Origin of the sequence: Mesorhizobium sp. B2-4-6 (assembly GCF_006442775.1) — a bacterium.
In the GTDB taxonomy this organism is placed as follows: domain Bacteria; phylum Pseudomonadota; class Alphaproteobacteria; order Rhizobiales; family Rhizobiaceae; genus Mesorhizobium.
Genome location: NZ_VFVI01000011.1, coordinates 1 through 57,065 on the forward strand (window position 1 = coordinate 1; position 57,065 = coordinate 57,065).

The following is a 57,065-nucleotide window of genomic DNA, read 5'->3' on the forward strand; positions in this document are numbered from 1 at the left end:
ATACACCAGAACCAACACACAGGATTCCAGGGTCTGTGCGCGTCGCTTCGCTCCTTGCTCCGCCCTGGAATGACGAACGCGGTAAGGGCCGGATCAGCCAATCACCCAGCGCTGTTTTGCGGATAGCAGATAATCGACAGATAGCGCATCGGCAGTTGCGTCAGCTCTTCCGGTCCGTGCGGGGCGTCGGCGTCGAAGAACAGGCTGTCGCCCGGCTTCATCGCATAGAGATTGTTGCCGTGCCGGTAAACGACCTCGCCTTCGAGCATGTAGAGGAACTCCATGCCGGCATGCTGGAAGGTCGGGAACACGTCCGAATTCTCGGTCAGCGTGATGAGATAGGGTTCGACGACGACGCCGCTGGTGTTGGCGCCGATATGTCCGAGCAGATTATACTGGTGGCCGGCGCGCGTGCCGCGCCGCTCGACGTCGACACCCTGGCCGGCCTTGACGAAAACGGCGCTGTGCTCTTCCTCGAAACGGCGGAAGAACGCGGTCACCGGAACGCCCAGCGCCCGTGACAGCGCCTGCAGCGTCGTCAGCGACGGCGAGGTGATGCCGTTCTCGATCTTCGACAGCATGCCAAGTGAAATGTCGGTGGCGGTGGCGAGATCGGCGACGGTGATGCCGAGCTTCTTGCGGAACGCGCGCACCTCATGGCCGATCGCCACTTCCAACACTTTCTCGCGCGTGTCGCGGATGGCGTGAGGATTCTGCGTCAATGGCGTGCGGATCGTGCGCCCGTTCGCCGAAACGCGCTTCGGCGGCGCGTTGCCCTTCGCTGCCGCATCGGTGGACCTGGTGCCGGAATTCTTGTTCGCCATATCGCCCCCGACTCTCGCGGATTTATTTCACTCAAGGTGAACATATGCGGTGGCGATACAAGAGCGCAACCGCGACAGCAAGCCGACAAGTATCGCTGGGGACCGATGGCTGCGACGCGAATGCCACGGCTTTTGCGCACAAAAACCGTTCACGCAAACGCCGTTGCCGCAGATGTCTGTTGACAGCACCGAAGGCCCAATTACTGTCACTGTGAGTGAAATTTGTTTCGCTGGGGAAATCAAAAAGAGGAGGCCCGCAATGAAAACTCGTGTTGCCGTCATCGGAGCCGGACCGTCGGGCCTGGCGCAGCTAAGGGCCTTCAAGTCGGCAGCCGACAAGGGCGCCGAGATCCCGGAAATCGTCTGTTTCGAAAAGCAGAGCGACTGGGGCGGCCTGTGGAATTACACCTGGCGCACCGGCCTCGACGAGCATGGCGATCCGGTGCATGGCTCGATGTACCGCTATCTCTGGTCGAACGGCCCGAAGGAATGCCTCGAATTCGCCGACTACACGTTCGAAGAGCATTTCGGCAGGCCGATCGGCTCCTATCCGCCGCGCGCCGTACTGTGGGATTATATCAAGGGCCGCGTCGAGAAATCAGGCCTGCGCGAATGGGTGCGTTTCAACAGCCCGGTGCGCATGGTGACGTTTTCGGACGAGACCAAAAAGTTCACCGTCACCGCGCATGACCGCGGCAACGACGTCACCTACTCCGAAGAGTTCGACAATGTCGTCGTCGCCTCAGGGCATTTCTCCGTGCCCAACGTGCCCTATTTCGAGGGTTTTTCGACATTCAACGGCCGCATCCTGCACAGCCACGATTTCCGCGACGCTATGGAATTCAAGGGCAAGGATATCCTGATCATCGGCCGCTCCTATTCGGCCGAGGACATCGGCTCGCAATGCTACAAATACGGCGCCAAGTCGATCACCTCCAGCTATCGCTCGAAGCCGATGGGCTTCAAGTGGCCGGAGAACTGGAAGGAGGTGCCGCTCTTACAGAAAGTCGTCGGCAAGACGGCGCATTTCAAGGACGGCACCACCAAGGACGTCGATGCCATCATCCTGTGCACCGGCTATCTGCATTCCTTCCCTTTCCTCACCGACGACCTGAAGCTCAAGACCGCCAACCGGATGTGGCCGCTCGATCTCTACGAAGGCGTCGTCTGGGAGAAGAACCCGCAGCTTTTCTACATCGGCATGCAGGACCAGTTCTACACCTTCAACATGTTCGACGCGCAGGCCTGGTTCGCGCGCGATGTCATCATGGGCCGCATCAAGCTGCCGTCGGCCCAGGCGATGGCCGAGCACGGCGCCAAATGGCGCGCACGCGAGGAGACGCTGGAAGACGCCGAGCAGATGATCTGGTTCCAGGGTGACTACACCAAGGAGCTGATGGACCAGACCGACTATCCGGGCTTCGACGTCGAGGCGGTCAACCGCACCTTCATGGAGTGGGAGCACCACAAGATGGAAAACATCATGACCTTCCGCGACAACGCCTATCGCTCGCTGATGACCGGCACCATGGCGCCGATCCACCATACGCCCTGGCTGCAGGCGCTGGACGATTCCATGGAGAGCTATCTCGAGGTGAAAGGCGTGGCGGCGGAGTAAAGGCGAGGGCCGGCAGCGCCACGACGCCGTGGCCCTCAAAACTCGCAGGCCTTGGGGCGCTTGACGGCGGACCAGTCCTTCAACGGCACCGGCCTGAATTTGCCCTTGATCGGTTTGCCCTCTTCCAGATCCTTGGAGGCGGTGGCCCTGCCGGTGAGATAGTTGATGTCGCAATCGCCAAGCGTCGTCTCGACGCCGCCTGACGTCTGCTGGTTCCAGTCCCAGTTGCGGCTATAGCCGCCGACCAGAAACTTGCCGCGGCGATTGACGATCGTCAGCGTCTCTTCCGTCGATTTGCCGGCGCCGCAGCCGAAGCATGACGTGACTGCCAGCGATCCCTTGCCCTTGCTTTCGAGGCCGATGACCCGGTCGTCTGTCAGCCCTTTCCTGACGAAATCCGGCTGGCGCGCGGGATCGGGCTTCTCCTCGCCCAGATAGATGTAGAGATCGGCGGGACCGCCGGCCTCCTGCACCACGACCGCCCGGTCGGTCTTGCCATCCTGGTCGATGTCGAGCTTCAGTTCGAGACCGGGAGCATTTTCGGCAAACGCTGGCACCGGCGTCGCCGCCAGGACGACAAGCCAGGGCCAAACCGCATGATGGAATGCGTTCCTCATAAGCAGACGTCCGCCGCGCGCCGCAAAATAGCACCGCCGCGGAGCGGACGCAAAAAGCGAAACTCAGGCTGAGCCAGGTCCTGACTCAGTCTGAGCCAGGACCTGGCCGGTCGAGCATGGAGTTTCAAAAATAGCCGTCCGACGCCGCCGTCGCTTCCTTCGGGATTTCCACGCCGTCGACCAGGATCTTGTCGGCCAGTTCATGGTGGAAGCAGACCAGCCCCTTGATCCGCTCGGCTTCGTGCACCGGCTCTGGATAGTACCAGACCAGGTTCTCGTGCCGCTTCTTCGGGGTCGTCACATGGTAATAATTGGAGATGCCCTTGTAGGGGCAGCGCGAGATGTAGCGGCTCGGCGAAAACATATCGAGCCGCGTGTCCGAGATCGGCAGATAATGCCGTACCGGATGTCCGGTCTCGAACAGGAACACGCCGCGCCGCGAATCGGCCACCTGCTCGCCGTCGAGGATCACCTGCACGCGCCGCGATGAAGGCAGGCAGTCGACGCGGCGGAACGGATCGCGGGCGTGCACGAAGATCTCTTCGTCCTCTTCATACCAATGGGTCATCTTCGGCCAATAGAAGGAGATGTAGTCGCCGATCGGCGGACAGCCCTTGACGGGGTCGAGGTAGCGCCAGGCGCCGTCCTCGACCAGCGTGATGCCGGTGTTCAGCGAGTAATGCGTGGCGACACCCTTGAACGGGTCTTCGGTCGTCGTCCGGCTCGGCAGCAGGAACTCTTCCCGCACGTCGCTCATCGGGAAGTAGTATACGGGCAGATGGTCGCTCTCCTGGAACACCAGCGCCTTGGTGGTATCGGCGACGATCATCGACCCGACCTGCACGCGCAGCCGCTTGGGCGAGGGCATGGTGAAGGCGACATAGCCCGGTTCGAACTCGTACTGCACGATGTTGTCGAGCACCGGGAAATGCGGCCCGCGGCCGCGCAGATGGGGCTTGCGAATGGTCGTCGTCCTCTTCTCGTCGCCTGCGGCCGCGTTCTTTCGCGCAACCATGGTCATGACGCCACCGATACACGATCGAGCAGCAGGCCGGCGGCGATCGGCGGCAGGCCGCTGACATTCTTGCGCACCGGCACCAGGAGGTCCGGGAAATAGCTGAAGATCACCGGCGTCTCGTCGAGCAGCAGCTTCTGGATGTCGGAAGCGGCCTTGCGCTGCGCGTCGAGGTCGAGTGCCTTCAAATAGCTGGCGACCATGCCGTCATAGGTCGCGTTCTTGAAATGCGCCGCGTTCCACGGGCCATCGCTGACCAACGGGCTCTTGAGGAAGACGTTCGGCACGCTGCGATGCGCGTAGTCGGTGATGCCGAGCGGGCTGTCCAGCCAGTCCGACTGACCGAACACCGCCTTGCCGTAATATTTGTCCTGGTCCTCGATGTTGAGCGAGATGCGGGCGCCGATCTCCTTGGCGAAGTTCTGGAACAGTTGCGCGTAGCCGGGAATGTCGGAATAGCGCAGCGTCGTCAGCGTCATGTCGAAGCCGTTGGCGAGCCCCGCCGCTTCCATCAGTTGCTTGGCCTTGGCGATGTCCTGCGTGCGTTGCGCCACCGACTTGTCGGTGACCGGGAAAGCCGGCGCGAGCGGGCTGTCATTGCCGGTCGCCGCCATGCCGCGGCAGAGACCGTCGACCAGTTGGGAGCGGTCGATGCACAAGGCCAGCGCCTGGCGCACGCGCTTGTCGGTGAAGGGCGCCATGTCGCAGCGCATATGGAACTGGCGATGCGCGGTCGAGGCGACGCGCAGCACGGTGATGTCGGGATTGCCCAGCACCACCTGGCTGACATCGAGCGGGATCGCGTCGAGAACGTCGACCTCGCCCGCCTGCAGCGCCAGGATGCGAGGCTGCACGTCGCCGTAGAATTTGAACTCGAGCCGGTCAGGCAAGGCCTTCTCGCCCCAATAGTCGGGATTGCGCACGAAGCTCGCGCCGACCTTCGGCGTGTAGCTTTCGAGCCGGAACGGACCGGTGCCTTCGAAGGTCTTCTCGTAGTCGCCCTTGTAGCTCGCCGGCAGGATGACGGCGTTGTAATTGTCGATCGACACCGAATAGGGGAAGCTGCCGTTCGGCGCGTCGAGATGGAATTCGACGGTGTGGTCGTCGACCTTGCGCGTGCCGCCCTTCGACAGCAGGCCCTTGAACACCGAGAGAGCGTTGGACGTGCCGTTCGGGTCGGCAAGGCGATCGAAGGTCGCCACGACGTCGTCGGCTTTGAAATTCTCGCCATTGTGGAATCTCACGCCCTTGCGCAGCTTGAAGGTCCACACGCTGCCGTCAGCGTTGGGCGACCAGCTTTCGGCCAGCACCGGCTTCAGCGTCAGGTCCGGCTGCGTCACGCAGAGGAACTCGGCAGTCTGGAAAACCAGCTGATAGCTGCCGCTGTCATAGAAGGTGACGGGATCGATGGCACCGCCCGGCACGGCGACGCCGGCGCGCACCGTGCCGCCGGGCTTGCCTTCGGCGCGCGCCTGCGGAGCGCCGAGGCCGGCCGCCGAGGCGATGCCGCCGAGGAAGGGCAGCGACAGGCCGAGCACGCTGCCATGGCGCAGGAATTCGCGCCGGCCGATCCTGCCGGCAAGCAATTCGTCGACAGCGGAATTTTCGATTGCGCCGAGGGTTTTGCGAGCGGCGTCGATCGTCCTGAAATGCTTCGGCATGGCGGCATTCCTTGTTTGTCGCGGGGGGCTTTGGCATTTAGGCCACTGTTGACCGCGACCGGAAAGCGATATTTTTTGATTGAAGCCATCGGAATTTTCGATGGGATCCACTGAAAGGCGAGGAACCATGGACACCGAGACTCTGCGCAGTTTCCTTGAGGTCGCGGCACATGGCAGCTTTACCGTCGCCGCTCATCGGCTGAACCTCGCCCAGTCCACCGTCAGCGCGCGCATTCGCGGCCTCGAGGAACAGTTGGGGCGCAAGCTGTTCGTTCGCGATAGTGACGGCATCACGCTGACGCCGGCCGGCCGGCAATTCCTGCCGCATGCCTCGACGATCACCCGCACCTGGGAGCAATCGCGCCAGGACATCGCCGTTCCCGATGGTTACGAAACGCTGCTGAGACTGACCGCGCCCGCCTATCTCTGGGATAGCATCACTTCGCCCTGGATCGAATGGATGCGGGCGAAGCGGCCGAATGTGGCGCTCAGGCTGGAAGGCAGTTTCCCGGATCTGGCGGTCGACCAGATCGCCGAGGGCTTGCTCGACATCTGCATCCTCTATCTGCCGAAGCCGCATCCGGGCATCGTCTATGAGACCTTGGCCGTCGACCAGGTGGTTCTCGTCCAGCACGTCGGACAGCCCGGATCATGGACCGAGAATTACATACTGATGGATTGGGGGCTGGAGTTCCGCGTCGAGCACGACCGGGCCTTTGCCGGAATGGTGAAGCCGGCGATATCGGCCGGGCTGGTGTTCATCGGCTTGCAGCACGTCCTGTCGCAGAAGGCGGCCGCCTATCTGCCGCTGAGCGCGGTCAGCGCCCATATCGAGCGCGGCGAGCTGAAGTGCGTCGAGGATACGCCGGTATTCCAGCGCCCGATCTATCTTGCCTATCCGGAGAACCCTGTATCTTCCGATGCCCTCGACGTTGCGCTCACAGGCCTGCGTACGCTCGCCAGGAATCTGTCCGGCGATCAGGCTTTCGCGGAGAGCGACCGCGCTTTCAGCATGGCAGGCGCGGCGGCATTCTGATCACGCCGGCTCCACGGCCTTCGGCTTTTGCAGCCTTGCCAATTCGTCGTAGGGGATATGGCATCGGATGGTATGTCCCGGCTGCGCCTCGGTGAGTTCCGGCTCCTGCGTCTCGCAGATGGCGCCGATCTTGCGCGGGCAGCGCGTGTGGAAGACGCAGCCGCTCGGCGGGTTGGCGGCGCTTGGTATCTCGCCGTCGAGACGGATGCGCGAACTCTCGGTGCGGTCGAGTTTTGGAACCGCCGACAGCAGCGCTTCGGTGTAGGGATGGTGCGGGCCGGAAAAGACCGCCTCAGACGGTCCGAACTCCATGATGCGGCCAAGATAGAGCACGGCGATCTTGTCGGAGAGATAGCGCACCACGCCAAGGTCGTGCGAGATGAAGATATAGCTGACATCCTGCCTCGACTGCAGGTCGGCCAGAAGGTTGAGGATCGCCGCCTGCACTGAGACGTCGAGCGCCGAGGTCGGCTCGTCGCACACGACGATGCGCGGATCGCCGGCGAAGGCGCGCGCGATCGCCACGCGCTGCTTCAGCCCGCCCGACAGCTGTCGCGGCTTGACCGCGAGATGCCGGTCGGTGAGCCGCACCGAGCGGACGAGTTCTTCCAGGCGTGTATCCAGCGTCTTGCCGCTGAGCCCGCCCAGCCGCTTCAGGGCGCGGCTGAGGATATGCCGGATCGAATGCGAGCGGTTGAGCGCCGAGTCCGGATTCTGGAAGACGATCTGCACTGCCTTGACCTGGTCTTCCGAGCGGCTGGCGAGCCGTGGCGCCAACTGCTTGCCCTCGAGCTCGATCGAGCCGCCGTCGTCCGGTGCGACGAGGCCGAGCAGGAGCCGCGCGAAGGTGGTCTTGCCGCTGCCGGATTCGCCGACCAGGCCAAGAGTCTCGCCGGGCCTCAGGCTGACCGAGACGTCCTTCACCGCCCGCAGCGGGCGGCCGTGGCTGGCATAGGTCTTGTTCAGCCCCTCGACCTGCAGCACCGGCGGCGCCTGCTTCGGCGGGACGGCGGCGATCTCGGCGGGCGTGGCGCGCGGCAGCGACTGCGCCTTGTCGTAATAGTGGCAGCGCGACAGGCGGCCATCGCCGAGCTCGTAGAGCGGCGGCGGCTCGGCGCGGCAGCGTTCGGTGGCCAAGGCGCAGCGATCGGCGAAGGCGCAGCCGGTGATGGTGGCGCCGATGCCGGGCAGGAAGCCCGGAATGGTGTCGAGCCGGCCCTGGTCCTTGCGCTGGCCGCCGCGCGGCAGGCAGCGCAGCAGCGCGACCGTATAAGGATGGCGCGGATCGTTGAAGACGTCCTTGGTCGAGCCTTCCTCGACCAGCATGCCGGCATAGAGCACGCCGACGCGGTCGCACATGTTGGAGACGACGGCGAGGTTGTGGCTGATGAACAGGATCGAGGCCGACAGCTCGCGCCGCAACTGCCCGATCAGGTCGAGCACTTCCGCTTCGACCGTGGCGTCGAGGCCGGTCGTCGGCTCGTCGAGGATCAGCATCGAGGGGTCGTTGGCCAAGGCCATGGCGATCGCCACGCGCTGCTGCATGCCGCCGGAAAGCTGGTGCGGATAGCGCTGCATGACGCTCGCCGGATCGGATATGCGCACCCGGTTCAGCATGGCGAGCGCCTTGTCTTCAGCTGCCTGTCCGGTGATGCCTGCCAGCTCGAAGATCTCGGTCAGTTGGCGGCCGATGCGCAGCGACGGGTTCAGCGCCTTGCCGGGGTCCTGATAGACCATCGACACGCTGTCGGCGCGGGCCCGCCTGAGCGCTTCGCTGTCGAGCTTCATGACATCCTTGCCGTCGAGCGCGATCGAACCGCCTGTGATCGACCCGTTGCGCGGCAGATAGCGCACCACCGACAGCGCCACGGTGGATTTGCCGCAGCCGGATTCGCCGACCAGCCCGTAGGCTTCGCCGGCCCTGATGGTCAGGTTGACGTTGCGCAGCACCGCCCGGTTGCGGCGGCCGACGCGATAGGCGACCGAGAGGTCCTTTAGCTCGAGCGCATTGGCGGCTTGGCTAGGCTCAGTCATTGAACGCTCCATGCACGCCGTCGGCCACCAGGTTGACGCCGATCACCAGCGAGGCGATGGCCAAGGCATCGAACAGCACCGTCCACCAGAAGCCGCCGCCGATCATGCCGTAATTGGAGGAAATCGACAGGCCCCAGTCGGGCGAGGGCGGCTGGATGCCGAAGCCCATGAAGGAGAGCGTGGCCACCGCGAAGATGGCGTAGCCCAGCCGCACCGTCGTCTCGACCAGGATCGGCGGGATGACGTTGGGCAGGATCTCGACGAACATCGTGTGCAGCGCGCCTTCGTGGCGCAGCTTCGCAGCGGCCACATAGTCGAGTTCGCGTTCGGCCAGCACCGCCGAGCGCACGGTGCGCGCGATGATCGGCGCGAAGCTCAAGCCGATGACGACGATGACGGTGATCTTGGACGTGCCGAGGGCGACGATGGCGAGCAGCGCGATGATGACCACCGGGATCGCCATGAAGGCTTCCAGCACGCGGCTGACGATGTCGTCGACGATGCCGCGGAAATAGCCGATGACGAGGCCGAGCGCCGTGCCGGCGATGGTCGCAAGGATGGTGGCCAGCGGCGCCACGGTCAGGATGTCGCGCGAGCCGACGATGACGCGCGAGAACACGTCGCGGCCGAGCTGGTCGGTGCCGAACCAGTGATCGGCCGCCGGCGGCGTAAGGGCGTTGATGATGTCGCTTGCCAGCGGGTCGTAGGGGACGAAGTGCTGGCCGAACAGCGCGCAGACGACCCAGAACAACAGGATGAAAAGCCCGGTGAGGAACGTGCCGGACCTGGAGAGCGAATGCAGCACTTCGCCCCAGGGGCTGCGCTGTGCGGTATCGGGCGCCGGCAGGCTGGCGGGGGTGTCTGTCGCGCTCATTGCTCTGCTCCCAGCCGGATACGCGGATTGAGCACGGAATAGAGGAAGTCGGCGATCAAGGTCGCCACCGCATAGACGATGCCGATGGTGAGGATACCGGCCTCCAGCATCGGAAAGTCCTTGCCGCGCGCGGCGGTGAAGATCAGCGAGCCGATGCCCTGGTAGCGGAACAGCGTCTCGATCACGACCAGGCCGCCGATGAGATAGCCGGTCTGGGTGGCGATCACGGTGATGGTCGGCAACAGCGCGTTGCGCAGCACATGGCGCCAGATCACCGTTCGCCAGGGCAGGCCCTTCAGCACGGCGGTGCGCGTATAGTCGGAATCGAGCGCCTCGATCATGCCGGAGCGCGCCATGCGCGCGATATAGCCGAACAGCACCAGGAAAAGCGGCAGCGAGGGCAGGATGAGATAATAGAGCTGGGTGAGGACGCCGGCGCCCTTCGGCCAGGCGGCGGCGATCGGCAGCCAGCGCAGCCACACGCCGAAGATTAGGATCAGGATGATGCCGGTGACGAACTCGGGCAGCACCGTGACCGACAGGCCGCCGAGGCTGATGATGCGGTCGAGCGGCCGGTTGAAATTGAGCGCGGCGATCACCCCGCCCAGGATGCCGATCGGCACCACCAGCACGAAGGCGACCAACGCCAGCTTCATCGAATTGCCCAAGGCATCGATGACGAACGGCGCCACCGGCGCGCGGAAGACATAGGAGGTTCCCATGTCGCCGTGGAGAAAATTCCAGATCCAGCTGCCATATTGGACGAGCAGCGGCCGGTCGACGCCGAGCGAATGGTTCAGCGCATCCACCGCGCGCTGGTCGGCGAATGGCCCCAGAATGGCCCGCCCGACATTGCCGGGCAGTACCTGGCCGCCGAGGAACACCATGACGCTGAGCAGGAACAGCGTGACGAGCGACAATGCCAGGCGCCGGACGAGGAAAGCTAGAATGGCAGCGTCTCCTTACGAAGGACCTTTGCGCCCAGCCAAGCCGGACGCATCGGACAAGCTCATAGTGGCAGGCGGATCGAAGGCTGTCACGGGCGGAACAGGCCCCGTAAACCGGGACACCTGAACCAGCGTCGAATTGCAGGTCGGCGACTGCGCAAGCCGCGACGTGCCGCGATCGGGCGTCAGCACATTCGGATTGCCGTGCTTTTCGAGGCCCTCCGGCTCGCCCGGCCGGGCCGGATCGAACCAGGCGCCGGTCGGCAGCTGCACGACGCCGGGGATCAGGCTGTCGGTCAGCACGGCGCCGGCGAGGCATGATCCGCGATCATTGAAAACCTTGACCGCCGCGCCGTCCACGATGCCGCGTGCCGTCGCGTCCTCGCGATTGATCAGCAGCGGCGCGCGGCCCGCGACCTTGGCCGCCCGGCTGACCGACCCATGGTCGTACTGGCTGTGCAGCTTGTCGGCCGGCTGCGGCGACAACAGATGCAGCGGAAAATTCTCCGCCAGGCCGGCATTGCCCAGCCACTCCCGCGGCTCGCGCCATACGGCGTGGCCGGGGCAGTCGTCATAGCCGAACGACTCGACCGTTGCAGAGAACAACTCGATTCGCCCGGACGGCGTCGCCAAGGGATGCCGCTCCGGATCGGCCCGGAAGGCGCCAAGGAAGGTCTGCGACGTCACCGAGCGCGCAAGCTCGGCATGGCCGTCTTGCCAGAACCGGTCGAACGGCGGCATCTCCACGCCGGCCGCGCCGGCATTCTCCACCGCCTGGCCGTAGAGATGCCGGATCCATTCGTCGGCGCCGCGCCCTTCGGTGAAGGCATCGCTCGTGCCGAGCCGCACTGCCAGCTCGGCGAAGATGGCAAAATCGTCGCGCGCCTCTTCGAACGGCTCGATCGCCTGCTTCATGGCGACGATCAGGTTTTCACGGTTCGAGAAGCCGAGGTCGTTGCGTTCCAGCGCTGTCGTCACCGGCAGCACGATGTCGGCGTGACGCGCCGTCGCCGTCCAGAATTGCTCGTTGACGATCACCGTTTCAGGCCGCTGCCAGGCCTCGACCAGACGGTTGAGATCCTGATGGTGATGGAACGGATTGCCGCCGGCCCAGTAGACGAGCCTGATGTCGGGATAGGTCAGCGCAGCGCCGTTGAAGTCGAACGATCCGCCTGGATTGAACAGCATGTCGGCCACGCGCGCGACAGGGATGAAGTGCGCCACCGCGTTCCTGCCCTGCGGCACCGAAGGCCAGCGGAATCCCATCTCCGGCCTGCCGGCGCCGTTGGTGGAGGAATAGCCGAAGCCGATGCCGCCGCCCGGCAGCCCGATCTGGCCGAGCAACGCGGCCAGCGTGATCGCCGCCCAGTAGGGCTGCTCGCCATGGTCGGCGCGCTGCAGCGACCAACTGACCATCAGCATGGTGCGCTTGGCGGCCATCTGCTGGGCCAGTGCATCGATCGTTGCCGCGTCGACGCCGCTGAGTTTCGCCGCCCATTCCGGATTCTTCGGCTGGCCGTCGCTGTCGCCCATGAGATAGGCGCGCACGATGTCGAAGCCGGTGCAATAGCGTGCGAGGAACGCCTCGTCGTGAAGGCCCTTGCGGATCAGCACATGGCAGAGCGCCAGCATCACGGCGGTGTCGCTGTTCGGCTTGAGCGGCAACCATTCGGTGTCGACGCCGCGCGGCGCGTCGTCGCGCACCGGCGAGACATTGATCAACCGTGCGCCATTGGCGACGGCGTTGCGCAAAGCCGCCGACGCCTCGTGCCGCGCCGAGCCGCCGCCTTGCACCTGCGCGTTGCGCCATGGCAGCCCGCCGAAGGCGACAATAAGCTTGGCGTGCCGTTCGATCCCGTCCCAGGTGGTGTGGTTGCCGGTCAGCGCATCGGTGCTGCCCAGCACATGCGGCAGGATGATCTCGGCCGCGCCATAGGAATAGCTCAGCACCGAGCCGGTATAGCCGCCGATCGTGTTGAGGAAGCGATGGACCTGGCCCTGCGCATGGTGGAAGCGTCCGGCGCTCGCCCATCCATACGAGCCCGCATAGATCGCGCTGTTGCCATGCGTCGAGCGAACGCGCTCCAGCTCAGCCGCCACGATATCCAGCGCGATCTCCCAGGACACTTCGACGAAGGGCTCGTCGCCGCGCCTGCTTGCCGGGCTGGACCTGTCTCCCTCCAGCCAGCCGCGCCTGACGGCCGGGCGGGCGACGCGCAGCTCGCCTTGCACCGTGCCGAGCAGCGACCGGCCGATCGGCGACGGGTCGGGATCGCCGCTCCACGGCTCGACGCCGACGAGCCGGCCGTTCTCGGCGCGGACCTCGTACGTCCCCCAATGCATGGTGGTGAGCAGGGTTGCGGTTCCCATGGGACGCATCATCCCGCCGCGACGGTTGAGGGCAGGGCGCCTTGTCACCCTGCTCCGACCGGCCGCGAATCGCCAGCCCCCTTCGAGGCTGGCGGTGCGGGATCTATGCTTGCCTCATGCTCAGCCTTTCGACGCCTTCTCGAGAAACAGCTGCGACATGGCGGTGGGCTGCACGCCCGCCACGCCCTTCGCCGTCGCCGTCAGGTAGTCGTAGAAATAGCCGAAGATGACCGGCGTTTCCTCGAGCAGCAGCTTCTGGATCTTGCTGGCCGTGGCCTTCTGCGCTTCGAGGTCGAGGGCCGCGATATAGCTCGCCGCCATCTGGTCGTAGTCCTTGTTCTTGAAGTGGGCGGCATTCCAGGTGCCGTCGCTCTTCAAAGGCGCCGCCAGATAGACGTTGGGCACGCCGCGGTGGCCGTAGTCGGTGATGCCCATCGCCGAATCCAGCCAGTTCGATTTGCCGAACACGGCATCGCCATAATAGGCGCTCTGGTCGAGGATATTGAGCTCGAGCTCGATGCCGATTTCCTTGACCCAGTTCTGGATGAGCTGGGCGTATTCAGGGATCTCCAGATAGCGCTCGGTGGTGAGCGTCATCTTGAAGCCCTGGCCGACGCCGGCCGCTTCCATCAGCTGCTTGGCCTGGGCGATATCCTGCTTGCGCTGCGGCACGCTGGTGTCGGTCGAGGGGTAGACGGCGGCGAACGGGCTGTCGTTGCCGAGCGCCGAGCGTCCCTTCATCAGGCCGGCGGCGAGTTTCTCGCGGTCGAGGCAGAGCGCGATGGCGCGGCGCACGCGGGCATCTTTCGTCGGGCCTTCGTCGCAATGCATATGCAGCTGCTGATGCGCGGACGACTTCAGGCTGACGATGTCGACATTGGGGTCGTTGAGCACGGCGACGCCCGCCAGCACCGGCATCTGGTTGATGATGTCGATCTGGCCGCCCTGCAGCGCCAGGATCTGCGGCTGGATGTCGGTGAAGAAGGTGAATTCGGTGCGGTCCGGCAGAGCCTTTTCGCCCCAGTAATCGTCGTTGCGCACGAAGGAGGCGCCGACCTTGGGCGTATATTTTTCGAGCTTGAACGGCCCGGTGCCGTCGAAGCTCTGTTCGTAGCCGCCCTTGTAGCTCGCCGGGATGATGACGGCGTTGTAGTTGTCGGACGACAGCATGTAGGGAAAGTTGCCGTTCGGCGCATCGAGGTGGAATTCGACGGTGTAGTCATCGACCTTCTTCGAAGCGCCCTTCTGCAGGATGCCGGTGAATACCGACAGCGCGTTGGACGAGTTTGCCGGATCGGCGAGCCGGTCGATGCTGGCCACCACGTCGTCGGCCTTCATCTCGCCGCCCGAGTGGAATTTCACGCCCTTGCGCAGTTTGAAGGTCCACACCGTGCCGTCGGTGTTCGGCGACCAGCTTTCGGCCAGCGCCGGCTTCAGAACGAGGTCCGGACCGTCGACGCAGAGGAATTCCGCGACCTGTTGCATGACGAGCAGGCCACCGGCGTCGGCGATGGTGACCGGGTCGATCGCCGCTGCCGGCACGCTGCTGCCGACGCGGATGGTGGCGCCGGGCGCGCCGGCGCGAGCGAGCGAGGGTGCTGCACCGAAGCCGGCGGCCATGCCGATGCGGCCGAGCAGCGGCAGCGACAGGCCGAGCAGGCTGCCGTGGCGCACGAATTCGCGACGGCTGATACGGCCGTCGATCAGGCCGTCGATGAGGTGGTTTTCGAGTGGCGTCCGGCTGCGCCGGATGAGATCGAGAATGCGATAGTTCTTGCTCATGGGTCTAAGCCCTTTCCCCAGTTGTTGTGGTTGGCGGGTGCATTCCGGTAGACGAGTTCCGTGGAGTTCTCCGGTCCAGGCGCTCAGTATCGGTCGATGTACAGTAGCATGCGGTTCCGACCGGTCCATCCGCTCCTTGGGACGGAAAAGTCAGATTTTCTTGATGGATTGTCTGTCGGCCAGGCGGCCCATGGTCGCCTTATTCCCGATAAGTCCTGTTTGCTTTTCGACATCCTCCTAATTCAGCGGCAATCTGCGGTAGGTCCCGGGCTTTTCCGGGTCGTGATATTTGTTGCAGGGGCCGTTTTCGACGAAGTCGCGATGGCAGGCGGCAAGCCTTTCCCGCGACAGGGTGACCCCGAGGCCGTGGCCTTCAGGCACCCGTACGACGTTGTTTTTCGGCGCGAACGGGCCTTCCTCGATGATGTCCATCGGCTGCATGCGAAACAGCGACTGGTTGGGCTCCCTGATCCAGCCGAGTGCGGCGCACAGATGCATGTAGCAGGCGCTGCCGATGCCGGTGTCGCCGCTGTAGCACCAGTAATCGATGCCGGCGTGCTCGCAGGCGCCGACGAAGCGCAGCATCCGGTTGATGCCGCCATGCGCCGTCGGGTTGCCGACGATGGCGTCCGGAACCTTCAGCTCCATGGCGCGGGCAATGTCGATGTTGTGGGTCGAAAACGGGATCGAGGTGTGGCGGCGAAGCTCGCGCATCTCCTCGATGGTCGCCACCGGATCCTCCCAGTTGCGCACGCCGAGCTCTTCCAGCGGCCGCGCCAATTGCCTGGCGGTCGCCAGCGAATAGGCCTGGTTGGAATCGATGCGGATCATCGCATCGTCGCCAAGCTTCTCGCGGATCAGATCGACCATCTTCAGCGAAACTTTCGGATCGTGCGTCGAGAACTTGCCCTCGAAGAAGGTCGTGCCGTGGCGCTCGTTGAGTTCGACGCAGTAGTCGGCGACTTCTTCCGGCGTCCTCTCGCCTTTGACCGTGGCTCCGTCGCCGCGCAGAGAGAAATAGTCGGTGAAGGGAATTTCCTTGCGCACCGCGCCGCCGAGCAGCTGGTAGAGCGGCTGCTTCCATGCTTTGCCGCGCAGGTCCCACAGCGCCATCTCGATGGCGCCGAAAGCCATGATGCGGGTGCGGTCGTTGATCGACTGCACGCCGCTCCAGAAGGGCAGGCAGACTTCCTCCGCTCCGGCGATGTCGAAGGCGTCACGCCCGGCAAGCCTCGGCGCCAGCACGTCGTTGATGATGGCGGCCGCGCCTGGCGTCGGCGCCTCGCCGATGCCGACAAGCCCGTCCGCGGTCTCGACCTCGACGATGGTCGGCGAGAAGCCGTCGAGCTCGCCGAAGACCCAGACATAAGGGGCCTCCAGCCTGTAATTGATCGGTGTTGCCTTGACGCCCCTGATCTTCATTTCAGCCGATCTCGAAGAAGGGTTTGCCGAGCAGGCCCGGGTCCACGTCGATGCCAAGGCCGGGGCCATCGGGAATGCCCATATGGCTGCCGGTCACCGGCGGCGCGTTGGTGGCCGTGCGCACCGTCACCCATTCGTGAAATGCGATGGCGTGCAGCCGGCGCTCTTGCGGCGTCGACAGCGACAGATGCGCCATGGCCGCGGTGTCGATCTCGGCGCCGCCCGTATCCTCGACCGTGATCATGAAGCCGAGATCGACGGCGACGTCGCGGATCAGCCTTGTCTGCGTCACGCCGCCCAAGCGCGAAATCTTCAGCGTCAAACCGTCGGCAGCACCCCTGCGGTGGATATCCAGCATCTCGCCCAGCGAAGTGACGGATTCGTCAAGCACCATCGGCTTGTCGAGCATGCGGCGCACCGACATGTTCTCCTCGATGGTCGTGCAGGGCTGCTCGAACGTGTAATCGATGCCGCGCGTCGCGTCGGCGAACTGCCGCGCCTGGTAAGGCGTCCAGCCGGCATTGGCGTCGCAGAAGATCACTGTGCCTTTCGGCACCGCCGAGGCGACCGCGCTCACTCGCTCGATGTCGTCGCGCACATTGCCGCCGACCTTGACCTGCAGGCGCCGACACCCTTCGGCGATGATCCGCTTGGCCAAAGTCGCCATCTGGTCGAGCGTGCCGTGGGTGACGACCCGGTAGGTCTCCGCCATGTCGCTCTCGCGCCCGCCGAGCATCGTCACCAGCGGCACGGCGGCCGCGCGGGCGGAGAGATCCCAGCACGCCATGTCCAGCGCGGACTTGATGTAGGGATGGCCCTTGAACACCGTGTCCATCAGCCGGCCGATGCCGGCAAACCCGCGCGGATCCTGGCCGATCAGATGCGGCGCGATCTCCGGCACGCCCGCGCGTGTTCCCGCCGGAAACGCGGCCGAATAGAAATTGCCGAGCGGCGCCATCTCGCCCCATCCGGTCACGCCGCTGTCCGATGTGATGGCGACGATCACCGCGTCGAAGCAGTCGGCGACCCGCCCCTTGGACATGCGGTAGGGACCGTCCACGAAGGGCTGGACGACATGATAGGCTTTGATGCTCTTGATTTTCACGTTTGTATCCGTTGTCCGCACGTCTTTCAGTTCTTCGATGCGCGCTTTTCGAGGCCGCGCGCATAGGCAAGAAGTTCCTCGAAATCGAGGCCGATATGCTCGCGCGCATGGCGCTGGGCGGCGCGCATGTCCGAGCCCTTGAGCAGGGCGACATAGGTTTCGTGCACATCCTCGGCCGGCACCGGCTCGTTGCGGGCGCGCTGGTGCAGGGCGAAATACATCCGCAGCCGGCTGGTCAGCCGCTGCCAGGTCTCCAGCAGCACCGAATTGTCGGCCCATTCGTAGATCAGCCCGTGCAGTTGCAGCGCCGTCTCGATCTGGCGCGTGGTGTCCTTCGCCCGCGTCGCCTGCTTCACCGCTTCATGGCGGCGGTCGAGCTCGTCGAAGAAGCGCTGGTCGCGCTGCGGCCAGGTCTTCTCGATGGCGAACTCGTCCAGCACCTGGTTCAGGGAATAGGCGTCGACGATATCCTTGGCGGTGACCTCGATGACGAAGGTTCCGGCATAGGGGATGCTGGTCAGGATGCCCTCCTGCACCAGCTCGCGCATCGCCTCGCGCAACGGCGCGCGGCTCACCCGCATCTGTTCGGAAATCCTGAGCTCGTTGAGCTTTTGTCCCGGTTCCAGCTGACCGGTCAGGATGGCGCGTCTCAGCAGGGCGACGATCTCCGCCCTGCGCGTCGTATCCGCGATCGGACTGAAATCCGACTTTGCCATGTGTCGACTCCCGAGAGGAATTTCTGCAAGACAAGCAGATTGTCGACAATCTAACAAGAGCCGATTTCCACGAATTCCGGATTTTGAACCGGCAGCATCAAGCCGCTCGCCCGTAGAAGCCGATCCGCTCCTCTTCGGTGAACATGACGCCAGGACGTTCGTAGTAGGAAAACACCGCGATCATGCGCTCGCGATCGCCCTCGACGGTGGTCACGCGGTGCGCGGTGTTCTTGCCGCGGAAGACGTTGAGCGTGCCGGCATTGATGCGCAGGATCTTGGCATCGGGATCGCGTCCCTCGAGCAGCTTGGCCACGCCGTCATAGTTCGGGTTGTCGTCCGAGCGCAGGTCGGTGCGGTATTCGAAGTCGCCGCCGACCTCCGGGGCTTGCAGCAACAACGTCGTGGTGAATTCCGAGCGGTCGAAATGCCAGTTGAGCGCTTCGCCGGCGCGGTAGCCCATGACGTTGGCGCGGGCCAGAGGATCCTGCATGACATGCAACTGCGGCTTGTCCATCGTTGCCGCCAGGAACCGCGCCAGCGGCGCGTATTCGTAGATTGAAAGGACGGTGCTGCCCGGGATCTGGTCGGCGCAGACCGTATGGCTGATCGTCTCGACCTTGCGCAGCGCCGGATGGTCCGGCGAAAGCTCCGGGATCGACGGCTTGAAATAGATATTGTGCATGCGCTTGTGGACATGCGAGTGCGTGTCCATCACCGGCCGGATCTCTGCGACCGCCTTTTCGGCAATGCCCGGGCGCAGAAAACCTTCCAGGTTGAACATGCCGTTAGCCGCCAGCGCGGCCTTGGACTCGTCCACCAGCCGCTGCCATTCGGCGCTGCCTTCGCGATTCAGCGGGTAGCGGTCCAAGTCGAGAATGTTTTCGATCATAGCGTCCTCCGAAATCTGAGGCCTACTACACGGCAAGGAAATCTTTGCCGCAACGCGGAAAATTGTTAGGCTTTCTCAAGAGAAACTTTCGAGGGAAACGTGGACAAGCTTCCGCCATTGAATGCGATGAGGACTTTCGAGGTCGCGGCCCGTGCCGGCAGCTTCACGCTCGCAGCAAGCGAGCTCGGCGTCTCGTCGGCCGCGGTCAGCCAGCAGATCCGCAACCTGGAAGACTGGTTCGGCAAGCAGCTCTTTATGCGCAACGGCAATCGTATCGCGCTGACCGATGCCGGCCACGCCATCTATCCGCAGACGGCGCATGCGTTGGGCGAGATCGCGGCGGTGGGCCGGCGCATGCTGGAAGGCGGTTTGCGCACGCGCCTCGTGGTGAGCGTGCCGTTCTCGCTTGCCGAGCTATGGCTGGCGCCGAGGCTTGGCGTGCTGCTCGGCAGTTTTCCGCGGATGCCGATCGATGTGCGGGTCGAGGACGATCCCGTCGACGTGGTGCGCCAGAACATCGACCTGCGCATCTCCTATGGCGATTATCACTATCCGGCGCTGAAAATGATCCGGCTCGTTCATGACGAGGTCCTGCCGGTCGCGTCGCCCGAGTTCTGGCAGCGTCACGGCAACGGGGCCGCCAGCTTGGCGGACGTGCACGAGAGCCACTTCATCCACACCAATTGGGGACCGAACTATGCCTCGCACCCGAGTTGGGCGGACTGGTTCACGGCCGCCGGCGGCAGCCGCGCGCCGGACCCGTCCCATGGCCGCCGCGTCGGTCTGTCCAGCCTGGCGATCGGCGCCGCGCGGCTGGGGCTGGGGATAGCCCTGGGACAAAGGGTGATGGCGAATGCCGATCTTGAGGCGGGCCGATTGATCGCCCTGTCTTCAGTGTCCGTCCGCCTGGGCCAGCCTTATTGCGCCTTTATGCTGCCGGCCAAGGCCGAGCGCGCGGATGTTGCGGGACTAGTCGAACTGCTTGGCAAAACATCACCGTACCCTCCCGCCTTTGCCGGTGTGCTTCGATCGGCAACCGCCTAGTCATCAGGCTGTGTTGCTACTTTCTCGACTACTTCTGGACTGACATGCATGAAAGTCAGCTCGAAGGGAGACGGCAGGGCATCAGCCGATTCTTCGCCTCTTTGGATTGCATCTTTGATGACAGCGGCATGCATTGCTTCAATCAAGGCAGCCAAGCCGTTACGAGACTTAAACGCAGGGCTCGAATGATTGTCATTCTCATCGAAGTGCGAAAATGCGCTGCGCACATGTATCTCAAAAAATTCTTGAGGTGGCGCCTCGCTTATCCTTGACAACTCAGCGGCCAACTTTTGCAAAGCATCGCGTGTCATATAGACAGTTAGGCCGGTGCAATCGATGTACAAAGCCATGGTGCTTACTGTCATGAGATGTCTTCCGCCACGGTGCCTGTGCTGACGTATTGTCCCGACGATCCTATCGCTATGAATACCGCGCAAGCTAGTGGTGCTATTGCCAGGCTGGGTATTGCGAACTCACTGCCACTCAACAAAAACGGCGCCCTCGACGTGGGTGTCGAGGGCGCCGTCGGACCGGAAACTGATGGGGGTTATCAGCTGGCCGGTTTCGGTTGCGGCAAGGGAGAAACCGGCATTCCGGGTCCGATTTTCTGCAGATTGCCCGTGATCACCTGATCGGTCTCGGAGATGCCGGAGGTCACGGAAATCAGGTCGCCATCGGTGGGCCCAAGCGACACCAGCTTCTGGTCGACAGTGTTGCCCTTGCCGATGACATAGAGATACTTGCCGAGCTGGCTGGAACCCAGCGCCACCTGCGGCACCATCAGCGTGTTGGGCTGCTCCTTCACATGCAGCCGCACCCGCACATACTGTCCCGGCAGCAGCGTGAACTTGGCGTTGCCGATCGTGGCGCGCGCCGTGATCGTGCCGGTCGAGTGGTCGATCGTGTTGTCGATGAAGGTGAGCTCGCCCTTCTGGCTCGGCTGGGTCTCGCCAGGCAGGAGCACGTCGACGGCGATCGGACCGGCGGCCTTCGCCTGCTCGATCTGGACGAGGTCGCTCTCGCTCGGATTGAAGGTCACATAGATCGGGTCGAGCTGCACCAGCGTGTTGAGCACCGTGCCGGCGACGCTGACCAGCGTGCCGACCGAAGCCTGGTTGCGGCCGATGCGTCCCGAGAACGGCGCCTTGATCTCGGCATAGCCGAGATTGAGCTCGGCCGTGCGCACCGCCGCCTGGTCGACGGCAAGGGCGGCTTGCGCCGTGCGCAGATTGCTGGTGCGCTGGTCGAAACTGTCCTTGTCGAGGTAACCGGCCTTGGCAAGATCGGTGCCGCGGCCGAGATTGGATTTTGCATAGTCGAGCGTTGCGGTATCGCGCTGCACCTGCGCCTTCGCCTGGTCCAGCGCGGCCTGATAGTCATCGGGCGCGATGCGGTAGAGCATATCGCCCTGCTTGACGTCGCCGCCGTCGGCCGCGGTCTGCTCCTGCAGATAGCCCGGCACGCGCGCCTGCAGCGTGATGCTGCGGATCGACTCGACCCGCGCGGCGTAGTCGAGATAGATCGGCAGCGTCTTTTTGACGACATTCACCACCGGCACCGGCATGACGAAGGCTGCCGGCGCGGGCGCGGCGCCCGCCGTGCCTCCGCTGAGATTGCCCATGTCGAGCAGGTGGACACTTGCCACCGAGATCGCGCCCAACGCGACGGCCGTCCCCAAAGCGATTTTCCATCTACGCATTTTGATCTCCAATCCTTATTCAGCCGCCTGGGCCAGCGGCTGAAGCGCCAGCTCGGCGGTCGGTTCAATTTCTTCTGGCCGAGGGGCGTCGTGGTGGCCCTTGGCCGTTTCCTTTTCGCTGCGTTCGCGCAGCTGCTCGATCACCGCGTAGAAGACCGGCACGAAGACCAGCGACAGTATCGTCGCCGCCACCATGCCGCCGAAGACGGTGGTGCCGATCGACTGACGGCTTGCTGCACCGGCGCCTGTCGCGAACATCAGCGGCAGCACGCCGAGGATGAAGGCGAAGGCCGTCATCAGGATCGGCCGCAGGCGAAGCCTCGCGGCTTCCATCGCCGCTTCGACGATGGTGAGCCCTTCCTCGCGCCGGCGTCTGGCGAACTCGACGATCAGGATCGCGTTCTTGGCCGCCAGGCCGATCAGCATGACGAAGCCGATCTGCGAGTAGACGTCGATCTGCATGCCGCGCAGCATCAGCACCGCGAAGGCGCCGAACAGGGCGAGCGGCACGGCGAGCAGCACCATGAAGGGCATCGCCCAGCTTTCATACTGCGCCGCCAGGATCAGGAAGACGAAGACGATCGCCAGCCCGAACACCACCGAAGCGATCGACCCGGCCTTGAGCTCCTGATAGGTGATGCCGGTCCACTCGTAGCCGAAGTCGCGCGGCAGCACGTTCGCCGCCGCCCGCTCCATGGCCGCCACCGCCTGCCCGGACGAGAAGCCGGGGGCGGCGCCGCCATTGATCAGGGCGGACGCATTGTTGTTGTAGTGCGGCACGGTCTCCGGACCGACGATCGGCACCAGTCTGCCCAGCGTGCTTAGCGGCACCATGCCGCCCGACGCATTGCGCACATAGAGCCGCGAGATGTCGGTGGCGTCGGCGCGCGCGTCCTTGTCGGCCTGGATGGTCACACGGAAGGTACGGCCGAACAGGTTGAAGTCGTTGACGTAGAGCGAGCCGAGATAGATCTGCAGCGTGTTGAACACGTCCGGCAGGTTGAGGCCGAGCAGCTTCGCCTTGCTGCGGTCGAGGTCGTAGTTGAACTGCGGCGTCGAGGTCGAGAAGGACGAGAACAGCTGTTGCGGATTGAGCTCCGGCTGCTTGCGCGCTTCTGCGATCAGCGCCTGCGTGACGTCGTTCAGCGCCGCACTGCCGCGTCCGGAGAGATCCTCCACCTGGAACTCGAAGCCGCCGGTGGTGCCTATGCCGGGGATCGAGGGTGGGTCGAAGGACAGCGCGAACGCATCCGGCATCTGCAGCAGCTTGCCACGCACCTGCTCGACGAGTTTCGACGCACTCTGGTCGGGTCCGCGTTCGTCCCAGGGTTTCAGGATGGCGAATTCCACCGCGGAGTTCGACTGTGCGGCGCTGGTGAGGAAGTTCAGGCCGCTGATCGAGCCGACGATGTCGACGCCGGGCGTGTTCTGCAGGATATCGCGCGCCTTCTGCGCCACCGCATCCGTGCGTTCGAGCGAAGCGCCGTCCGGCAGCTGGATGACGACGAAGAAATAGCCCTGGTCTTCGACAGGCAGGAAGGTCGAGGGCAGTTTCTGCCAGACGAAATAGGTGGCGACCAGACCGGCCGCGAACAGGACGAGCATCGCCCAGCGCAGCTTGATCAGGATGCGCACGCCATGCGCATAGGCATGCGACAGCCAGTCGAAGCCGGCGTTGAACCAGCGGAACAGCACGAACTGGGTCTCGCCGCGATGGCGCAGGAAGGCGGCGCTCAGCGCAGGCGACAGCGTCAGCGAGTTGAAGGCGGAAATGCCGACGGAGATCGCGACTGTCAACGCGAACTGATTGTAGAGCCGGCCGGAGACGCCGGGGATGAAGGCGACGGGAACGAACACCGCCATGAGCACCGCCGTCGTGGCGATGATCGGGCCGGTCACCTCGGCCATCGCCGCGCGCGTCGCGGCAAGCGGCTTCAGCCCGGCCTCCAGCTGTCGCTCGACATTCTCGACCACGACGATCGCATCGTCGACGACAAGACCGATCGCCAGCACCATGCCGAGCAGCGAGAGCATGTTGAGCGAGAAGCCCAGCATATACATGATCGCCAATGTCGCGATCAGCGAGACGGGAATGGCGATGGTCGGGATGATGGTGGTGCGCCAGCTCTGCAGGAAGACGAATACCACCGCCACGACCAGCACCAGCGCTTCGCCGAGCGTGATCAGCACGTCATGCATCGAGGCCGACACGAAGCGCGTCGTGTCGTAATGCATGGCGTAGTGGACGCCCTTGGGAAAACGCTGCGACAGCTCCTGCATCTTGTCCTTGACCCGCTGCTGCAGGTCGAGGGCGTTGGAGCCCGGCATCTGGTAGACGGCCAAAACCACGGTCGGGTCCTTGCCGAAGAAGGCGGATGACGAATATTGCAGCGCGCCGAGCTCGATGCGGGCGACGTCGCGCAGGCGCACCAGCGAGCCGTTCTGCGAATTGGCGCGCACGACGATGTCGCCGAATTCCTTCGGGTCGCTGAGGCGGCCCACCGCGTTGACCTGCATCTCGAAGGCGGTGCCGGCGGGCGCCGGCGACTGGCCGATCTTGCCGGCCGCCACCTGCACGTTCTGCTCGGCGATCGCGTTCTGCACGTCGACGGCGGTGATGCCGAGATTGGCAAGCTTGTCCGGGTCGAGCCAGACGCGCATCGAATAGCGGCGCTCGCCGAAGATCTGCACGTCGCCGACGCCGGGCAGGCGCTTCAGCGGATCGACCACCTGCAGATAGGCGAGGTTGCTCAGCGCCACCGGATCGACGGAGCCGTCCGGCGAGGTGAGGTCGACAATCAGCACGAAATTGGGGTTTTGCTTCTTGATCGTCACGCCGCCCTGGTTGACGATGGCCGGCAGGGAGGATGCCGCTTGCGAGACGCGATTCTGCACGTCGACGGCCGCCGTGCTCAGCGGGTAGCCGACGTCGAAGGTGATGGTGATGGTCGAGGAGCCGTCATTCGAGCTCGTCGACGACATGTAGGTCATTCCCTGCACGCCGTTGATCTGCTGCTCGAGCGGCGTGGTGACCGTATCGGCCACGACCTGCGCGCTGGCGCCCGGATAATGGGCGCTGACCACGACTTGCGGAGGGGTGATGTCGGGGAACTGCGAGACCGGCAACAGGAAATACGCGATCGCACCGGCGAGCACCATGATGATGGCGATCGCCGACGCGAAGATCGGGCGGTGGATGAAGAAGTTCACCATGATGCGGACGCCTCGCCGAACGGTTTTGCGAAATGGCGCAGGCGCCGGGCCCGGCCGGAACCGGAATCCGCCAGGAAGGAAGGCGGGACATCGTCACCCGGCGCCTGTTCCGCTGCGCGCGAGCGCAGCATCCGTTCGAAGGCTTTTGGGTCGATCCCGTCCGCCTTCATCACCAGCCGGATCATCGGATCCCGGATGGCTTCGTCGATCGTCAGGTCTTTGCGCTTTTGCATAGGAGCGGCTCCTTGCTCGGCCCGCATCGACTGATCACGGGCCGCTTTTTTCTCGTTCTTCACCGGCCGAAGCCGCATGACAGGCAGGTTTTGCGTCCTATCTCACTCTGGCAGGGCTATCGGAGGCCTTGTCGTTTGACGGCGAGTGATATAGGTGTTACCAGTAAGTAACATGCTGGAAGTTACAGACCGGTAACACCCTAGTCAAGAGGTGACGACGGTTTTTTTGGAAACGACGAAAGGAGATCATGATGACTGACGGCGTCGCGGAGCGTTCCCGCCCCCGGGATCGAATCCTGGAGACGGCGCAGGACATGTTCCACAAGCACGGCATCAAGGGTGTTGGCGTCGACGCCATCACCGAGGCTGCCGGCACGAACAAGATGACACTTTACCGTCACTTCGAGTCGAAGGACGAGCTGATCATCGAGTGCCTGCGCGCCACGGCGGCGAAGGCTTCAAGGATATGGGACGAGTTCGAGGCGCAGCATCCCGGCGACAAGCTCGCCCAGCTTCATGCCTGGGTCCGCAAGGCTTCGGAACTGCTGAGCGCCGACAGCCGCGGCTGCGACATGGCCAATGCCGCCGTCGAGCTTACCGAGACCGATCATCCGGCACGGCGCGTCATCAAGGAACTGAAGGAAGCCCAGCGCGAGAAGCTGGTGGCGCTTTGCCGCGATGCCGGCATCGGCCAGGCAGAGCTTCTCGCCGACACGCTGTCGCTGCTGCTCGAAGGCGCGCGCGTCTCGATGCAGAGCGTCGGCGCCGAAGGCCCGAGCGCGCAGTTCGTGCGCATGGCCGAAAGCCTGATCGCCTCGTTCCGGGCGTGCTGAACGGGACTTCCCACATCCGGCCGCTTCGCGGCCACCTTCTCCTCGTGGGAGAAGAGGTAGCGTTGGCGCCGGCGGCTCCTCTCCCCTCGGGAGAGGTCGGATTGCCCGATTGCCTTTGCAATTCGATTTGGCAATCCGGGTGAGGGGCGTTCCGCGTCATTGCGGGCAAAGAAAAAGCCCGCTGCCGGGAGGAGGTGGCAGCGGGCTTCGATTTCGAATACGGCACGGGAGGAGGTGTACCGTACTCAGCGTCGGCATCACATCTGGGAGGAGGAGACGGCCGACACCCAGAGAAGTACGGGATGCCTAACGATTCGGCAATTGCGAAACCTGCATAGCTGCTGTGCAGAATTGCGGCATCAATCGTCAGACAAATGCTAAAGCGCGTCGCGCTGAAGCGGATTCAGGCGACGCGCTTTAAGCCTGTGTTTTCATGCATGTCGTTATCGCAAAACCGCTGCACACTTTTGCGCGACATACTAAGGCCTCCTTCGTGCGCCCACCTGCCGGTTTATTGCACCGGCACGTTTTCCTTGAAGATCAGCCGCGGCTCGATAAACTTTTTCGTCAGATACGGCGCCGACGACGCGATGGAGCCGAGCAGGCGGATCACCGACTGCTCGGCGATCAGTCGCGCATTCTGGTCGATCACGACGTCGGCGAGATCGTCGACGAGATAGCGGCGCGTTTCCTTGGTCAGGTCGTGGCAGATGAAGACCGGCTTCTTGCGCGGCTTGACCTCGAGCAAGGCCTTGGCCACGCCGGACCGTCCGGCGCCGACGCAATAGATGCCGAGCAGGTCCGGTTCGTTGTGCAGCGCCTTGATGGTTGCGCGGTAGCTGGCGTCCGGGTCGTCATTGCTCTCGGCGGCGCTTGAGACCGTGAGGTTGGGAAACTCTTCGTTCAGCACCGAACGAAAACCCATCTCGCGCTCCTCGTGGCCGCGATAGGAGCGCGAGCCGACCACCATCGCCAGATGTCCTGTACGGCCGCCGAGGAAGCGGCCCATCAGCAGCGCCGCGGTGCGGCCCGCCACCCGGTTGTCGATGCCGACATAGGCCGAGCGGGGTGCCGCCGGCACATCCGAGATCAGCGTGACCAGCCTGATCCCGGCATCGACCAGCTCGCGCAGGATGTTGCGCGTGCGCGGGTGGTCGACGGCGATGACGCCGACACCGTTGGCCTTGAGCGACAGATTCTCCACCGCGCTTTGCAGCGCGCCCGGCGAAATACCGGCAAGGTTGTGGATGCGGCAGGAGGCGACCAGCGGCAGGCGTGCCGCATAATCCTCGATGTGATGGGCAAGATCGGCCATGAAGCCATTGGACCCGATCGGCAGGAAGAATTCCAGGTGCGCCGGCTTCGACGGCAAAACCACCTGATCGAGCGTCGGCAGATAGCCGAGCTGCTTGGCCGCCTCCATCACCCGCTGCCGGTTGGCAGCGCTTGCCCCCGGCCGGTTGTTGAGCACCCTGTCGACGGTCGCGGTCGACAGGCCGCAGCTTCTGGCGATGTCGGCTACCGTGGCTTTCATGAGTCCAGTCATAGGATGGGAAGCGAGCCCCTGTCAGGACAATTCAACGTCAGGCCAAACCGACGCCGGGCCAAATCGACGCCGGGCCAAATCGACGGAAGACCGTCAGCCATGCTGCTGCGGGCCGTCGGAAATCGCGTCCCGTATCTCCTTGTCCGACATGCCGGTGATGACGCGCTCGACCTCGGCGACCGTTGTCTTTTTCGGATCGATGTCGTCGGCCACCACCTTGCCCCGGCGCATCACCACGATACGGTCGACCACCTGGAAGACGTGATGGATGTTGTGGGCGATGAAGATGCAGGAGTGCCCTGAATCGCGGGCGCTGCGCACGAAGCTCAGCACCCCTTGCGTCTCGGCGACGCCGAGATTGTTGGTCGGTTCGTCGAGGATGATGAGATCGCTGTCGAAATGCATGGCGCGCGCGATCGCCACGGCCTGCCGCTCGCCGCCCGACAGCGAGCCGATCGGTGTCGTCGGCGGGATATTCTTGGTGATGCCGACCTGCCTGAGCAGGTCGCGCGCCACCGCGTTCATTGCGTCCTGGTCCATGCGGTTCAGGAAGCGCGGCGCCCTGATCGGCTCGCGCCCGAGGAACAGGTTGCGCGCGATCGACAACTGCGTGACGAGAGCCGAGTCCTGGTAGATCGTCTCGATGCCGTGGGCGATGGCGTCGCTGGTGCTGCGCAGCGTGACCTTCTTGCCGCGGATGAAGATGTCGCCGCTGGTCAGCGGCACGGCGCCCGACAGCACCTTGATCAGCGTCGACTTGCCCGCGCCGTTGTCGCCGAGCAGGCCGACGATCTCCTTTTCGTTGACGTGGAAATTGGCGTCCACCAGCGCCTGCACGCGCCCGTAGGACTTGCGGATGTTTTCCATGCGGATGAGCGGTTCGGCCATGGTTCAGGTCCCTGCCTGGTGCCGGCGTTCAAGCCAGGAGTGCAGCGCCATCATGCCGAGGATGATCGCGCCGATGAAGATGTTGTAGGCGAGCCCCGGCACGCCGATCAGCACGATGCCGTTGCGCATGACACGCAGGATCAGGATGCCGAGCACCGTGCCGATGATGGTGCCACGCCCGCCGGTCAGCGCCGTGCCGCCGATCACCACCATGGCGATGACCTCGAGCTCGTAGCCGGTGCCGCTATTGGGGTTGGCGGCGGACGTGCGCAGCGACGAGATGACGCCGGCAAGCGAGGCCATCACCGCCGACAGGATGAACAGGCCGACCTTGACGCGGTTGACGTTGACGCCGCGCGCGCGGGCCGCGTTCGGATTGCCGCCGGCGGCCTGGATCCAGTTGCCGGTGCGGCTCTGCGTCAGCACATAGCCGAGCACGATCGCGGCGCCGATGAACCAGAACAGCGAGGCATAGATTCGGAACGGTCCGACATAGAAGTCGCCGACCAGGATGTTCGCCAGCCAGCTGCCTTCCGCGCTCCAGGTGCGCTGCGGGAAACCGTCGGTGATGAACAAAGCGGTGCCGCGCACGACCAGCAGCATTCCGAGCGTCACGAGGAAGGACGGGATCTTGAGCTGGGTGACAAACCAGCCATTCACCAGCCCGACCAGGGCAGCCACGATCAGCGCGATCAGCAGGCCCATCTCCAGCGAAGTGACGCCGCTGTTGAAGAGCGTCCACATCAGCACCGGCGAGAAGCCGAACAGCGAGCCGACCGAGAGGTCGAATTCTCCGGATGTCATCAACAAGGTCATTGCCAGCGCGATCAGGCCGAGCTCGACTGTGAAGGCCAGGATGTTCGAAATGTTCTGCGGCGACAGGAAGTCGGGATTGATGCCCCAGAAGACGACGAGCTCGACGACGAGCAGCACCAGCGGACCGAATTCCGGCCGCGCGACAAGGCGTTGGACGAAGGAATGGTTTTCCATTGAACCCGCGACGTAAGCGCGACCGTCCGATGGGACGGCGCGGGGAGAAGGAAAATCGGCCGCGACAGGGGGTGTCGCGACCGTTCGCTTGAGGATTATTTGCCGGACAGGATCTTGTCGTAGACGCCGGCGGTGTCCTTCTCGTAGAGCGCGCCGGTGATGACGTTGAAGCCCGGAGGGATGCCGCTGGCGGCCATGTTGGCCATCGACAGCGCGATATAGCTGGTCGCCTGCGGGTCCTGCCACTGTCCGGCATTGACGTAGCCGTTCAGCACTTCCTGCGTGGTGTCGAGCGAGTTGCCCCAGCCGACGACCGGGATTTCGCCCGGCTTCACGCCGGCCTGGTCGAACACGCGCTTGATCGAGCCGGTGACGAGGTCGCCCAGGCCGATGATCGCCTTCACCTTGCCCTTGTGCGCGGTGAGGTAGTCGACCATGCGGTTGATCGCTTCGGCCTGGTCGAGCGTCGCCTCGGTCACCTCATAGGTGATGCCGGCCGGCTCGAACACGCTCTTGATGCCTTCCTCTTCCTGCACGCCATAGGTGGCGCCGGGGATCTCGACCGGCATCCAGACGAAGTCGCCCTTCTTCACCAGGCCCTTGTCGACCAGATACTGCGCCCAGTGCTTGCCGAACGTGACGTTGTCGCCGCCGACATAGGCGTTGAAATTGGCCTTCGGATCGGGCGTGTTGAAGTTGATGATCGGGATGTTGGCCGCGCGGGCCTCCTTGACGATCTCGACCAGGCTGCCCGGATCGGGGCTGGTGGTGGCGATGCCGTCGGCCTTGGCCGCGATCGCGGCGCGCACGGCTTCCTGCTGGGACGCGACGTCGCCATTGTGGAACGAGGTGTTGACGGTGTTGCCCGTGTCCTTGGCCCATTGCTTGGCTCCGGCCAGGAAGTAGGTCCAGACCGGATCGGCGGGGCCGCCATGCGAAATCCAGTAGAACGTCTTGGCCTCGGCCATCGCCGGAATGGCGAGTGCCGCGATCAAGCCAAGCACGAGTAGTCTTAGCCGCGAAAGCATTCGATTTCCTCCCATGTTGAAACTCTCCTCCTGGATCAGCGCGATGCGACCTTGGAACCCGCATCTCCTGCCAGCGCCGACCGGAACGTCCAGAGCATTCTCTTTTTCGGGCGGTGGCAAGCCTCCATCGCCAGTGGATGTTGGCACAGGCGCGCACGCCATCACCAATCCCATCAGATTGCATCAGCAACGGTGATATTCGTTGGGCAAGCGGCACCATCGACCATCCGCTGCACGGATTGGCCTCCAAGCAACCGCCCTTCTGGTGCGGCGTTAGATCAGACCCGCCTTGGCCAGGTCGCGCATCAGGTGGCTGGCGCCGTAGGTCCAGTGCGGGCAGTCCGGCGACAGGCGCACGCGGTTGGTGAGCGCGCCGAGCTTTTCCGACGAGATGGTGACGATGTCGCCGACCTTGTGGGTAAAGCCCTTGCCCTTCTCGCCGCGATCCTTCGACGGCACGAACATGGTGCCGAGATAGAGCGCCAACCCGTCCGGATACTGGTGATGCGGCCCCATCGCGGCCTTGACCAGCTCTTCTGGCGAGCGGCTGATTTCCGCCATCGAACTCGCGCCCTCCAGCGCAAAGCCGTCCTCGCCCTCGACGCTGAGCCGCACCGTGGCGCGCTTCACGTCGGCGATGGAAAACGTCTCGTCGAACAGCCGGATGAAGGGGCCGAGCGAAGCGGAAGCATTGTTGTCCTTGGCCTTGCCGAGCAGCAGCGCCGAGCGCCCCTCGACGTCGCGCAGATTGACGTCGTTGCCGAGCGTGGCGCCGACGATGCGCCCCGAACTGTCGGCGATCATGGCGATCTCCGGCTCCGGATTGTTCCAGGTGGAGACCGGATGCAGGCCGACATCGGCGCCGAAGCCGACCGAGGCCATGGGCTGGCATTTGGTGAAGATCTCGGCATCGGGGCCGATGCCCACCTCCAGATATTGCGACCAGGCGCCGCGCGAAATCAGCTTGGCCTTGATCTCCATCGCTTCCGGCGAGCCGGGCTTCAGTTTCGACAGGTCATGGCCGATCAGCCCGGCGATGTCGGCGCGGATGGCGTCGGCTTTTTCGGCCGAACCACGCGCCTGTTCCTCGATGACGCGCTCGAGCAGGCTGACGACGAAGGTGACGCCGGAAGCCTTCACCGCCTGCAGGTCGACGGGAGAAAGCAGGATCGGCTTCTTCGCATCGCGTTTGTCTTCGAAGCTGTTCGCCGCGATGTCTTCCAGCGCGCCGATTGCCTTGCCCTTGGCCGAGCGCAGATAGCCGGCCGGATCCCTCAGTTCGCAGACATCACGCACCGTGGGCGCCGCGCTCGAGGTGATGTCGATGACCTGGCCGTCCCGCACCGTCACCACCAGCGGATGAGTAGCTTCGCTTGTCCTGGCGCGGCCGACGAAGAGGCCGTCGGCGGGCAGGCGGGTCGGATCGGTCATGGTGATGCTTCCTCTCAACTGTCGCGCGGCACTTTCCCCGGATTTGGGTCAAACGTCCATGCCGTTCGTAGCCCGGTTCGTGGGCCAGTTGTCCCTGTCATCAAAAGCGTAGGCGGCTGGCCCATCGAAACACGCTTTCAAATTCATGAAATCAACAATAGGATTTTCACGAAGCTTCAGCGCCGAGGTGATCTTTGCCCGCAGCCTTTTCCGATCCGATTTGGCAAAAGCCGCAGGCTGCCCCGGCATTTCAATCGGACTTATCGGCCGGCGGCACGCTCGACGCGGTCATCGTCGGCGGCGGCATCATGGGACTATCGACTGCGCTGCATGCGGCGCGCGCGGGGCTTTCCATTCAGGTGCTTGACGCCGGCGCGATCGGGCAGGGTGCTTCGGGCCTCAATGGCGGCCAGGTCATTCCAGGCCTCAAATACGATCCGGAATGGCTGCTGAGGCATTTCGGCAAGGAGCGCGGCGAAGCCCTGGTGGGATTCGCCGCTTCGACGGCCGACGCCGTGTTCGATGTGATCCGCGACGAGAAGCTGACCGTGCCGTTCACGCGCAACGGCTGGATCCAGGCCGCGCACACTGAGACCGCGCTGAAGGCGGCGGCGAACCGAGACCGCCAATGGCGCTCGCGCGGCGCCGACGTCGAACTGCTCGACCGGGCAGGGATCGCGGCGATGACCGGCGCCAGGGGCTATCTCGGCGGCTGGCTCGACCGCCGCGCCGGCGTCATCGATCCGCTGTCCTACACGCTTGAACTCGCCCGCGTCGCCTCGGCCGCCGGCGTGAAGATCGCCGGGCAGCAAAGGGTGGTGAAACTCGCTAAGGAGGCCGGCGTCTGGCGCGTTTCGACGCAAGGCGGCGCCGAATTGCGCGCCAAGTCAGTCGTGCTCGCCACCAACGCCTATACGGATGGCCTGCTGCCTGGCCTCGCACAGACGATCGTGCCGCTGCATTCCTTCCAGATCGCCACCGCGCCGCTGCCGGCGGACCTTGCAGCCGGCATCCTGCCGGGCGGGCAGGCCGTTTCAGATTCCCGCCGCATCCTGGTCTACTATCGCAAGAGCTCCGATGGCCGGATGGTGCTGGGCGGCCGCGGCATGGCGCTGCCCTCCAGTCCCGCGGACTGGGCGCATTGCGAACGCGCGCTCATCCGCCTCTATCCGGCGCTCGCGGGCGTCGCCATCGAAAAGCGCTGGTTCGGTCGCGTGGCGCTGACACCGGATCATCTGCCGCATCTGCATGAGCCGGAAAAAGGCCTGCTCGCGGTCGTCGGCTGCCAAGGCAGGGGCGTCGGCCTGATGAGCGCGCTGGGCAAGCGGATGGCGAATTACCTCGCGAGCGGCGATGCCAGGCAATTGCCGTTCCCGCTGTCGCCGATCCGGCCGATCCCGTTCCATGCTTTCCGCCAGGTCGGCGTCGCCGCGGCGATCACGTGGTACCGGATGCTCGACACGTTCGAGCGCTGATCCCGAACGCGTGCGGCGCACAAGCGATTCAGCTTGACAGTTTCACAAATATGAAAAAGCATTGGGCGATTTCAGAATTCGATGGACAGTTCGATGTCGTCGACCATCGCCGCAGCACGGCCATTGCCGGAAAACCGCATCTCGCCGGTGTTCCGCTTCGCCATGCTGCTGCCGGGCGGACTGGTCACCTTCTTCCTGATCCTGTTCGCGCTTGGCCTGGTGGTCTTCCTCGCCTTCAGGGGCAATGACGGCTCGCTGCTCGGCGTCGGCCTGACGGCGGAGAATTTCGTCACCGTCGCTACCGATCCGCTCTACTGGATGGTGACGCTGCGCTCGCTGGTCATCGCCGGCCTGGTGACGCTCGCCACCGTCGCCACCGCCTATCCCGTCGCCTACTACCTCGCCTTCCATGCCGGTCGCCGCCGCAACCTGCTGCTCTTCCTGGTCACGCTGCCGTTCTGGACCAGCTATCTGCTGCGCGTCTTCGCCTGGAAGATCGTGCTTGCCTATAACGGCGTGCTCAACTCGGCCTTCATCGAGACCGGCCTCTGGTCCGAGCCGACACTCGCGTTCCTCAACACGCCGGCAGCGGTGGTGGTGACGCTCGCCCACGCCTACGCGCCCTTCGCCATTCTGCCGATCTATGTTGCGCTGGACACCATCCCGAAATCGCTGCTCGAAGCCGCATCCGATCTCGGCGCGCGGCCCTTCACCTGCTTCCGCCGCGTCGTGCTTCCCAACTCCATGCCGGGCGTGCTGGCGGCGGCACTCGTCGTCTTCGTGCCGACGGTCGGCGACTATGTCACGCCGGCCATGGTCGGCGGTCCGGCCAGCACCATGATCGGCACGCTGATCCAGTCGCAGTTCGGCAAGGCCAATGACTGGCCATTCGGAGCGGCCCTCTCGGTCTGCGTCATGCTGGTCATCCTTTGCGTCGTCCTGGTGGCGCGCGGCGCCGACCGCAGATTCGGCAGCCGCACATGAGCGCCCGGGCTGACACCAACAGCGGCCGCTGGCTCGGCCTCTATGTGCTCGGCTATCTCGTCTTCCTCTATCTGCCGGTCCTTTTGATCCCGCTGTTTTCCTTCAACAACTCGATCCAGGCGGCGTTCCCGCTGCGGGGTTTCACGCTCGAATGGTACCGCACGCTCTATGGCAATCCGGCGCTTTCCGGCGCTTTGGCCAACAGCCTGGTCATCGGCGTCATCGCCGCCTCCGGCGCGACGCTCTGCGGCATCACCGTATCCTATATGGACCTCTACGGCCGCTCGCCGCTCGCCGCCACGATCAGCGCCATCGCCCGGCTGCCGATCCTGATCCCGGGGGTCATCGTCGGCATTTCGCTGTTGATCCTGGTCAACCTCATCGGCCTTGGACCATCGCGCGTTTCCATCGTGCTCGGCCATATCCTCGTCGCGCTGCCCACTACGGTGGTGGTGATGCGCAGCCGCTTCGCCGCCATCCCGAAGACGATCCGTGAAGCGGCGCTCGACCTCGGCGCTTCCGACTGGACGACGTTCCGGCGCGTCATGCTGCCGCTCAGCCTGCCAGCCGTGCTGTCGGCTTTCATGCTCTCCTTCCTGATTTCCTTCGACGAGTTCATCGTCGTCTTTTTCCTCGCCGGCACCGAGCCGACGCTGCCGCTCTACATCTGGAGCCAGCTGCGCTTCCCGCGCTCGCTGCCGACCGTGATGGCGCTGGGAACGGTGATCCTCACTGTCTCCTTCATCATCGCCGGCACCGCCGAAATCCTTCGCCATCGCGGTCTTGGAACTGCGCGCCGCAATCCAGCCTGAACCACAACAAAGAAGAGGAGAACGAAAATGACATTCCACCTGAAATCGATCGCCGGACACAAAGCCCGGGTCGGCCTTGCCGCACTGGCGCTCGCGCTGTCGTCGACGGTCGCTCTTGCCGCCGACAAGCTGCAATATTTCACCTGGTCGGGCTACGAATTGCCCGACTTCAACAAGAGCTTCCTTGCCGCGCATCCCGATGGCGTCGAGGCGACGATCTTCGGCGATGACGACGACGCCTTTACCAAGGTCAAGGCCGGCTTCAGGCCCGACATCGCGCACCCCTGCTACGACAAGGTGGCGCGCTGGAACAAGGAAGGCCTTCTGCAGCCGATCGACACCAAGCGCATCAAGAACTGGGATTCGATCTTCCCGGTGTTCAAGAACCTGCCCGACCTGCAGGCCGGCGACGGCAAGGTCTGGATGGTGCCGTGGGACTGGGGCAACACTTCGATCCTCTACCGCACCGACCTGGTGAAGAATCCCGAGGCGAGCTGGAAGCTTCTGTGGGACAAGCAGTATGCCGGCCGCATGGCGACCATCGACGCCGTCCACGACACGCCGATCGTGGCAGCGCTTCTGGCCGGCGTGAATCCCTTCGACATGACGCCGGAGCAGTTGGACAAGGTGGCGGAAAAGCTGCGCGAGCAGCGCCCGCTGCTGTCCAGCTACACCACCGACATGACCTCGGTCGAGCAGGCTTTGGCAAGCGGCCAGTTGGTCGCCGCCATGACCTGGAATGCGTCGGCCACGTCGCTGAAGAAGCAGGGCGTTCCGGTGGAGTTCATGAAGCCGAAGGAAGGTATGCTGACCTGGGCCTGCGGCTTCGTCATGCTGAAGGACGCCAAGAATGTCGATCTCGCCTATGACTTCATCAACAGCCGGCTCGACGCCGACTCGGGCAAGTTCCTGATCCAGTCCTATGGCTATGGCAGCTCGCTCTCGACCGCCTTCGCCGGCGTGTCGAAGGAGGAGCTCGACAAGCTGCAACTGCCGGCGGATCCGGACGTGATGCTGAAGAGCACCATCTTCACGGGGCCGATGAAGCAGAATGACGACGTGGCGAAGATGTTCGAAAAGGTGAAGGCAGGGGGCTGAGCGATTAATTGCCGAAGTTTTGCGCTGCCCCTCACCTGCCTGCCGGCATCCTCTCCCCGTATAGTGACGGGGAGAGGGGCGCTGTCGCCAGCGGTTTCGCCAATCAACCTCGTCGCAGCACTGGCGCCAGCGTTGCGGCCAGTTCCTTCTCCCCGTCACTATACGGGGAGAAGTGCCCGGCAGGGCGATGAGGGGCAGTGCCAGCGTCCGGCAGGATAAGAAACTTAATAATGAGGCCGGCTTGGTCAATTGCCGGCCTAATTGACTGCAACGAGGACCATTGCATGGACATTCTCGACGAAGCGGCGGCGAAGCCGAAAGACGATGCCGACGTCCGCGTCGGCCGGCGCGTCCGGGCGCTCAGACTCGAGCGCAAGCTGTCGCTGGCCGAACTCGCGGGCAAGGCCGGCATCTCCATCGGCGCGCTCAGCCAGATCGAGCGCGGCATGTCCTCGCTGCGCGTCAAGGTGATCTGGCCGCTCGCCGCCGCGCTCGACATCGAACCGTCGGCGCTGATCACCGACGGCAACGAGGCGGTCAACGATCTCTATTGCGTGCGCGCCGACAAGCGGCGGCAGATCCCGGTGAAGTCGGAAGGCATCGCCAAGGCGCTGCTGTCGCCACCTGCCGCGACGCTCACCGGCATGCTGGTCACGGTCGAGGCCGGCGGCGGCACGGCGGAAGCCTATGCCCATGCCGGCCACGAATTCGGCTTCGTGGTGACGGGCGAGGTCGAACTGGTGGTGGACGCCACGACCTATGTGCTGAAAGCCGGCGACAGTTTTGCCTTCAAGAGCACGCTGCTGCATGCCTTCCGCAACCCTGGCGCCGAGCGCTGCCAGATCCTGTGGGTCAACACGACAAAACCGTCAGAGGTGCGCGATGGCGCCTGATGCCTCAGAGCAATTCCAGGAAAAGTGTGAAGCGGTTTTCCGTCCGGAATTGCGAGAACCATTGGTTCGGCTGCGGAAAGTCTCGAAAGTCTTTCCGGGTGGCGTGGTCGGCCTCGATGCCGTCGATCTGGATATCGCCACCGGCGAGTTCCTGACCCTGCTCGGTCCGTCCGGTTGCGGCAAGACGACCAGCCTGCGCGTCATCGCCGGCTTCGAGAGTCCGTCGAGCGGCAACGTCCTGCTCGAAGGTCGCGACATCACCGGGTTGCGGCCCTTCGACCGACCGGTCAATACCGTCTTCCAGGACTATGCGCTGTTCCCGCATATGGATGTCGCGGCCAATGTCGGCTTCGGCCTGTCGCTGCGCAAACTCACCGGAGCCGAGCAGGCAAAACGGGTCCGCGATGCGCTCGACATGGTCGGCCTTGCCGAGAAGCTGCGTGCCCGCGTCTCGGAACTTTCCGGTGGCCAGCGCCAACGCGTCGCTTTAGCCCGCGCCATCGTCTGCGAGCCGCGCGTGCTGCTGCTCGACGAGCCGCTGTCGGCGCTCGACGCGCATCTGCGCGAGCAAATGCAGGTCGAATTGAAGCGGCTGCAGTCGCGGCTCGGCACCACCTTCGTCATGGTCACACACGACCAGACCGAGGCGCTGTCGATCTCCGACCGCATCGTCGTCATGAACAAGGGCCGCATCGAGCAGACTGCTGCGCCGGCGACGCTCTACGACCGGCCGGCGACGCGCTTCGTTGCTTCCTTCATCGGCACGATGAACTTGCTGCAGTCACGTTTCCTCGGTCGAGAGGGCGAGCGGCTGCGCTTCGCCGCAGGTGAGTTGCCGCTGGAGGCTACATCCGACAGCGGCGAGACGCCGGCCGCCGGCGACACGCGGACCATCGGCGTGCGCCCGGAGGATCTTCTGGCTGCCGGTGAAGCCGGCGAAGGCACCGCGCCGGCGCGGGTCAGCGGCGTCGTCTTCCACGGCCGCACGCTGCGCCTTCACGCCGAGCTGGGTGAGGGGACCGCGATCGTCATCGATGCCCCGCGCCGCGCCGACGGTTTTCAATTCAGCGTCGGCGATGTGGCGCATGTCAGCCTGCGGCGCGGCGCTAATTGCCCGATGCTTTGCAACTGATGCGATAGCGCCCTCACGACGCCTTGGCGAAGAATCCCTGATAGTCGGACTTGGCCTGCAGCAGGCGAAGGATGTTCTCGCGCGAGCCGCGCACATGCGAACGGGCGCGCTCGCCGGCCAGCGCGACATCGCCGGCGCAGATCGCGTCGACGATGCCGGCATGTTCCTCGCGGGTGAGCTTCCATTCGTCCAGCCACAGAAGCTCGGTCCAGACATATTGCTGGCATTTGTCGAGGATGCCGCAAAGCATGCCGTGGAGCATCTCGTTGCCGCTGATCTCCGCGATCACCCGGTGCAGGTCGATGCCGACCTGCAGCTCCTCGAATTTTTCCCTGGTGCTGCGGTCGGGGATCGCGGCCAGCCGTTCGCATTCGGCGAGCATGTCGCGCAGTTTCGCCTTGTCGGCGGCGGTCGCGTTGGCTGCCGCCAGTTCGGTCGCGCGCCCGTCGAGCAGTTCGCGGATGTCGAAAGCCTCGCGGAACATGGTCAGGTTGAACTCGGCCACCACATAGCCCTGGCGCGGGCGCCCGATTACCAGGCCGTCGCGCTCCAGACGGTTGAAGGCCTCTCGCACCGGCGTGCGGCTCACCTTCAGGCGCTCGGCGATCTCATTTTCCGTCACGCGACCGCCCGGCGGGATCTGGCCGGTGATGATCAACGCCTTCAGCTTCTCGAACACCGAGTCGCGCAGCGTGTTCTTTCTCTCCTTCAAGCGTTCCGCCTCCAACGTTGCGTCACGGATTCGCGAGCTTAGTTCGTTTTAGGGTCTGCTTGAACAGGAGCATTTCGGCGGAGGCAATTGCCCTGCGGAATGGCCGTCCTCCCCCTGCAACCAAAAACGCGAAAACCCGAGTTGACATCGGCTTCCGAAAAATTACACTCGAAATTGTATACAAATTCGCATACCAAATCAACGATAACGGGAACACCGGTTGGAGAAGCGAAAATGAAGAGACTTTGTACTCACGGCATGGGCATTCACGGCATGGCCGTCGCCGGCCTGCTGGCCACGGTCGCCGTTCCGGCGTCGGCCGCCGACACCATCACCGTCGCCTCATGGGGCGGCACCTATCAAGAAGCGCAGACCAAGGCGTTCTTCGATCCAACGGCCAAGGAACTCGGCATCACCATCAAGCAGGACACCACCAACGGCCTCGACGACGTGCGCCTGCAGGTCACCGGCAATGCCGTCAAATGGGACATCACCGAGCTTGGCGCCGACGAATGCGCGCGCGGCTCCAAGGAAGGTCTGTTCGAAAAACTCGACTACAACGTCATAGACAAGAGCGGCATCAACCCGAAGCTTGTCCACGACGACTGGGTCGGCATCTCCTACACCTCCGTGGTGCTGATCTATCGCACCGATGTCTTCGGCGACAAAGGTCCAAAGACCTGGGCCGATTTCTGGGACGTCGAAAAATTCCCCGGCCGCCGCGCGCTTTCCGGCAGCCAGTCCACCGAAACGCTGAGCGTCGCCGCTTTAGCCAAGGGCATTCCGATCGACAAGGTCTATCCCGTCGACATCGACGGCGCGCTGCAGTCGGTGGACAAGATCCGCGGCCACATCGATGCCTGGTGGACATCCGGCGCGCAGGCCATGCAGCTCGTCAAGGACGGCGAGGTCGACATGGCGAGCATCTGGAACGGCCGCGCCGGCACCTTGAAGAAGGAAGGCGCGCCCGTGAGCTTCTCCTTCGACCAGGGCGTTCTCACCGCCGATTGCATGGTCATCCCGAAGGGCTCGAAGAACAAGGACATCGCGATGAAGGCGCTGGCCAAGTTCGTCAGCCCCGAGTTGCAGGCCAATCTGCCGCTCTATGTCGACAATGGCCCCGCCAACGAGAAGGCATTCGAGACCGGCAAGATCCCGCCGGAGCGCATCAAGGACATCAATTCCGCGCCCGAGAACGTCAAGAAGCAGGTGCTGCAGGATCCCGAGTTCTGGCGCGACACCCTCGTCGAGGCGACCGAGAAGTTCAACAACCTGATCCAGCAATAGCGATCCTGTCGGAGCGGCGTCGGCGAGACGCCGCTCCGCATCGTTTCGCGAAAAATGATCCGGAGTTGAAGGAGATGCTCTTGTCTCCCGCGCAGACCGCGCTTCCCATCGGCATCAGCGGTATCGAGAAGCGCTTCGGCGGCCTGTCGGTGCTGCATGATCTCGGCCTCGACGTCGCCGCCGGCGAATTCCTGACGTTGCTCGGGCCGTCCGGCTCGGGAAAGACGACGCTCTTGATGATCATGGCCGGTTTCGTGCGGGCCAATGCCGGCTCCATCAAGGTCGGCGGCGAGGAGATCATCACCATGCCGCCGCACAAGCGCAACATCGGCATGGTGTTCCAGAACTATGCGCTGTTCCCGCATATGAACGTCTTCCACAACATCGCCTTTCCGCTGAAGCAGCGACGCGTGTCGACGGCCGAAACGGCCGAGCGTGTCGAGAGGGCGCTGGACCTCGTGCAGCTGAAAGGCCTCGGCGAGCGCCGCGTCGACCAGCTCTCCGGCGGCCAGCGGCAACGTGTGGCCTTGGCCCGCGCCATTGTCTTCGAGCCGCGCATCGTTTTGATGGACGAACCGCTGTCGGCGCTCGACAAGAGCCTGCGCGAGCATATGCAGATCGAGCTGCGCAGCCTGCATCGAAGGCTCGGCATGACGACGGTCTACGTTACGCACGACCAGCGTGAGGCGATCACCATGTCTGACCGCGTCGCCGTCATGAATGCCGGACGCATCGAGCAGATCGATCAGCCCGAAGCCCTTTACGCGAAGCCGAAGACCAAATTTGTCGCCGGCTTCATCGGCGAATCCAGCTTCATCCCGGTCGAATGCCGCAATGGCGGCGTCTGGCATGAAGGCAGCAAGCTGCGCATGAAGGATCCGATGCCGTCATCGGGTCGGCACCTGATGGTGGTGCGGCCGGAAAAGCTGCGCGTGATCGCCGGCGAACCTGCAGGCGACGTCAATGCGCTGCCGGCAATTGTCGGCGATGTCATCTATCAGGGCGACAGCTTCGTCTGCTACGCGACGCTCAGGGACGGGCGACAGGTGACGTTGCGCGACTATTGCCGCTCCGACGTGCTGGCGAAGTTGCCGGCGCCGGGCGAGCCGATAACGCTCGGCATCGACGCGCAGGACGTCGTGCTGGTGGCCGACCAATGAGCCTCGCATCCGCCGGTTTCGACCGTGTCGGCAGGTCTGATCGCGCGCTCAATGCCGATGCGCTCAACGCCGAGGCGCGGCGGGAGGCGCGTGGCCTGCTCGCGCTTCTGTCGCCCGGGCTGCTTCTGGTCTTCGCCGTCATCATCGTGCCGATCGGCTGGCTGTTCTGGCTGTCGCTGTTCGACGAGGCCGGCCAGCTCAGCGCCGCCAATTACGCGCGCTTCTTCGAGCAGGCCTCCTACATCAAGACGTTCGTCACCACCTTCAAGGTGGCCTTCGTCGTCACCGGCGCCTGCGTGCTCTTCGGTTATCCGCTGGCCTATATGCTGTCGCAACTGCCGCGCCGCGCCGCTGGCGTCTGCCTGGTCTTCGTCATCCTGCCGTTCTGGACCTCGGTGCTGGTGCGCACCTATGCCTGGCTGGTCATCCTGCAGCGCAGGGGCCTGGTCAACAGCTGGCTGATCGATCTTGGCGTCATCGGCCAGCCGCTGCCGCTCGCCAACAATTTCGCCGGCGTCGTCATCGGCATGACCCACATCATGCTGCCCTTTCTGGTGCTGCCGCTCTACGCCTCGATGAAGAGCATCGACACCGACTGCCTGCGCGCCGGCATGAATCTCGGCGCCAGTCCGGCCGCCACTTTCCGGCAGATTTTCCTGCCGCTGTCGCTGCCCGGTCTCGCCTCGGGCGTGGTCATCGTCTTCGTGCTGTGCCTCGGCTTCTTCGTCACCCCGGCGCTGATGGGTGGCGGCAAGGTGATCATGTGGGCGATGCGCATGGAACAGACCACGAGCCTCTATTCCAACTGGGGTGCGGGCGCAGCGCTCGGCGTCGTGCTGCTTGCCGTCACGCTGGCGCTGCTCGGCCTCTTCCAGTGGCTGCTCGGCGCCCGCGCCACCGGGGTCTGGAGTGAGCGATGAGCATGGAAAACGCCCTGCCCATCTCGCATCGGCAACGCCTCTGGCTCTACGCGCTCGGCGGCCTCGTCATGCTGTTCCTGATCGCGCCGTCGGTGATCATCGTCATCATGTCCTTCTCTGGTTCGACGCTGCTGCAGTTCCCGCCGCAGGAATGGTCGCTGCGCTGGTATGAGAGCTATTTCGGCTCCGTCGAATGGCGCGACGCCACCATCGTGTCGGTCAAAGTGGCGGTGATGACGGCGGTCGTCGCAACCCTGTTCGGCACCGCTGCGGCCTACGCCATCAACGCGCGCACCCTGCGGGTGACCGGCGCCATCAACGCGCTCCTCACCGCCTCGCTGATCATCCCGGTCATCCTGATCGGCATCGGCACCTTTTTCCTTTATGCCCGCATCGGCCTCAACAACACGCTGACCGGCCTCGTCATCGCGCACACCGTGCAGGCGCTGCCGCTGGTCGTGTTGACCGTCCTTTCGGGCTTGCGTTCCTATGACATGAACCAGGAGAAGGTCGCGCGCAGTCTCGGCGCCGGCCGCTTCTCCGCCTTCTTCCAGGTGACGATGCCGCAGATACGCTTCTCGATCGTCTCGGGCGCGCTGTTTGCCTTCATCACCTCGTTCGACGAGGTGGTGGTGTCGCTGTTCATCTCCGGCGGCGAGACCACGACGCTGACGCGGCGCATGTTCAATGCGCTGCGCGACCAGATCGACCCGACGATCGCCGCCATTTCCACTTGCCTGATCGTTCTATCGATCGTCTTGTTGTCCGCCGCCCAGCTTTTCGGCCGCGGACGTTGATACAGGGATACCTTGAACAGCATGCGTGACTTCCAGTTTCCCGGCCGCTCGCCGGCCCGCGCCACCGAGGCGATGGCCGCGACCTCGCATCCGTTGTCGACGCTTGCGGCGATCGACATGCTGCGCTCCGGCGGCAACGCCATGGACGCCGCGGTCTGCGCGGCCGCGGTGCAGGCCGTGGTCGAGCCGCAATCGACCGGCATCGGTGGCGACTGCTTTGTCCTCTATTGCCCGAAGGGCGACGGCAACGTGCTTGCCTTCAATGGCTCGGGCCGGGCGCCCGGGGCCGCGACGGTCGACTGGTATCTGGACAAGGGGTTCAACGAACTGCCCAAACAAGGCCCGCACGCGGTCACCATTCCTGGCGCCGTCGACGCCTGGTGCCGGCTGCTGGAGGATCACGGCCGCAAGGGTTTGGCCGACGCGCTCGCTCCGGCCATTCGTTACGCGGAAGAAGGCTATGTCGTGCACGACCGCGTCGCCTTCGACTGGGAGGATCCCGAGACCGACCTGTCGGCCGACGAGGTCGCGACGCGCATCTTCCTGCCTGGCGGCAAGCCGCCGAAGGCAGGTGACGTCCATCGCCAGCCGGAGCTGGCTGAGACGCTGCGCGTCATCGCAAGGAAAGGCCGCGCCGGTTTCTACGAGGACGCGGTCGCGGACGATCTGGTCGGCCGGCTTCGCGCGCTCGGCGGCCTGCATACGCTCGACGATTTCGCCGCCACCAAGGGCGATTACCGGACCCCGGTCAGCACCTCGTATCGCGGCTACGACATCCACCAGATGCCGCCCAACAACCAGGGCCTCACCGCGCTTCTGATGCTGAACCTGCTCTCGGGCTTTGAGCTGGGCAAGCTCGATCCGGACGGCGCCGCGCGCCTGCACCTCGAGATCGAGGCGGGCCGGCTCGCCTACCAGGACCGCGATGCGTTTTTCGCCGATCAGGATCATGTCGACGTGCCGGTCAAGGCGCTGCTTTCCGGCGCCTATGCCGATCGCCTGCGCGCCGCGATCGATCCCGAGCGCGCCATGACCGATCTGCCGCGTCTCGACCTGCCGGGCAGCGACACGGTCTATATCAGCGTCGTCGATCGCGACCGCAATGCGGTGAGCTTCATCAACTCGACCTATTATTCCTTCGGCAGCGGCGTTGTCGGCCCGAAGACCGGCGTCGTGCTGCAGAACCGCGGTTCCAGCTTCCGCCTCGATCCGAAGCACCCGAACGCGATCGCGCCAGGCAAGCGGCCGATGCACACGATCATGCCGGGCATGATGACGAGGAACGGCCGCGCCATGATGCCCTTCGGCGTGATGGGCGGCGGCTATCAGCCCTTCGGCCATGTCCATGTGCTGACCAACATGATCGACTTCGGCATGGACCCGCAGCAGGCGATCGATGCCGCGCGGGTGTTCTACAACCACGACGTCGTCGAGGCCGAGCGAAGCGTGCGCGCCGAGACGATCGAAGGCCTGCGCCGGCTTGGCCACAAGCTGGTCGAGCCCGATCATCCGCTGGGCGGCGGGCAGGCGGTGCTGATCGATTGGGAAAAGGGCACGCTGACCGGCGCGTCCGATCCACGCAAGGACGGCCTGGCGCTTGGATATTGAGCGGCGCTGGACATCGGCCGATCGTTCGAAACATAGTCTGGAACCATGACAAACAGCGAAAACGCCACCGATCTCGCCTATCGCCTTGCACCAGGCGCCGATGACGCGCCGGCCATCGCCGCGCCCGAACGGACGGCCCTCTCGCATGGCGGACTGCGCCGCCTGATCGGCGATACCGTGGCGCGGCTCAACGCGCTCGGCATCGGGCGCGGCGACCGTGTCGCCATCGTGCTGCCGAACGGTCCGGAAATGGCCACGGCCTTCATCGCCGTGGCGGCGGCCGCGTCCACCGCGCCGCTCAATCCGGCCTACCGCGCCGACGAGCTCGATTTCTATCTGAGCGACATCGGCGTCAAGGCGATCCTCGTCGGCAGGGACGAGCAGGGCCCTTCCGTCGAAGTCGCCGGGCGCCTCGGCATCCCGGTGCTGCGGCTGGCGGCGCCGGAAGGTGCGCCGTCTGGCGTGTTCACGATCGAGGGCGATCCCGCCGGGCCGCCGGTCGCCTCGGGCCTGGCCGCCGATGGCGATGTCGCGCTCCTTCTGCACACCTCCGGCACCACGTCGCGCCCGAAACTGGTGCCGCTCAGCCACGCCAACCTCGCGGCGTCGGCAAAGCATATCGGTGCGACGCTCGGCCTGACGCCAGCCGACCGTTGCCTCAACATCATGCCGTTGTTCCACATCCATGGGCTGATCGCCGCGGTGCTGTCCTCGCTCGCCGCCGGCGGCAGCGTCTTCTGCACGCCCGGCTTCAACGCACTGCGTTTCTTCCAGTGGCTCAGCGAGGCCAAGCCAAGCTGGTACACGGCGGTGCCCACCATGCACCAGGCGATCCTGCCGCGCGCCGCGCGCAATCCCGAACAACTCGCCGAGGCGAAGCTGCGCTTCATCCGCTCGTCATCGGCCTCGCTCCCGGCGCCAGTGATGGCCGAGCTCGAATCCACCTTCGGCTGTCCGGTGGTCGAGGCCTACGGCATGACCGAGGCCGCGCACCAGATGGCGTCCAACCGCCTGCCGCCCGGACTGCGCAAGCCCGGCAGCGTCGGCGCGTCGGCAGGACCGGAAGTCGCCGTCATGGCGCCGGACGGGCGGCTGCTCAAACCCGGCGAGATCGGCGAGATCGTCATTCGCGGCCCCAACGTCACCGCCGGCTATGAGAAGAACCCGGACGCCAACGCCAGCGCCTTCGCTCATGGCTGGTTCCGCACCGGCGACCAGGGCGTGCTCGACGAGGACAGCTACCTGCGCGTCACCGGCCGGCTGAAGGAGATCATCAATCGCGGTGGCGAAAAGATATCGCCGCTCGAGGTCGACGAAGTGCTGATGGACCATCCGGCGGTAGCACAAGTCGTCACCTTCGCCATGCCGCATGACAAGCTCGGCGAGGAAGTCGCGTCCGCTGTCGTGCTGCGCGAAGGCCAGAGCGCCAGCGAGGCGGACATTCGCGGCTTTGCCTCGACCCGGCTCGCCGATTTCAAGGTGCCGCGCAAGGTGCTGATCCTCGACGAGATCCCGAAGGGCGCTACAGGCAAGCTGCAGCGCATCGGGCTGGCGGCCAAGCTCGGGCTCGGCTGATGCGCCTTACAGTCTTTGGCGCCGGCGCGATCGGCGGCTACCTCGCCGCGAAGCTGGCGATCTCCGGTTCTGTCGATCTGTCGATCGTGGCCCGCGGCGCGCATCTGGAGGCGATCAAGGCCGACGGCCTTCGCCTGATCGAGGACGGCAAGGAAGCCGTGGTGCAGGTGAAAGCGGCGGCACACGCCGAGGAGTTCGGCGTGCAGGACTATGTCGTGCTGGCGCTGAAGGCGCATTCGCTGGCTCCGGCGCTCGATCAGATCGCGCCGCTCTTGGGCGAGGGAACAGCCGTCGTCACCATGCAGAACGGCGTGCCCTGGTGGTATTTCCACAAGGCGGGCGGCGCGCTCGAAGGCACGCGGCTAAACGCGGTCGATCCGGGCGGAGCGATCTGGCAGCGCATCGGGCCGCAGCGCGTCATCGGCTCCGTCGTCTATCCGGCCGTCGAGGTCGACGCGCCCGGCCTGATCCGCCATATCGAAGGCACGCGCTTTTCGCTGGGCGAGCCGTCTGGCGAGAAGAGCGAGCGAGTTACCGCGCTTGCCCGCGAAATGGTCAAGGCCGGGCTGCAGGCGCCGGTGCGCGAGGACATCCGGTCGGAGATCTGGGTGAAGCTTTGGGGCAATCTTTCCTTCAACCCGATCTCGGCGCTGACCGGCAGCACGCTTGCGGCCATCGTTGCAGACGAAGGCACCCGTGGCGTCGCCCGCGCCATGATGCTGGAGGCGCAGGCGATCGGCGAGAGCCTCGGCGTGCGCTTCCTCATCCCGGTCGACCGCCGCATCAAGGGCGCCGGCGATGTCGGCGAGCACAAGACCTCGATGCTGCAGGACCTCGAACGCGGTCGCCCGATGGAGATCGACGCACTGGTCACGGCCGTGCAGGAACTAGGCCGCCTGACCGGCCGGCCGACGCCGACCATCGACACCGTGCTGGCGCTGGTGCGGCGGCTGGCGATCGAGCGCGGGTGTTGTTCGCCCTTGTAGTTTGTTCCTGATTTGTTCTAAACTGGTCCTTTGGACGATATCCGAAAGGGATCAGCCATGAACGAACAACCGTGGTTCGGGATCGGCAGGAATGGGCAGGCTTTTTTTCGTTGGGACGAGGCCAGTCAGGAGCCCAACGACCGACTGTTCTTCGCCATCCTTCTCGAAGAGGTGATTGCTCGTATGCTGGCCTCACGAGCCGTGACTTGGCAGCGGGAGTTAGGGCTCGGCGGAAAGCTCATTCGAACCGGGCATCTGCATATTTCGCTTGTCATGCTCGGCGATCACGATGGATTGCCAAGATCTCTGGTCGACGCTGCTTGCTCCGCAGGCTCTCTCGTTCAAGCTCAAGCCTTCGATGTGTCGTTTGACCGTCTGTCGGCCTTTGGTGGCGGCGCTCTCGTTCTGCGCGGCAGTGACGGCGTTCCCGCATTGCAGGCCTTCTGGCGAGCGCTCGCCGCTGTGCTGTCCGACAGTCCGTTTAAGCCGCTTGTCGGGAAGTCGATCGAGCCGCACGTCACATTGCTGCGTGACAAGGCGCGTGTTCCGAAAGTCGAGGAGCGGCCAATTGAGCCGATTGGTTGGACTGTGCGCGAATTCGTGCTGATACACAGTTTCCTGGGGCAGGATCGATACCAGATCATCAGACGCTGGCAATTGAACTGTCAGGACGACGCGCATGCTGTCATGTGAGCATCTCAAATCATCCTTATCGTGAACGCCATGCTGACAGGAATTGTCACCTGTGGAGCGACTGAGACGTGGTAGGCGCGCAATCGGTTCCTACTTGATGTCTGATCCAAACCGGGAGGAAATCATGACCACTGCCGAAATCGCCAAGGATTTCACCGAACTCCTCAAGCGGGGCGACAGCCACAGCGCTGCCGCAAAGTACAATGCCGACGACATCGTCAGCTACGAAGCCATGGAAGGCCCGATGGCCGTGTGCAACGGCAAGGAAGCCGTCAAGCAGAAGGGCGAGTGGTGGGAAGCGAACCATGAGGTTCATGGTGGCTCGGTCGAGGGTCCCTATGTCAATGGTGACCAGTTCGCCTTGCGCTTCAGCTTCGACATTACGCCCAAATCTACCGGCGAACGCGTCAAAATGGACGAGGTCGGCCTCTACACGGTCAAGGACGGCAAGATCAGCGAAGAGCGTTTTTACTATTGAGGCCGATCGCCCTGAGGCGTCTCGCTTCTTTCGCCGCGTAAACTTGAAATCAGAGATGGCGACCGGGCTGATCTTCCGGTCGCCATGCCAGCATCTCAAATCGTCTTCACATACTGAGCCAGTTGGTCGGCCACCGTGCCCCAGCCGTCGAAGAAACCCATCTCCTCGTGGCTGTTGCGCGTCGCCTCGTCGCAGTGGATGGCAGTGGCGGTGTAGCGCGTGCCTTTGCCCTCGGGCGTGAGCGCGATGACGGCGGTGATGAAGGGTTCGCCGGACGGCCGGTAGCCCGGCAGCAGCGCGTCGGTCCACACCAGCCGTTCGTTCGGCATGATCTCGAGATAGCAGCAATGACGGTCGCTGACTTGCCTGCCGTCGGGCGACTGCATGCGCGTGCGGAACAAGCCGCCGGGCCTCAGGTCGATCTCGCAGTCGGTGATGACCCACGGCTTCGGCGTGAACCATTGCTTGACATGCTCCGGCGACGTCCAGGCGCGCCACAGCAACTCGCGCGGCGCGTCGAGAAAGCGCTCCAGCGTCAGGTCCAGCTTCGGGTTCGGCTTGAACGGATAGCTCACTTTTCAATCTCCTTGAGGTTCATCACATAGGCATCGAACTGGTCGAGCCGGCGCTCCCACAGCGCGCGCTGTTCGGCGAGCCAGTTTTCCGCAAGCTTCAGCGGCTCGGGCGAAAGGCTGTAGGTCCTGACGCGGCCGGTCTTTTGCGACTGCACCAATCCGCAGCCCTCCAGCACTTTCAGATGCTCGACGAAGGAGGGGAGCGCCATGCCGAACGGCTCGGCCAGTTCGCTGACCGAGGCGGGACTCCTGTTCAGCCGCTCCACGACGCGCCGGCGCGTCGAGTCGGCCAGCGCGCGAAAAATGCCGTCGATGGGCGGCGGGCTCTGGCTGACGGTCTGCGGGCTCATAGCTGTTCCTTCCGAGACCGCCTGGCAGTCAGGTGATCTTTGCAGGAAATACTTAGGAAAAAGCCTTAGTATTGGCAAGGGCCGAAATCGCACCGGCGCAAAGCGCTGGCAAAGCTTATAGGTCCGGCCTAGGCTTCTGCCGGATTCGAAAATCCATCTGACAGAGGCCCGCCTTGACGATCACCATGTACGGCATCACCACCTGCGACACGATCAAGAAGGCGCGCGTCTGGCTGGAGAGCCATGACGTGCCGTATCGCTTTCATGACTACCGGGCAGAGGGGATCGAGGCCGACAAATTGAGCGGCTGGGCCGGCAAGGTCGGCTGGGAAAAACTGCTCAACAAGGGCAGCATCACTTTTCGTGAGCTGCCGGAGGCGGACAAGGCCGGGCTGGACGAGAAGAAGGCGAAGAAGCTGATGCTCGCCAAGCCGACGATGATCAAGCGCCCGGTGCTGGAGGTCGGGGAGCGGATTTTGGTGGGGTTCAAGCCGGAGGTCTATGAGGAGGCGGTTGGCAGGAAATAGGCTCGACCACTCGACGTCTCAATAACTATGCATGGGCTTCCAAATACCGCGCCAGCGCCACGGCATTGTTGTGCGCCTCGTCATGCGCACCGTAGAGCAGCGTCACCTTGCCCCTGCCGAGTAGCGCACGCAGCTCTGTCACCGCGTCGCCATTCCCATCAAGTTCGGCCCGGTACCGCTTCTGAAACTCGGGCCAGCGCTCCGGCTCGTGTCCGAACCATTTGCGCAACGCGTCGCTCGGCGCGATCTCCTTCAGCCACAGCGTCAGAACCGCGTCCTTCTTGGCAATGCCGCGCGGCCAGAGGCGATCGACCAGCACCCGCTGGCCGTCGGCTTTCGCCGGCGGCTCATAGACGCGCTTCACCGCTATGTCGAAGGCCATCTTATCTCCGTTGGCGGGAGAGCTGTTACGCCCACTCGCCCTTGCGCATCACCGGCACGCGGCCGCCGTCCTTGGCGACGCCGTCGATATCGATCTTGTCCGAGCCGATCATCCAATCGATGTGGATGAAACTCTTGTTGCCGCCGCGCGCCGCAATCTCCTCCTGGCTGAGCGAAGCGCCCTCGACGAAGCACTTCGAATAGCACTGCCCGAGCGCGATATGGCAGGCGGCGTTCTCGTCGAACAACGTGTTGAAGAACAACAGCCCGCTTTTCGAGATCGGCGAGGAATGCGGCACCAGCGCCACCTCGCCGAGACGCCGCGCGCCCTCGTCGGTGTCGAGCACTTTCTTCAGCACGTCCTCGCCCTTCGAGGCCTTGGCCTCGACGATCCGCCCGCCTTCGAAGCGCACCGAGATCTCGTCGATCAGCGTGCCCTGGTAGGAGAGCGGCTTGGTCGAGGAGACGTGGCCATCGACTCGCCTTGCATGCGGCGTGGTGAAGACCTCCTCGGTTGGGATGTTCGGGTTGCAGGTGATGCCGTTCTTCGCCGTCGAGGCGCCGCCCATCCATTCATGGCCGTCCGCCAGCCCGACGGTCAGGTCGGTGCCTGGACCGGTGAAATGCAGCGCGTGGAAATTATGCCCGTTCAGCCACTTCGTGCGCTCGGCCAAGGCGGCGTTGTGCGCCTTCCAGTTGCCGATCGGGTCCTCGACGTCGACCCGCGAGGCCGAGAAGATAGCGTCGGCGAGCTTGACGACCGCGACGTCGTCCGCCTCGCCCGGAAATACTTGGCGAGCCCAGGCAAGGTCGGGATAGGCGACGATGTTCCAGTTGATGTCGAAGCCGGTGATTTTTTCCAGCGCCGGCTGGTAGGCCATCGAGTTCGCCTTGTTGGCGCGCGCCACCTTGGCCGGATCCTGCGAAGAAAGCAGCGACGGATCCTCGCCGCGCACGGCGAGCCGAGCCGCGTTGTTCGAAAAGGCCTTCGCCATGCCTTCGTAGAGCCAGCCGGCGGCGCGGTCGAAACCGGCATCCGCCCCATAGCGGAAACGCGCCAGCGTGATCTCGTCGTCGTTGAAGATCGGCGTCACCAGCCCGGCGCCCGCCTTGTAGGCGTGCTCGACGATGCGGCGGGCCAGCGGCAGCGCCGCGATCGACGAGGTCAGCACCAGGTCCTGACCGGGCTGCAACTGCAACCCGACCTTGATGGCGACTTCCGCCAGCCTGTCGAGCTTCACCGGGTCGATGCTTGCTGAAACGCCGCGCGAATGTGTGGTCATGAGTCCTGCCTGCCGCTGTGTTGGGGTTCTCATCCTTACATAGACCGCTGCGATTGACCTTTCCACCGCGATCGACTGGGCCTGGTCTCAAGCATGACGGATCGCGTTGTCGAAAGTGCGCAGCGGTTATGCGGCGCTGTCGAGTGCCCGGAACTGCCATGGTCGCCTCGATCTCCTCGCGGATCCAGGCCTTGAAGTCGCGCACCTTGCGGCTTTCGCTCTTGGTGGCCGAGGTCACCAGCCAGTAGCCCAGCCCGCTCTCGGCCCGCACGCCGAAGGGCGCGACCAGCCGACCGTCGGCCAGCGCGTCGGCTGTGAGCAACTGCCAGGCAAGCATCACGCCATGGCCGGCGATCGCCGATTCCAGGCACAGCATCGGATCGGTGAAACGCGCTCCCTTCTGGAAGGTGACCGGCTCGACGCCGGCCGCCTCGAACCAGCCGTCCCAGCTGAACATCGCCCGCTCGTCGGTGATGGCGCAGGTCTGCGCCAGATCGCGGATCGATTTCAGCCTGGCCGCGATCCAGGGCGCGCAGACCGGAAACACTTCCTGGGCAAGCAGAAGCTCGGCGCGGTCGCCCGGCCATTTGCCGTCGCCAAGCCGGATGGCGATATCGATGTCGGAGCGGTCGAGATCGGCCACCCTGGCCGAGGCGTCGATGCGCAACAGCACATTCGGGTGTCGGGAGAAATGCCGCGACAGCCGGGGCAGCAGCCATTTCGAGGCGAAGGCCGGCGCCACCGAGACGACCAGCGTGCACTCGTTGGCCTCGTCGGCCAGCGCCACCGCTTGCGCAAGCTCGCGGAACCCGGCGCTGAGCCGCACCGTGAAGGCGGCGCTGAATTCGGTCGGCACGAGCCCGCCCGGTGTCCGTTCGAACAGCGCCTGCCCCAACTGCTTCTCGGTGCGTTTGATCTGTTGGCTCACGGCGCTGACCGAGACGTTCAGCTCCGTGGCCGCTGCCGCCAGCGAGCCCAGCCGGGCGACGGTTTCCACGGCGCGCAGGCCGTTGAGATGGACGCGATTGAGCATAGCCATTCAGTTTTTCTAAAGTGAACGAACCGAAATCTCAATTGAACCCCGACGAGAAACGCCAGAATTTACCTGGAGCAGCTTTGAAGCATGAGGCGGCCCCATGAAGATTTTATCCTTGTTGAAAGGGCTTTCCGGCGCCGAGGCTAGGCCGCCTGACGACAGTGAAATCGCTCGCTGGATCACCGATCCGCTGTCCCATCCGGTGCTCGACACCATGTCGGAGCGCGAGCTCGGCGACATGCCGTTCCGGCTGACCGCCCGCCGCACCGCATACGAGACCGCGGGAACGACCTGTCTCTGACGCCGTTCGGTCCGGTTGCAGGCAGCGCTGGCCCAACGCAAGCACATTGTTTCGCGGACGCGCATTCTTATTGTGCGCCGCAATGAACGCCTCGCCATCTCCACTGCGTCCTGCCCTTGCCGGCATGGTTGCGCTCGCCGTCGCCCAAGGCATCGGCCGCTTCGTCTACACGCCGATCCTGCCCGGCATGATGGAAGGACTGCACCTGACGCCGGCCGATGCCGGCTGGATTGCTTCCGCCAATTATCTCGGCTACCTCATCGGCGCGCTCGCCGCGGCCGGCGGCTGGGCGCATGACCGCGAGCGCATGCTGATGTTCGCCGGCCTCGCCGCCAGCGCCGTGCTCGCGGCCCTCATGGGGCTCAATGAGACTATGGCGGCCTTCCTCGTCATCCGCTTCCTCGCCGGCCTCGCCAGCGCCTTCGTCATGGTGTTCATGGCCTCGATCGTCTTCAGCCATCTGGCTGAGGCCGGCCGCGGCGATTTGCAGGCGCTGCATTTCGGCGGCGTCGGCCTCGGCATAGCCGCGTCCTCGGCGCTGCTGGCGATCCTCGTCTCCGAACATGCGGGCTGGGCGGCCGGCTGGCTCTGGTCCGGAGCGCTTTCGGCGGTCGGCCTGCTCGTCGTCATGTTGCTCGCCGGCTCGACCACGCCAGCCAATGTCACTGACGGGCGCGAGCCGGGGCTGCCGAAGGACGGGTCCCTGGTGAAGATGATCGTCGCCTACGGGCTGTTCGGCTTCGGCTATGTGGTGACGGCCACCTTCCTGGTCGCCATCGTGCGCCAGGGCGGCGGCGGGCGCGTCTTCGAGGCCACCGTCTGGATGGTCGCCGGCCTTGCCGGCTTTCCCTCGACTTGGGCGTGGCAGAAGCTCGCCGGCCGGATCGGGCTCTATGCCGCTTATGCCGCGAGCTGCCTGGTCGAGGTGGTCGGCGTCACCGCCAGCGTCGTCGTCAAGGGCGCCGCCGGGCCGCTGATTGCCGGCGTCCTGCTCGGCGGCACCTTCATCGCCCTCACGGCGCTGGGCATACAGATGGGCAGGCAGCTCGCGCCGCGGGCGCCGCGCCGCATCTTCGCGGTGATGACGGCAGCCTTCGGCCTTGGCCAGATCGTCGGCCCGATCGCCGCCGGCCTGCTCGCCCAGGCCTCGGGCAATTACGTGCTTGCCTCGATCATGGCGGCGGCGGCCTTGCTGCTCTCCGGCGTCATTGCCTGGTCGGCTGCGCCAAAATCGCCATGATTTGCGGCCTTGTTCGATGCCGGGCATCGGGCACGGGCATTTTCTTTCCCCCTAATGTGTGACCTTATGCCCGCCGAACAGCAACGCCGCTGATTTGCGGTCAGACCGAGGAAACCCGCCACAGTGTTCGTATCTTTTTTCCCGCAGCCGAAGCTCTTCTTCACCTCGGCCGCCGTCTGGAGCCTTGCGGCGATTCTGTTCTGGTTTTTCGGCGGCGAGCAACTGGGAGCCGTCTTGGGCTTCCCTCCCGCTGCGGCCGGCGCGCCGCCCATCATCGGTATCGCGGTGCTGTGGTCGAAGCCCTTCCTGTGGTTCTACATCTACTTCGCGGCCTGCGTGGTGATCTTCTATGCGTTCTGGAGCTGGTATGCGCCGCATCCGTGGCAGAACTGGTCGATCCTGATGACCGCCGTCATCCTGTTCTTCATCTATTTCAACGTGCAGGTCTCCGTCGCGGTCAACAACTGGTATGGTCCTTTCTTCGACTACGTTCAGGGCCTGATGTCGGGAACGACAGCCTCGACCGACACGGAATTCTACAAGGGATTGGCCGACTTCTCCTGGCTGGCGCTGGTCGGCATGAACGTGCAGGTGATCAACGCTTTCATCGTCAGCCATTGGATATTCCGCTGGCGAACCGCGATGAACAATTACTTCGTCGCCAACTGGAGCCGGCTGCGCCATATCGAGGGCGCTTCGCAGCGTATCCAGGAGGACACGATGCGTTTCTCGCAGATCATGGAGGACCTGGGCTCCAGCTTCGTCCAGTCGATCATGACCTTGATCGCCTTCCTGCCGGTGATGATCCAGCTTCAGGCGCACATCACCGAGCTGCCGATCATCGGCGCGGTGCCGCAGCCTCTGGTCGTTGCGGCTCTGGGCTGGTGCCTGTTCGGCACGGCCTCGGTAATGCTCGCAGGCATCAAGCTGCCGGGCCTCCAGTTCCGCAATCAGCGCGTCGAGGCGGCTTACCGCAAGGAACTTGTCTACGGTGAGGATCATCCCGATCGGGCACAGCCAGCGACGACGGCGGAGCTGTTCACCAATGTGCGCCGCAACTACTTCAGGCTCTATTTCCACTACATCTATTTCAACGTCGTCCGGTATACGTACCTGCAGGCGGACAACATCTTCTCGCTGCTGATCCTCGGCCCATCGCTGGTCGCCCATAAGATCACCTTCGGCGCGCTCAACCAGATTTCGAATGCCTTCGGCAAGGTGACGAATTCGCTCCAGTTCCTGCTGAATTCCTGGTCGACCATCGTCGAACTGCAGTCGGTCCATAAGCGCCTGCGCGCCTTCGAGGCGACGCTCCAAGGCGAGCCGTTGCCCGATATCGACCGGCGCTATCTGGCTCGGCAGGGCGCTGAGGACCCGGCCTGATCTGGAGCGGCCCGGGAGAGCCTAAAGGCAAGCGATCCGGCGGGCGGCTCAGCCGCCGACGGTCGTCTGCGCCTCGCCGGCATGCTGGCGTGCCACATAGTCGCGAAAGCTGATGCATTCCACATCCGCCTTGACGCAGACCTCCCCGGCGAAGCGTTCCAGCGCGTTCCAGTAGGCGCCGTCGTTCATCAGCGTGAAGTGGAAGCCGAGTTCCAGCGGCAGGCGCTTGCCGTTGTACTGAGCCTCGAAAGCGGCATGGAACGCCTGGTAGGCGCGCTCGGTGAATGCGTCCGCCATGGCCGGCTTCTCGGTGCCGTCCGAGTGGCGGACATAAAGATTGTAATCCATGGCGACCACCGGCTTCGCCTTCGGTCCCTCCGGGATGAGCGGCAGGGCAAAGCGGGTTGTCCCATTCAGGGTCGGCGGGAGGGTCGGGCCTTTCGAGACACCGCTGGCGTCATACTGGAAGCCAGCCACGGGCAGGGCTTCGTAAAGCGCCTTGCCGGTCGAGAGATAGGGCGCGCGGAACCCGACCAGCGCATGATGCGCGAAATCGTGCCAGTCGGCCGGCTCCTGGATGCCGTTGATCGCATAGGCGTTCTCGAAGATGCGCCGGACGGAGGCGAATTCGGTCAGCCAGTCCGCCTTGCTCCACGCCTTGCCGTCGAAATGGCCGCAGGCATGGCTGCCGATGTCGTGGCCCTCGGCCGCGGCCAGCCGGACCTGCTCCAGCCGGTCGGCCACGTCCTGTTTCGACGCGCCGAAGCCGACATTGGATTTGCCGGGTGCCTTGCCGGGGCCGGCATAGTCCTGGCGCGTCTCCGGCGAGAGCAGGAACACGCAGGACAGGAAATAGGTGAAATGCGCGCCCGTGCGCTTTGCCAGCGCCCGGCTGCGTTGCCACTGCGAGATATCGCGCGCGGCGTCAAACGAGATCAGCACGACCTGCTTGGGTCCGGCAGGCGAAGCGGCCGGCGATTTCGGCGGATCGGCGAAGGCTGCATTGCCCCAGGCGAGCGAGGCGAGACTGAATGCAAGGACGCGGTACAAACGAAGCATTGGCAACCTCTGGCGGGAACGTCTCCGGATGATCGGAAGCCGGCTATCGCGCAAATGTGGCGCGGGTGCGTTCGGGCAGGCGCCGCGGGCACCGGAGGGCTCCGCGCCGATTTTCCGGCCCGCCCCCTTCCATGCCGACAAAATTTCGCTAAAACGCGGGCTCAAGAGGCGCCCCCTTCCGGGGCAGCAATGGTTTTGATTGATGTCGGACGACAGTTTTATCCGCGAGGTCAACGAAGAGATTCGTCGCGAGCAGGCGCAGAAACTATGGGACCGTTTTGGCCCGGCCATTCTCGGCATCGCCATCCTGATCGTGCTGGGGACCGCCGCGGTCGTTGGTTACCGTTACTGGGACGAAACCCGCGCCAACCGCTCGGGCGACGCCTTTTCGCAGGCCCTCAAGCTCGCCAATGATGGCAAGAATGACGAGGCGATCGCTGCGCTCGACCAGTTGGAGAAGGACGGCTACGGCGCCTATCCGCTGCTCGCCCGCATGCGCGCCGCG

The 57,065-nt window shown here is 64.3% G+C and carries 52 protein-coding genes and 1 pseudogene (1 of these 53 running past the window's edge); 24 read left to right on the top strand and 29 right to left on the bottom strand.

Going from position 1 to position 57,065, the window contains the following annotated elements; all coding sequences use genetic code 11:
• Positions 1–101 precede the first annotated feature (101 nt).
• Positions 102–824, bottom strand: coding sequence for an XRE family transcriptional regulator (locus tag FJ957_RS23650; protein ID WP_140835242.1), 723 nt, complete (start codon positions 822–824; stop codon positions 102–104).
• A gap of 259 nt (positions 825–1,083) precedes the next feature.
• On the opposite strand from FJ957_RS23650, the gene FJ957_RS23655 reads away from it, so the two are divergent.
• A complete protein-coding gene (locus tag FJ957_RS23655; protein WP_140835243.1) occupies positions 1,084–2,442 on the top strand; it encodes an NAD(P)/FAD-dependent oxidoreductase in 1,359 nt (452 codons plus the stop codon).
• 35 nt (positions 2,443–2,477) lie between these two features.
• Here FJ957_RS23655 and FJ957_RS23660 read toward each other — a convergent pair whose 3' ends face one another.
• The 3 genes from FJ957_RS23660 to FJ957_RS23670 all read right to left on the bottom strand — a co-directional run bounded on the left by FJ957_RS23660 (position 2,478) and on the right by FJ957_RS23670 (position 5,735).
• Positions 2,478–3,059: a hypothetical protein gene (locus FJ957_RS23660; RefSeq protein ID WP_140835244.1), complete on the bottom strand. Its 582-nt coding sequence runs from the start codon at positions 3,057–3,059 to the stop codon at positions 2,478–2,480.
• Positions 3,060–3,183: 124 nt separating this feature from the next.
• Positions 3,184–4,074: a DUF427 domain-containing protein gene (locus FJ957_RS23665; protein ID WP_140835417.1), complete on the bottom strand. Its 891-nt coding sequence runs from the start codon at positions 4,072–4,074 to the stop codon at positions 3,184–3,186.
• Between the two features lie 2 nt (positions 4,075–4,076).
• Positions 4,077–5,735, bottom strand: coding sequence for an ABC transporter substrate-binding protein (locus FJ957_RS23670; protein ID WP_140835245.1), 1,659 nt, complete (start codon positions 5,733–5,735; stop codon positions 4,077–4,079).
• 127 nt (positions 5,736–5,862) lie between these two features.
• Between FJ957_RS23670 and FJ957_RS23675 the strand changes: the two genes are divergently transcribed.
• Positions 5,863–6,771 carry a LysR family transcriptional regulator gene (locus tag FJ957_RS23675; RefSeq protein WP_140835246.1) on the top strand — a complete coding sequence of 303 codons (909 nt, stop codon included), beginning with the start codon at positions 5,863–5,865 and terminating at the stop codon, positions 6,769–6,771.
• On the opposite strand, the gene FJ957_RS23680 is transcribed toward FJ957_RS23675, so the two are convergent.
• From FJ957_RS23680 to FJ957_RS23720, 9 genes are all read right to left on the bottom strand, one after another.
• Positions 6,772–8,805, bottom strand: a complete 2,034-nt coding sequence (locus FJ957_RS23680) for an ABC transporter ATP-binding protein (RefSeq protein WP_140835247.1) — start codon at positions 8,803–8,805, stop codon at positions 6,772–6,774.
• Positions 8,798–9,679: an ABC transporter permease gene (locus FJ957_RS23685; protein ID WP_140835248.1), complete on the bottom strand. Its 882-nt coding sequence runs from the start codon at positions 9,677–9,679 to the stop codon at positions 8,798–8,800. Before FJ957_RS23685 ends, FJ957_RS23680 begins: the two co-directional genes overlap by 8 nt.
• Positions 9,676–10,629, bottom strand: a complete 954-nt coding sequence (locus tag FJ957_RS23690) for an ABC transporter permease (protein ID WP_140835249.1) — start codon at positions 10,627–10,629, stop codon at positions 9,676–9,678. The genes FJ957_RS23685 and FJ957_RS23690 overlap by 4 nt, the downstream gene beginning before the upstream one ends.
• Positions 10,630–10,641: 12 nt before the next feature.
• On the bottom strand, positions 10,642–12,996 hold the full coding sequence (locus tag FJ957_RS23695) for a molybdopterin guanine dinucleotide-containing S/N-oxide reductase (RefSeq protein ID WP_140835250.1): 2,355 nt from the start codon (positions 12,994–12,996) through the stop codon (positions 10,642–10,644).
• 120 nt (positions 12,997–13,116) lie between these two features.
• Positions 13,117–14,778, bottom strand: coding sequence for an ABC transporter substrate-binding protein (locus FJ957_RS23700; RefSeq protein ID WP_140835251.1), 1,662 nt, complete (start codon positions 14,776–14,778; stop codon positions 13,117–13,119).
• Positions 14,779–15,015: 237 nt separating this feature from the next.
• Positions 15,016–16,200 (bottom strand): mandelate racemase/muconate lactonizing enzyme family protein, encoded by a 1,185-nt coding sequence (locus tag FJ957_RS23705; RefSeq protein ID WP_140835252.1) that lies wholly within the window; start codon positions 16,198–16,200, stop codon positions 15,016–15,018.
• A 1-nt stretch (position 16,201) separates the two neighbouring features.
• Positions 16,202–17,305 carry a mandelate racemase/muconate lactonizing enzyme family protein gene (locus tag FJ957_RS23710; protein ID WP_140835253.1) on the bottom strand — a complete coding sequence of 368 codons (1,104 nt, stop codon included), beginning with the start codon at positions 17,303–17,305 and terminating at the stop codon, positions 16,202–16,204.
• Between the two features lie 26 nt (positions 17,306–17,331).
• Positions 17,332–18,021: a GntR family transcriptional regulator gene (locus FJ957_RS23715; protein WP_140835254.1), complete on the bottom strand. Its 690-nt coding sequence runs from the start codon at positions 18,019–18,021 to the stop codon at positions 17,332–17,334.
• A gap of 97 nt (positions 18,022–18,118) precedes the next feature.
• Positions 18,119–18,910 (bottom strand): 2OG-Fe(II) oxygenase, encoded by a 792-nt coding sequence (locus FJ957_RS23720; protein ID WP_246674123.1) that lies wholly within the window; start codon positions 18,908–18,910, stop codon positions 18,119–18,121.
• Between the two features lie 99 nt (positions 18,911–19,009).
• Between FJ957_RS23720 and FJ957_RS23725 the strand changes: the two genes are divergently transcribed.
• Positions 19,010–19,954 carry a LysR substrate-binding domain-containing protein gene (locus FJ957_RS23725; RefSeq protein ID WP_140835255.1) on the top strand — a complete coding sequence of 315 codons (945 nt, stop codon included), beginning with the start codon at positions 19,010–19,012 and terminating at the stop codon, positions 19,952–19,954.
• Here FJ957_RS23725 and FJ957_RS23730 read toward each other — a convergent pair.
• From FJ957_RS23730 to FJ957_RS23745, 4 genes are all read right to left on the bottom strand, one after another.
• A complete protein-coding gene (locus FJ957_RS23730; RefSeq protein WP_140835256.1) occupies positions 19,951–20,319 on the bottom strand; it encodes a hypothetical protein in 369 nt (122 codons plus the stop codon). The two genes, FJ957_RS23725 and FJ957_RS23730, sit on opposite strands and share 4 nt — an antisense overlap.
• Positions 20,320–20,504: 185 nt before the next feature.
• The gene (locus FJ957_RS23735; protein ID WP_140835257.1) at positions 20,505–21,653 is read right to left on the bottom strand and encodes an efflux RND transporter periplasmic adaptor subunit; all 1,149 of its coding nucleotides are present in this window, start codon (positions 21,651–21,653) and stop codon (positions 20,505–20,507) included.
• Between the two features lie 15 nt (positions 21,654–21,668).
• A complete protein-coding gene (locus FJ957_RS23740) occupies positions 21,669–24,866 on the bottom strand; it encodes a multidrug efflux RND transporter permease subunit (protein ID WP_140835258.1) in 3,198 nt (1,065 codons plus the stop codon).
• The gene (locus FJ957_RS23745; RefSeq protein ID WP_140835419.1) at positions 24,860–25,099 is read right to left on the bottom strand and encodes a hypothetical protein; all 240 of its coding nucleotides are present in this window, start codon (positions 25,097–25,099) and stop codon (positions 24,860–24,862) included. Before FJ957_RS23745 ends, FJ957_RS23740 begins: the two co-directional genes overlap by 7 nt.
• Before the next feature lie 251 nt (positions 25,100–25,350).
• Between FJ957_RS23745 and FJ957_RS23750 the strand changes: the two genes are divergently transcribed.
• Positions 25,351–25,932: a TetR/AcrR family transcriptional regulator gene (locus FJ957_RS23750; protein WP_140835259.1), complete on the top strand. Its 582-nt coding sequence runs from the start codon at positions 25,351–25,353 to the stop codon at positions 25,930–25,932.
• Between the two features lie 511 nt (positions 25,933–26,443).
• Here the strand turns inward: FJ957_RS23750 and FJ957_RS23755 are convergent.
• The 5 genes from FJ957_RS23755 to FJ957_RS23775 form a co-directional block, all read right to left on the bottom strand.
• The gene (locus FJ957_RS23755) at positions 26,444–27,466 is read right to left on the bottom strand and encodes a LacI family DNA-binding transcriptional regulator (protein WP_140835260.1); all 1,023 of its coding nucleotides are present in this window, start codon (positions 27,464–27,466) and stop codon (positions 26,444–26,446) included.
• A 105-nt stretch (positions 27,467–27,571) separates the two neighbouring features.
• Positions 27,572–28,366, bottom strand: coding sequence for an ATP-binding cassette domain-containing protein (locus FJ957_RS23760; RefSeq protein WP_140835261.1), 795 nt, complete (start codon positions 28,364–28,366; stop codon positions 27,572–27,574).
• A 3-nt stretch (positions 28,367–28,369) separates the two neighbouring features.
• On the bottom strand, positions 28,370–29,356 hold the full coding sequence (locus FJ957_RS23765) for an ABC transporter permease (protein WP_140705151.1): 987 nt from the start codon (positions 29,354–29,356) through the stop codon (positions 28,370–28,372).
• Between the two features lie 95 nt (positions 29,357–29,451).
• On the bottom strand, positions 29,452–30,384 hold the full coding sequence (locus tag FJ957_RS23770) for a substrate-binding domain-containing protein (RefSeq protein ID WP_140835420.1): 933 nt from the start codon (positions 30,382–30,384) through the stop codon (positions 29,452–29,454).
• Positions 30,385–30,657: 273 nt separating this feature from the next.
• Complete coding sequence (locus tag FJ957_RS23775; RefSeq protein ID WP_140835262.1) at positions 30,658–31,815, bottom strand: fumarylacetoacetate hydrolase family protein; 1,158 nt, start codon at positions 31,813–31,815, stop codon at positions 30,658–30,660.
• Between the two features lie 194 nt (positions 31,816–32,009).
• Here FJ957_RS23775 and FJ957_RS23780 point away from each other — a divergent pair, with 194 nt between their 5' ends.
• The 6 genes from FJ957_RS23780 (at position 32,010) to FJ957_RS23810 (ending at position 38,209) form a co-directional block, all read left to right on the top strand.
• Entirely contained in the window at positions 32,010–33,290 is a 1,281-nt protein-coding gene (locus tag FJ957_RS23780) for an FAD-dependent oxidoreductase (protein ID WP_140835263.1), read from the top strand.
• Between the two features lie 93 nt (positions 33,291–33,383).
• Complete coding sequence (locus tag FJ957_RS23785; protein WP_140835264.1) at positions 33,384–34,274, top strand: ABC transporter permease; 891 nt, start codon at positions 33,384–33,386, stop codon at positions 34,272–34,274.
• On the top strand, positions 34,271–35,086 hold the full coding sequence (locus FJ957_RS23790; protein WP_140835265.1) for an ABC transporter permease: 816 nt from the start codon (positions 34,271–34,273) through the stop codon (positions 35,084–35,086). The genes FJ957_RS23785 and FJ957_RS23790 overlap by 4 nt, the downstream gene beginning before the upstream one ends.
• A 27-nt stretch (positions 35,087–35,113) precedes the next feature.
• Positions 35,114–36,184 (top strand): ABC transporter substrate-binding protein, encoded by a 1,071-nt coding sequence (locus tag FJ957_RS23795; protein WP_140835266.1) that lies wholly within the window; start codon positions 35,114–35,116, stop codon positions 36,182–36,184.
• A 284-nt stretch (positions 36,185–36,468) separates the two neighbouring features.
• A complete protein-coding gene (locus tag FJ957_RS23805) occupies positions 36,469–37,077 on the top strand; it encodes a cupin domain-containing protein (protein WP_140835267.1) in 609 nt (202 codons plus the stop codon).
• Between the two features lie 61 nt (positions 37,078–37,138).
• On the top strand, positions 37,139–38,209 hold the full coding sequence (locus FJ957_RS23810) for an ABC transporter ATP-binding protein (RefSeq protein ID WP_246685949.1): 1,071 nt from the start codon (positions 37,139–37,141) through the stop codon (positions 38,207–38,209).
• A 13-nt stretch (positions 38,210–38,222) separates the two neighbouring features.
• On the opposite strand, the gene FJ957_RS23815 is transcribed toward FJ957_RS23810, so the two are convergent.
• Complete coding sequence (locus FJ957_RS23815; protein ID WP_181177424.1) at positions 38,223–38,921, bottom strand: GntR family transcriptional regulator; 699 nt, start codon at positions 38,919–38,921, stop codon at positions 38,223–38,225.
• A gap of 234 nt (positions 38,922–39,155) precedes the next feature.
• On the opposite strand from FJ957_RS23815, the gene FJ957_RS23820 reads away from it, so the two are divergent.
• The 9 genes from FJ957_RS23820 to FJ957_RS23860 all read left to right on the top strand — a co-directional run bounded on the left by FJ957_RS23820 (position 39,156) and on the right by FJ957_RS23860 (position 48,425).
• A complete protein-coding gene (locus FJ957_RS23820) occupies positions 39,156–40,208 on the top strand; it encodes an ABC transporter substrate-binding protein (protein WP_181180688.1) in 1,053 nt (350 codons plus the stop codon).
• Positions 40,209–40,288: 80 nt separating this feature from the next.
• Positions 40,289–41,368 (top strand): ABC transporter ATP-binding protein, encoded by a 1,080-nt coding sequence (locus tag FJ957_RS23825; RefSeq protein WP_140835422.1) that lies wholly within the window; start codon positions 40,289–40,291, stop codon positions 41,366–41,368.
• Positions 41,365–42,288, top strand: coding sequence for an ABC transporter permease (locus FJ957_RS23830; RefSeq protein WP_140835270.1), 924 nt, complete (start codon positions 41,365–41,367; stop codon positions 42,286–42,288). Before FJ957_RS23825 ends, FJ957_RS23830 begins: the two co-directional genes overlap by 4 nt.
• The gene (locus tag FJ957_RS23835) at positions 42,285–43,085 is read left to right on the top strand and encodes an ABC transporter permease (protein ID WP_140835271.1); all 801 of its coding nucleotides are present in this window, start codon (positions 42,285–42,287) and stop codon (positions 43,083–43,085) included. Before FJ957_RS23830 ends, FJ957_RS23835 begins: the two co-directional genes overlap by 4 nt.
• Before the next feature lie 21 nt (positions 43,086–43,106).
• On the top strand, positions 43,107–44,693 hold the full coding sequence (gene ggt / locus FJ957_RS23840) for a gamma-glutamyltransferase (RefSeq protein WP_140835272.1): 1,587 nt from the start codon (positions 43,107–43,109) through the stop codon (positions 44,691–44,693).
• Positions 44,694–44,738: 45 nt separating this feature from the next.
• Complete coding sequence (locus tag FJ957_RS23845) at positions 44,739–46,268, top strand: acyl--CoA ligase (RefSeq protein ID WP_140835273.1); 1,530 nt, start codon at positions 44,739–44,741, stop codon at positions 46,266–46,268.
• Entirely contained in the window at positions 46,268–47,254 is a 987-nt protein-coding gene (locus FJ957_RS23850) for a 2-dehydropantoate 2-reductase (protein ID WP_140835274.1), read from the top strand. The genes FJ957_RS23845 and FJ957_RS23850 overlap by 1 nt, the downstream gene beginning before the upstream one ends.
• 57 nt (positions 47,255–47,311) lie before the next feature.
• Entirely contained in the window at positions 47,312–47,947 is a 636-nt protein-coding gene (locus tag FJ957_RS23855) for a 2'-5' RNA ligase family protein (protein ID WP_140835275.1), read from the top strand.
• A 124-nt stretch (positions 47,948–48,071) separates the two neighbouring features.
• Positions 48,072–48,425, top strand: a complete 354-nt coding sequence (locus FJ957_RS23860; RefSeq protein WP_140835276.1) for a nuclear transport factor 2 family protein — start codon at positions 48,072–48,074, stop codon at positions 48,423–48,425.
• A gap of 95 nt (positions 48,426–48,520) precedes the next feature.
• Here FJ957_RS23860 and FJ957_RS23865 read toward each other — a convergent pair whose 3' ends face one another.
• Together FJ957_RS23865 and FJ957_RS23870 are read right to left on the bottom strand one after the other, a co-directional pair.
• Entirely contained in the window at positions 48,521–49,000 is a 480-nt protein-coding gene (locus FJ957_RS23865) for an SRPBCC family protein (RefSeq protein WP_140835277.1), read from the bottom strand.
• On the bottom strand, positions 48,997–49,350 hold the full coding sequence (locus tag FJ957_RS23870; protein WP_140835278.1) for a metalloregulator ArsR/SmtB family transcription factor: 354 nt from the start codon (positions 49,348–49,350) through the stop codon (positions 48,997–48,999). Before FJ957_RS23870 ends, FJ957_RS23865 begins: the two co-directional genes overlap by 4 nt.
• A 173-nt stretch (positions 49,351–49,523) precedes the next feature.
• Here FJ957_RS23870 and FJ957_RS23875 point away from each other — a divergent pair, with 173 nt between their 5' ends.
• Complete coding sequence (locus tag FJ957_RS23875; RefSeq protein ID WP_140835279.1) at positions 49,524–49,877, top strand: ArsC family reductase; 354 nt, start codon at positions 49,524–49,526, stop codon at positions 49,875–49,877.
• Positions 49,878–49,902: 25 nt separating this feature from the next.
• Here the strand turns inward: FJ957_RS23875 and FJ957_RS23880 are convergent, their stop codons facing one another.
• The 3 genes and pseudogenes from FJ957_RS23880 to FJ957_RS23890 form a co-directional block, all read right to left on the bottom strand.
• Complete coding sequence (locus FJ957_RS23880) at positions 49,903–50,259, bottom strand: DUF488 domain-containing protein (RefSeq protein WP_140835280.1); 357 nt, start codon at positions 50,257–50,259, stop codon at positions 49,903–49,905.
• A gap of 25 nt (positions 50,260–50,284) precedes the next feature.
• Positions 50,285–51,541 (bottom strand): aminopeptidase, encoded by a 1,257-nt coding sequence (locus tag FJ957_RS23885; RefSeq protein ID WP_140835281.1) that lies wholly within the window; start codon positions 51,539–51,541, stop codon positions 50,285–50,287.
• A gap of 232 nt (positions 51,542–51,773) precedes the next feature.
• Positions 51,774–52,580, bottom strand: a pseudogene (locus tag FJ957_RS23890) (LysR substrate-binding domain-containing protein); the annotation flags it as partial.
• A gap of 97 nt (positions 52,581–52,677) precedes the next feature.
• Here FJ957_RS23890 and FJ957_RS23895 point away from each other — a divergent pair.
• From FJ957_RS23895 to sbmA, 3 genes are all read left to right on the top strand, one after another.
• Entirely contained in the window at positions 52,678–52,878 is a 201-nt protein-coding gene (locus FJ957_RS23895) for a hypothetical protein (protein WP_140835282.1), read from the top strand.
• Positions 52,879–52,960: 82 nt separating this feature from the next.
• Positions 52,961–54,118 carry a YbfB/YjiJ family MFS transporter gene (locus FJ957_RS23900; RefSeq protein ID WP_246685950.1) on the top strand — a complete coding sequence of 386 codons (1,158 nt, stop codon included), beginning with the start codon at positions 52,961–52,963 and terminating at the stop codon, positions 54,116–54,118.
• A 123-nt stretch (positions 54,119–54,241) separates the two neighbouring features.
• Positions 54,242–55,501 carry a peptide antibiotic transporter SbmA gene (gene sbmA, locus FJ957_RS23905; RefSeq protein WP_140835283.1) on the top strand — a complete coding sequence of 420 codons (1,260 nt, stop codon included), beginning with the start codon at positions 54,242–54,244 and terminating at the stop codon, positions 55,499–55,501.
• Positions 55,502–55,549: 48 nt separating this feature from the next.
• On the opposite strand, the gene FJ957_RS23910 is transcribed toward sbmA, so the two are convergent.
• Complete coding sequence (locus FJ957_RS23910; protein ID WP_140835284.1) at positions 55,550–56,560, bottom strand: polysaccharide deacetylase family protein; 1,011 nt, start codon at positions 56,558–56,560, stop codon at positions 55,550–55,552.
• A 202-nt stretch (positions 56,561–56,762) separates the two neighbouring features.
• Here FJ957_RS23910 and FJ957_RS23915 point away from each other — a divergent pair, with 202 nt between their 5' ends.
• Positions 56,763–57,065, top strand: partial view of a tetratricopeptide repeat protein gene (locus FJ957_RS23915; protein ID WP_140835285.1) — the start only. Its footprint extends 363 nt past the window's final position; the window shows 303 of its 666 coding nt (coding positions 1–303); the start codon lies at positions 56,763–56,765; the stop codon falls past the right edge of the window.

Coding starts and splice junctions, on each gene's coding strand:
- FJ957_RS23835 (WP_140835271.1), top strand. CDS start 42,285: ATGAGCATGGAAAACGCCCTGCCCATCTCGCATCGGCAACGCCTCTGG.
- FJ957_RS23680 (WP_140835247.1), bottom strand. CDS start 8,805: ATGACTGAGCCTAGCCAAGCCGCCAATGCGCTCGAGCTAAAGGACCTC.
- FJ957_RS23715 (WP_140835254.1), bottom strand. CDS start 18,021: ATGGCAAAGTCGGATTTCAGTCCGATCGCGGATACGACGCGCAGGGCG.
- FJ957_RS23790 (WP_140835265.1), top strand. CDS start 34,271: ATGAGCGCCCGGGCTGACACCAACAGCGGCCGCTGGCTCGGCCTCTAT.
- FJ957_RS23745 (WP_140835419.1), bottom strand. CDS start 25,099: ATGCAAAAGCGCAAAGACCTGACGATCGACGAAGCCATCCGGGATCCG.
- FJ957_RS23685 (WP_140835248.1), bottom strand. CDS start 9,679: ATGAGCGCGACAGACACCCCCGCCAGCCTGCCGGCGCCCGATACCGCA.
- FJ957_RS23775 (WP_140835262.1), bottom strand. CDS start 31,815: ATGACCGATCCGACCCGCCTGCCCGCCGACGGCCTCTTCGTCGGCCGC.
- FJ957_RS23660 (WP_140835244.1), bottom strand. CDS start 3,059: ATGAGGAACGCATTCCATCATGCGGTTTGGCCCTGGCTTGTCGTCCTG.
- FJ957_RS23850 (WP_140835274.1), top strand. CDS start 46,268: ATGCGCCTTACAGTCTTTGGCGCCGGCGCGATCGGCGGCTACCTCGCC.
- FJ957_RS23770 (WP_140835420.1), bottom strand. CDS start 30,384: ATGCTTTCGCGGCTAAGACTACTCGTGCTTGGCTTGATCGCGGCACTC.
- FJ957_RS23765 (WP_140705151.1), bottom strand. CDS start 29,356: ATGGAAAACCATTCCTTCGTCCAACGCCTTGTCGCGCGGCCGGAATTC.
- FJ957_RS23650 (WP_140835242.1), bottom strand. CDS start 824: ATGGCGAACAAGAATTCCGGCACCAGGTCCACCGATGCGGCAGCGAAG.
- FJ957_RS23730 (WP_140835256.1), bottom strand. CDS start 20,319: ATGACAGTAAGCACCATGGCTTTGTACATCGATTGCACCGGCCTAACT.
- FJ957_RS23735 (WP_140835257.1), bottom strand. CDS start 21,653: ATGCGTAGATGGAAAATCGCTTTGGGGACGGCCGTCGCGTTGGGCGCG.
- FJ957_RS23895 (WP_140835282.1), top strand. CDS start 52,678: ATGAAGATTTTATCCTTGTTGAAAGGGCTTTCCGGCGCCGAGGCTAGG.
- FJ957_RS23855 (WP_140835275.1), top strand. CDS start 47,312: ATGAACGAACAACCGTGGTTCGGGATCGGCAGGAATGGGCAGGCTTTT.
- FJ957_RS23655 (WP_140835243.1), top strand. CDS start 1,084: ATGAAAACTCGTGTTGCCGTCATCGGAGCCGGACCGTCGGGCCTGGCG.
- FJ957_RS23880 (WP_140835280.1), bottom strand. CDS start 50,259: ATGGCCTTCGACATAGCGGTGAAGCGCGTCTATGAGCCGCCGGCGAAA.
- FJ957_RS23860 (WP_140835276.1), top strand. CDS start 48,072: ATGACCACTGCCGAAATCGCCAAGGATTTCACCGAACTCCTCAAGCGG.
- FJ957_RS23885 (WP_140835281.1), bottom strand. CDS start 51,541: ATGACCACACATTCGCGCGGCGTTTCAGCAAGCATCGACCCGGTGAAG.
- FJ957_RS23755 (WP_140835260.1), bottom strand. CDS start 27,466: ATGAAAGCCACGGTAGCCGACATCGCCAGAAGCTGCGGCCTGTCGACC.
- ggt (WP_140835272.1), top strand. CDS start 43,107: ATGCGTGACTTCCAGTTTCCCGGCCGCTCGCCGGCCCGCGCCACCGAG.
- FJ957_RS23845 (WP_140835273.1), top strand. CDS start 44,739: ATGACAAACAGCGAAAACGCCACCGATCTCGCCTATCGCCTTGCACCA.
- FJ957_RS23805 (WP_140835267.1), top strand. CDS start 36,469: ATGGACATTCTCGACGAAGCGGCGGCGAAGCCGAAAGACGATGCCGAC.
- FJ957_RS23910 (WP_140835284.1), bottom strand. CDS start 56,560: ATGCTTCGTTTGTACCGCGTCCTTGCATTCAGTCTCGCCTCGCTCGCC.
- FJ957_RS23695 (WP_140835250.1), bottom strand. CDS start 12,996: ATGGGAACCGCAACCCTGCTCACCACCATGCATTGGGGGACGTACGAG.
- FJ957_RS23700 (WP_140835251.1), bottom strand. CDS start 14,778: ATGAGCAAGAACTATCGCATTCTCGATCTCATCCGGCGCAGCCGGACG.
- FJ957_RS23870 (WP_140835278.1), bottom strand. CDS start 49,350: ATGAGCCCGCAGACCGTCAGCCAGAGCCCGCCGCCCATCGACGGCATT.
- FJ957_RS23785 (WP_140835264.1), top strand. CDS start 33,384: ATGTCGTCGACCATCGCCGCAGCACGGCCATTGCCGGAAAACCGCATC.
- FJ957_RS23750 (WP_140835259.1), top strand. CDS start 25,351: ATGACTGACGGCGTCGCGGAGCGTTCCCGCCCCCGGGATCGAATCCTG.
- FJ957_RS23705 (WP_140835252.1), bottom strand. CDS start 16,200: ATGAAGATCAGGGGCGTCAAGGCAACACCGATCAATTACAGGCTGGAG.
- FJ957_RS23900 (WP_246685950.1), top strand. CDS start 52,961: ATGAACGCCTCGCCATCTCCACTGCGTCCTGCCCTTGCCGGCATGGTT.
- FJ957_RS23820 (WP_181180688.1), top strand. CDS start 39,156: ATGAAGAGACTTTGTACTCACGGCATGGGCATTCACGGCATGGCCGTC.
- FJ957_RS23675 (WP_140835246.1), top strand. CDS start 5,863: ATGGACACCGAGACTCTGCGCAGTTTCCTTGAGGTCGCGGCACATGGC.
- FJ957_RS23795 (WP_140835266.1), top strand. CDS start 35,114: ATGACATTCCACCTGAAATCGATCGCCGGACACAAAGCCCGGGTCGGC.
- FJ957_RS23740 (WP_140835258.1), bottom strand. CDS start 24,866: ATGGTGAACTTCTTCATCCACCGCCCGATCTTCGCGTCGGCGATCGCC.
- FJ957_RS23720 (WP_246674123.1), bottom strand. CDS start 18,910: ATGATCGAAAACATTCTCGACTTGGACCGCTACCCGCTGAATCGCGAA.
- FJ957_RS23760 (WP_140835261.1), bottom strand. CDS start 28,366: ATGGCCGAACCGCTCATCCGCATGGAAAACATCCGCAAGTCCTACGGG.
- FJ957_RS23670 (WP_140835245.1), bottom strand. CDS start 5,735: ATGCCGAAGCATTTCAGGACGATCGACGCCGCTCGCAAAACCCTCGGC.
- FJ957_RS23830 (WP_140835270.1), top strand. CDS start 41,365: ATGAGCCTCGCATCCGCCGGTTTCGACCGTGTCGGCAGGTCTGATCGC.
- FJ957_RS23665 (WP_140835417.1), bottom strand. CDS start 4,074: ATGGTTGCGCGAAAGAACGCGGCCGCAGGCGACGAGAAGAGGACGACG.